The organism is Streptomyces sp. TBY4 (assembly GCF_024213195.1).
Lineage (GTDB): Bacteria > Actinomycetota > Actinomycetes > Streptomycetales > Streptomycetaceae > Streptomyces.
This window is the reverse complement of sequence record NZ_JANAVF010000021.1, coordinates 1-57,300: the sequence shown is the minus strand read 5'-3', so window position 1 is coordinate 57,300 and position 57,300 is coordinate 1. Positions and strand designations below refer to the sequence as shown.

48 protein-coding genes (1 of these 48 only partly in view) are annotated in these 57,300 nt (G+C 74.0%); 24 read left to right on the top strand and 24 right to left on the bottom strand.

All coding sequences use genetic code 11. The annotated features are described in order from the left end of the window. Together NLX94_RS34095 and NLX94_RS34090 are read right to left on the bottom strand one after the other, a co-directional pair. A protein-coding gene (locus tag NLX94_RS34095; protein WP_254387101.1) for an AAA family ATPase crosses the window boundary here: on the bottom strand, positions 1-1,708 show its 5' portion. 245 nt of this gene lie to the left of the window's left edge; only the first 1,708 of its 1,953 coding nucleotides appear in the window; its start codon is at positions 1,706-1,708; its stop codon lies off the left edge, out of view. 400 nt (positions 1,709-2,108) lie between these two features. Then, positions 2,109-2,744: a hypothetical protein gene (locus tag NLX94_RS34090; RefSeq protein WP_254387100.1), complete on the bottom strand. Its 636-nt coding sequence runs from the start codon at positions 2,742-2,744 to the stop codon at positions 2,109-2,111. Positions 2,745-3,202: 458 nt separating this feature from the next. On the opposite strand from NLX94_RS34090, the gene NLX94_RS34085 reads away from it, so the two are divergent. The 3 genes from NLX94_RS34085 (at position 3,203) to NLX94_RS34075 (ending at position 5,394) form a co-directional block, all read left to right on the top strand. Continuing rightward, the gene (locus NLX94_RS34085) at positions 3,203-4,597 is read left to right on the top strand and encodes a peptidase C39 family protein (protein ID WP_254387098.1); all 1,395 of its coding nucleotides are present in this window, start codon (positions 3,203-3,205) and stop codon (positions 4,595-4,597) included. Positions 4,598-4,692: 95 nt separating this feature from the next. Continuing rightward, on the top strand, positions 4,693-5,118 hold the full coding sequence (locus NLX94_RS34080) for an SPW repeat protein (protein WP_254387097.1): 426 nt from the start codon (positions 4,693-4,695) through the stop codon (positions 5,116-5,118). Between the two features lie 117 nt (positions 5,119-5,235). Beyond that, positions 5,236-5,394, top strand: coding sequence for an SCO1431 family membrane protein (locus tag NLX94_RS34075; protein ID WP_254387096.1), 159 nt, complete (start codon positions 5,236-5,238; stop codon positions 5,392-5,394). Here the strand turns inward: NLX94_RS34075 and NLX94_RS34070 are convergent. From NLX94_RS34070 to NLX94_RS34060, 3 genes are read right to left on the bottom strand one after another with little or no spacing between them, the layout of a single operon-like run. Beyond that, positions 5,369-6,313, bottom strand: a complete 945-nt coding sequence (locus NLX94_RS34070; RefSeq protein ID WP_254387094.1) for a hypothetical protein — start codon at positions 6,311-6,313, stop codon at positions 5,369-5,371. The two genes, NLX94_RS34075 and NLX94_RS34070, sit on opposite strands and share 26 nt — an antisense overlap. After that, positions 6,310-7,308, bottom strand: coding sequence for a DUF6114 domain-containing protein (locus NLX94_RS34065; protein ID WP_308402611.1), 999 nt, complete (start codon positions 7,306-7,308; stop codon positions 6,310-6,312). Before NLX94_RS34065 ends, NLX94_RS34070 begins: the two co-directional genes overlap by 4 nt. Next, complete coding sequence (locus NLX94_RS34060; RefSeq protein WP_254387212.1) at positions 7,299-7,847, bottom strand: DUF6230 family protein; 549 nt, start codon at positions 7,845-7,847, stop codon at positions 7,299-7,301. Before NLX94_RS34060 ends, NLX94_RS34065 begins: the two co-directional genes overlap by 10 nt. A gap of 266 nt (positions 7,848-8,113) precedes the next feature. On the opposite strand from NLX94_RS34060, the gene NLX94_RS34055 reads away from it, so the two are divergent. The 4 genes from NLX94_RS34055 (at position 8,114) to NLX94_RS34040 (ending at position 13,323) form a co-directional block, all read left to right on the top strand. Further along, positions 8,114-8,806 (top strand): TetR/AcrR family transcriptional regulator, encoded by a 693-nt coding sequence (locus NLX94_RS34055; RefSeq protein WP_374684058.1) that lies wholly within the window; start codon positions 8,114-8,116, stop codon positions 8,804-8,806. Positions 8,807-8,964: 158 nt separating this feature from the next. After that, on the top strand, positions 8,965-10,134 hold the full coding sequence (locus NLX94_RS34050; RefSeq protein WP_254387091.1) for an acyl-CoA dehydrogenase family protein: 1,170 nt from the start codon (positions 8,965-8,967) through the stop codon (positions 10,132-10,134). 900 nt (positions 10,135-11,034) lie between these two features. Further along, positions 11,035-12,168, top strand: coding sequence for a hypothetical protein (locus NLX94_RS34045; RefSeq protein WP_254387090.1), 1,134 nt, complete (start codon positions 11,035-11,037; stop codon positions 12,166-12,168). A gap of 51 nt (positions 12,169-12,219) precedes the next feature. Beyond that, on the top strand, positions 12,220-13,323 hold the full coding sequence (locus tag NLX94_RS34040; protein ID WP_254387088.1) for a phosphotransferase family protein: 1,104 nt from the start codon (positions 12,220-12,222) through the stop codon (positions 13,321-13,323). 17 nt (positions 13,324-13,340) lie between these two features. Here the strand turns inward: NLX94_RS34040 and NLX94_RS34035 are convergent, their stop codons facing one another. Next, a complete protein-coding gene (locus NLX94_RS34035) occupies positions 13,341-13,784 on the bottom strand; it encodes a hypothetical protein (protein WP_254387086.1) in 444 nt (147 codons plus the stop codon). A 219-nt stretch (positions 13,785-14,003) separates the two neighbouring features. Here NLX94_RS34035 and NLX94_RS34030 point away from each other — a divergent pair, with 219 nt between their 5' ends. The 4 genes from NLX94_RS34030 to fxsA all read left to right on the top strand — a co-directional run bounded on the left by NLX94_RS34030 (position 14,004) and on the right by fxsA (position 17,949). Continuing rightward, positions 14,004-14,444 (top strand): Lrp/AsnC family transcriptional regulator, encoded by a 441-nt coding sequence (locus tag NLX94_RS34030; RefSeq protein WP_030240692.1) that lies wholly within the window; start codon positions 14,004-14,006, stop codon positions 14,442-14,444. Between the two features lie 50 nt (positions 14,445-14,494). Then, the gene (locus NLX94_RS34025) at positions 14,495-16,144 is read left to right on the top strand and encodes an amidohydrolase (RefSeq protein WP_254387084.1); all 1,650 of its coding nucleotides are present in this window, start codon (positions 14,495-14,497) and stop codon (positions 16,142-16,144) included. Positions 16,145-16,481: 337 nt separating this feature from the next. Next, a complete protein-coding gene (locus NLX94_RS34020; RefSeq protein WP_254387082.1) occupies positions 16,482-17,264 on the top strand; it encodes a polyprenol monophosphomannose synthase in 783 nt (260 codons plus the stop codon). Positions 17,265-17,355: 91 nt separating this feature from the next. After that, positions 17,356-17,949 (top strand): FxsA family membrane protein, encoded by a 594-nt coding sequence (fxsA, locus tag NLX94_RS34015; RefSeq protein WP_254387081.1) that lies wholly within the window; start codon positions 17,356-17,358, stop codon positions 17,947-17,949. A 129-nt stretch (positions 17,950-18,078) separates the two neighbouring features. On the opposite strand, the gene NLX94_RS34010 is transcribed toward fxsA, so the two are convergent. From NLX94_RS34010 to NLX94_RS34000, 3 genes are all read right to left on the bottom strand, one after another. Continuing rightward, complete coding sequence (locus tag NLX94_RS34010) at positions 18,079-18,453, bottom strand: RNA polymerase-binding protein RbpA (RefSeq protein ID WP_007262928.1); 375 nt, start codon at positions 18,451-18,453, stop codon at positions 18,079-18,081. 320 nt (positions 18,454-18,773) lie between these two features. After that, positions 18,774-20,156 (bottom strand): MFS transporter, encoded by a 1,383-nt coding sequence (locus tag NLX94_RS34005; RefSeq protein ID WP_254387080.1) that lies wholly within the window; start codon positions 20,154-20,156, stop codon positions 18,774-18,776. A 65-nt stretch (positions 20,157-20,221) separates the two neighbouring features. Beyond that, the gene (locus tag NLX94_RS34000) at positions 20,222-20,992 is read right to left on the bottom strand and encodes a glycerophosphodiester phosphodiesterase (RefSeq protein ID WP_254387078.1); all 771 of its coding nucleotides are present in this window, start codon (positions 20,990-20,992) and stop codon (positions 20,222-20,224) included. A 190-nt stretch (positions 20,993-21,182) separates the two neighbouring features. Between NLX94_RS34000 and NLX94_RS33995 the strand changes: the two genes are divergently transcribed. Next, positions 21,183-22,685: a PLP-dependent aminotransferase family protein gene (locus tag NLX94_RS33995; RefSeq protein WP_254387076.1), complete on the top strand. Its 1,503-nt coding sequence runs from the start codon at positions 21,183-21,185 to the stop codon at positions 22,683-22,685. A gap of 24 nt (positions 22,686-22,709) precedes the next feature. Here the strand turns inward: NLX94_RS33995 and NLX94_RS33990 are convergent, their stop codons facing one another. Together NLX94_RS33990 and NLX94_RS33985 are read right to left on the bottom strand one after the other, a co-directional pair. Next, entirely contained in the window at positions 22,710-24,347 is a 1,638-nt protein-coding gene (locus NLX94_RS33990) for a hypothetical protein (protein WP_254387074.1), read from the bottom strand. Between the two features lie 53 nt (positions 24,348-24,400). Beyond that, complete coding sequence (locus NLX94_RS33985) at positions 24,401-24,595, bottom strand: hypothetical protein (RefSeq protein WP_007262923.1); 195 nt, start codon at positions 24,593-24,595, stop codon at positions 24,401-24,403. Positions 24,596-24,885: 290 nt separating this feature from the next. On the opposite strand from NLX94_RS33985, the gene NLX94_RS33980 reads away from it, so the two are divergent. Both NLX94_RS33980 and NLX94_RS33975 read left to right on the top strand, forming a co-directional pair. After that, the gene (locus tag NLX94_RS33980; protein ID WP_254387072.1) at positions 24,886-25,338 is read left to right on the top strand and encodes an ankyrin repeat domain-containing protein; all 453 of its coding nucleotides are present in this window, start codon (positions 24,886-24,888) and stop codon (positions 25,336-25,338) included. Between the two features lie 380 nt (positions 25,339-25,718). After that, positions 25,719-27,125, top strand: coding sequence for a HEAT repeat domain-containing protein (locus tag NLX94_RS33975; protein ID WP_254387070.1), 1,407 nt, complete (start codon positions 25,719-25,721; stop codon positions 27,123-27,125). 92 nt (positions 27,126-27,217) lie between these two features. On the opposite strand, the gene NLX94_RS33970 is transcribed toward NLX94_RS33975, so the two are convergent. The 5 genes from NLX94_RS33970 to NLX94_RS33950 form a co-directional block, all read right to left on the bottom strand. Beyond that, positions 27,218-27,904 carry a hypothetical protein gene (locus NLX94_RS33970; protein WP_254387068.1) on the bottom strand — a complete coding sequence of 229 codons (687 nt, stop codon included), beginning with the start codon at positions 27,902-27,904 and terminating at the stop codon, positions 27,218-27,220. Next, positions 27,901-28,473: an RNA polymerase sigma factor gene (locus tag NLX94_RS33965; protein ID WP_254387066.1), complete on the bottom strand. Its 573-nt coding sequence runs from the start codon at positions 28,471-28,473 to the stop codon at positions 27,901-27,903. The genes NLX94_RS33970 and NLX94_RS33965 overlap by 4 nt, the downstream gene beginning before the upstream one ends. Positions 28,474-28,545: 72 nt before the next feature. Next, positions 28,546-29,415, bottom strand: a complete 870-nt coding sequence (locus tag NLX94_RS33960; protein WP_254387065.1) for a biotin-dependent carboxyltransferase family protein — start codon at positions 29,413-29,415, stop codon at positions 28,546-28,548. Continuing rightward, positions 29,412-30,038, bottom strand: a complete 627-nt coding sequence (locus NLX94_RS33955; protein WP_254387063.1) for an allophanate hydrolase subunit 1 — start codon at positions 30,036-30,038, stop codon at positions 29,412-29,414. The genes NLX94_RS33960 and NLX94_RS33955 overlap by 4 nt, the downstream gene beginning before the upstream one ends. Then, a complete protein-coding gene (locus NLX94_RS33950; protein ID WP_254387061.1) occupies positions 30,035-30,835 on the bottom strand; it encodes a LamB/YcsF family protein in 801 nt (266 codons plus the stop codon). Before NLX94_RS33950 ends, NLX94_RS33955 begins: the two co-directional genes overlap by 4 nt. A gap of 107 nt (positions 30,836-30,942) precedes the next feature. On the opposite strand from NLX94_RS33950, the gene NLX94_RS33945 reads away from it, so the two are divergent. From NLX94_RS33945 to NLX94_RS33935, 3 genes are all read left to right on the top strand, one after another. Next, positions 30,943-32,448, top strand: coding sequence for a hypothetical protein (locus NLX94_RS33945; RefSeq protein ID WP_254387060.1), 1,506 nt, complete (start codon positions 30,943-30,945; stop codon positions 32,446-32,448). A 304-nt stretch (positions 32,449-32,752) separates the two neighbouring features. Further along, complete coding sequence (locus tag NLX94_RS33940; protein ID WP_254387058.1) at positions 32,753-33,673, top strand: hypothetical protein; 921 nt, start codon at positions 32,753-32,755, stop codon at positions 33,671-33,673. A 70-nt stretch (positions 33,674-33,743) separates the two neighbouring features. Beyond that, entirely contained in the window at positions 33,744-38,459 is a 4,716-nt protein-coding gene (locus NLX94_RS33935; protein WP_254387057.1) for a hypothetical protein, read from the top strand. Positions 38,460-38,484: 25 nt separating this feature from the next. Here the strand turns inward: NLX94_RS33935 and NLX94_RS33930 are convergent, their stop codons facing one another. Continuing rightward, entirely contained in the window at positions 38,485-38,964 is a 480-nt protein-coding gene (locus NLX94_RS33930; RefSeq protein ID WP_254387055.1) for a hypothetical protein, read from the bottom strand. 359 nt (positions 38,965-39,323) lie between these two features. Here NLX94_RS33930 and NLX94_RS33925 point away from each other — a divergent pair, with 359 nt between their 5' ends. The 4 genes from NLX94_RS33925 to NLX94_RS33910 are packed head-to-tail and all read left to right on the top strand — an operon-like array spanning position 39,324 to position 43,911. Further along, positions 39,324-42,413 (top strand): nitrate- and nitrite sensing domain-containing protein, encoded by a 3,090-nt coding sequence (locus NLX94_RS33925; RefSeq protein ID WP_254387053.1) that lies wholly within the window; start codon positions 39,324-39,326, stop codon positions 42,411-42,413. Further along, positions 42,410-42,847, top strand: coding sequence for a roadblock/LC7 domain-containing protein (locus tag NLX94_RS33920; RefSeq protein WP_254387052.1), 438 nt, complete (start codon positions 42,410-42,412; stop codon positions 42,845-42,847). The genes NLX94_RS33925 and NLX94_RS33920 overlap by 4 nt, the downstream gene beginning before the upstream one ends. A 10-nt stretch (positions 42,848-42,857) precedes the next feature. Further along, the gene (locus tag NLX94_RS33915) at positions 42,858-43,307 is read left to right on the top strand and encodes a DUF742 domain-containing protein (protein WP_254387050.1); all 450 of its coding nucleotides are present in this window, start codon (positions 42,858-42,860) and stop codon (positions 43,305-43,307) included. Further along, the gene (locus tag NLX94_RS33910) at positions 43,288-43,911 is read left to right on the top strand and encodes an ATP/GTP-binding protein (RefSeq protein WP_254387048.1); all 624 of its coding nucleotides are present in this window, start codon (positions 43,288-43,290) and stop codon (positions 43,909-43,911) included. The genes NLX94_RS33915 and NLX94_RS33910 overlap by 20 nt, the downstream gene beginning before the upstream one ends. Positions 43,912-44,094: 183 nt before the next feature. Here NLX94_RS33910 and NLX94_RS33905 read toward each other — a convergent pair whose 3' ends face one another. The 4 genes from NLX94_RS33905 to NLX94_RS33890 all read right to left on the bottom strand — a co-directional run bounded on the left by NLX94_RS33905 (position 44,095) and on the right by NLX94_RS33890 (position 47,005). After that, positions 44,095-45,315, bottom strand: a complete 1,221-nt coding sequence (locus NLX94_RS33905) for a lipid-transfer protein (protein WP_254387046.1) — start codon at positions 45,313-45,315, stop codon at positions 44,095-44,097. Then, positions 45,312-45,749 carry a Zn-ribbon domain-containing OB-fold protein gene (locus tag NLX94_RS33900; RefSeq protein ID WP_254387210.1) on the bottom strand — a complete coding sequence of 146 codons (438 nt, stop codon included), beginning with the start codon at positions 45,747-45,749 and terminating at the stop codon, positions 45,312-45,314. The genes NLX94_RS33905 and NLX94_RS33900 overlap by 4 nt, the downstream gene beginning before the upstream one ends. A 64-nt stretch (positions 45,750-45,813) precedes the next feature. Then, entirely contained in the window at positions 45,814-46,194 is a 381-nt protein-coding gene (locus NLX94_RS33895) for a DUF962 domain-containing protein (protein ID WP_254387044.1), read from the bottom strand. Positions 46,195-46,207: 13 nt separating this feature from the next. Beyond that, entirely contained in the window at positions 46,208-47,005 is a 798-nt protein-coding gene (locus NLX94_RS33890; RefSeq protein WP_374684057.1) for a M15 family metallopeptidase, read from the bottom strand. Between the two features lie 662 nt (positions 47,006-47,667). On the opposite strand from NLX94_RS33890, the gene NLX94_RS33885 reads away from it, so the two are divergent. After that, the gene (locus NLX94_RS33885; protein WP_254387042.1) at positions 47,668-48,186 is read left to right on the top strand and encodes an NUDIX domain-containing protein; all 519 of its coding nucleotides are present in this window, start codon (positions 47,668-47,670) and stop codon (positions 48,184-48,186) included. Positions 48,187-48,769: 583 nt separating this feature from the next. Here NLX94_RS33885 and NLX94_RS33880 read toward each other — a convergent pair. Continuing rightward, positions 48,770-51,265, bottom strand: coding sequence for a glycoside hydrolase family 31 protein (locus NLX94_RS33880; RefSeq protein WP_254387041.1), 2,496 nt, complete (start codon positions 51,263-51,265; stop codon positions 48,770-48,772). Between the two features lie 261 nt (positions 51,266-51,526). Between NLX94_RS33880 and NLX94_RS33875 the strand changes: the two genes are divergently transcribed. Together NLX94_RS33875 and NLX94_RS33870 are read left to right on the top strand one after the other, a co-directional pair. Further along, positions 51,527-53,506: an acetoacetate--CoA ligase gene (locus NLX94_RS33875; protein WP_254387039.1), complete on the top strand. Its 1,980-nt coding sequence runs from the start codon at positions 51,527-51,529 to the stop codon at positions 53,504-53,506. Positions 53,507-53,576: 70 nt separating this feature from the next. Next, positions 53,577-54,503, top strand: coding sequence for a hypothetical protein (locus NLX94_RS33870; RefSeq protein WP_254387037.1), 927 nt, complete (start codon positions 53,577-53,579; stop codon positions 54,501-54,503). An 87-nt stretch (positions 54,504-54,590) separates the two neighbouring features. On the opposite strand, the gene ptsP is transcribed toward NLX94_RS33870, so the two are convergent. Both ptsP and NLX94_RS33860 read right to left on the bottom strand, forming a co-directional pair. Continuing rightward, positions 54,591-56,261, bottom strand: a complete 1,671-nt coding sequence (ptsP, locus tag NLX94_RS33865) for a phosphoenolpyruvate--protein phosphotransferase (RefSeq protein WP_254387035.1) — start codon at positions 56,259-56,261, stop codon at positions 54,591-54,593. 74 nt (positions 56,262-56,335) lie between these two features. Next, the gene (locus NLX94_RS33860; protein WP_254387033.1) at positions 56,336-56,785 is read right to left on the bottom strand and encodes a PTS glucose transporter subunit IIA; all 450 of its coding nucleotides are present in this window, start codon (positions 56,783-56,785) and stop codon (positions 56,336-56,338) included. Between the last annotated feature and the right edge of the window lie 515 nt (positions 56,786-57,300).

The window sequence follows — 57,300 nt, the reverse complement described above, 5'->3', positions numbered from 1 at the left end:
CCTCCAGCGCCTCCTCGTCCCACCGGTCCCCGTTCGCATCAGCCAGTACCCCGCCGATCGAGGTGAGTTCCAGCGGCCGGTAGCTGGGGAAGTCCACCCGCGTGGTGAACCGCGAGGACAGCCCCGGGTTCGTGGCGAGCAGCCGGTCCATCCCCGCCGGATAGCCCGCGAGGATCACGACCAGGTGGTCCCGGTTGTCCTCCGCCCGCTTCAGCAGCACCTGCAGGGCCTCGTCGCCGTACGCGTCGCCCTTGCTGTAGCCCGAGTTGGACAGCGAGTACGCCTCGTCCACGAACAGCACCCCGCCGATCGCGGAGTCGATCAGCTCGTTCGCCTTCACCGCGGTCTGCCCGAGGAACTCGCCGACCAGGTCCGCGCGGCCCGCCTCCACGAGATGGTCGCCGCCGAGCAGGCCCAGCGCGTAGAACACCCGGCCCAGGATCCGCGCCACCGTGGTCTTGCCCGTACCCGACGGTCCGGAGAAGACGAAGTGCCGCTTCGGCGGCTGCACCGGCAGCCCCTGCCCGGTCCGCAGCCTGGCCATGTGCAGCTGTGCGGAGAGCGCCTTCACCTGCCGTTTGACCGGCTCCAGGCCCACCATCCGCTCCAGCTCCGCGAGCGCCTCGGCCAGCGCCCCCGGATCCGCCGGCCCGGCCGGCAGTCCCACCGGTCCCGGCTGGGCGGGCAGCGAGGCCTTGCGCCGTACGCCGGCCGGCAGACCCGCGCCGGGCCCCGGCGCCCCCGGCCCATGCCGCGGCTCCGGAGGGTCGGCCGCCGCCAGCGGATCCGCATCCGGCTGCCCGTCGGCGGCGACGCCCTGGACCGGACCGCCGCCGCCCAGCGCCACCGCCGCGAAGTCCCCGCCCGACGGGGCCGGTCCGTGCCCGCCGAAGGCCTCGTAGCCGGCGCCGCTCGCGTACCCGGCCAGGCCGTCGGCGTCCTCGCTGTCCTCGATCGCCGTCAGCCGTGCCGCCGTGTCCATGAACGCCGGGTCCACCCGGTGCACCGCCCGGTACAGCGGCAGGGCCGCCGCGCTGCGCCCCGTCCCCTCGTGGGCCCGCGCCAGCCAGTACCGCAGCTCCTTGCGCTGGGGCTGCTCGCTGCGGCAGCGCATCAGGGAGGCCGCCAGCAGCGGCTCGGCCTGCCCGTACATCTCCAGCCGGACCCGGGCCATCCCGCCGAACAGGCCCGCCTCGATGCCCAGGAGCGGATCGTCGACCAGCGATTCCGTGGAGCGGACCAACTGCTCCCAGTCCTTGACCAGGTAGGCCCGGCAGGCGTGCAGGAAACGCACCTGGGGGTCGGTGTCCACCGGAGGCAGGGCCGCCAGCGCCTGGTCCAGCTCGGGGACGTGCCGCCCGTCCAGCCAGTGCGAGGCGTGCGCCAGCAGCAGGTCCCGCCTGGTCTCCAGGACGGGCTGCACCCACCAGCCCAGCCAGTACCAGGAGTTCAGGGTCCGCCGGTGGCGGGCCCGCTGCTCCCCGAAGCGGTCCCGGTGGGCGTACATGCGCAGTAACGCGTTCGTGGTGTCGACGCGGAGCGCGTGCAGGCCCAGCCAGGCATCCGCCATCGCCGGATCGAGTCGTACGGCCGCCCGGAACTCCTCCTCGGCCTGCGGGTAGGCGCCCATCGTGCAGGCGTCCACTCCTCGCAGCCAGGCGAGTTCGGCCGGGGCGTGCGCGCTGCTGCCGTGCGCGGCGAAATCCATCACATCCCCCACAAGCGTGCCCCCGTGGTGCCCAGCAACCCCCGCGATGCGTACGCGAGTTGTCCCTGCGCCGATGAAATCAGGGGTGCATCGTACCTGCGGTTACGCACCTTACGTAGGGTGCGTCGAAGACCTGCGGGGTGCGCGTCCGGAGGATCCACGGTGACGCAGGGTGAGAAAACGGCCGGGATGTGCCCGGTGCGGCGCCGCGAGGAAGGAGTGCCGGGCGGGGTTTCGCGGGTGTCCGGGGGCAGAACGAAGCCCCCGATCACGGGGGAACAATCGGGGGCTTCGCGTCCGCGGCAGCCGGTGAGGGCCGCTTCTTCAGAACGTACGGCCGTCCCGCCCCCCGGGTCAAGCGGCCGGGAGACGCCCGCGGCGAGGGTCTTCCCGCCGCCCTTCACCCCTGGGGGGCGACGTCACGCTCCGTCACGTCGGCGCCGGTTCCCGCCGCCCCAGCGGCCCCGGAAGTCCACTCGTATCCCGTACCGCTCTGCCGCACCAGCATGTCCGCGAAGGGGCGCGAAGGATCATCCGAGAAGTGCGCGAGCTCCGCGCGCTCCCATCCGTCCCAGAAGTCGGACAGTTCGCGCCCGTCCCGGTCGCGCCCGCGCCCCCAGGACTTCGCACGCGGGGTCTCCATCCACAGCAGCCGCGCCAGGTACGGGCGCAGGGCCCGGCGCCCGGCGCCGACCCCCTCGACGAGCAGCACCGGACCGGGCTCCAGCACCCGCTCCGGACCGAACCGCCGCTCGACCCAGTCGTACGGGGCCCAGTGCGCGGCCCGCCCGGCGGCGAGCGGCTCCAGCACCTGCGCGCGCAGCCGCCCGACCCACTCGAACAGCTCCTCGTGGCTGGCCACATCATCCAGATGCAGCACGGGCGCCCCGCCCAGGGCCTCGGCGAGCACCCCCGCGAAGGTGCTCTTCCCGGACCCGGCGTGCCCGTCGATCCCGACGAGGCGGACGGGGCCGAGGGAAGGGGGCAGCGCGATGATCTCGCGCGCGAGGGGCTGAAGCGGCGGCTGATGTTCCACGCCCCCACCGTATGACCTCCGCCCCCGCCCGCCGGCCCGGCCCTGCGGGGCGGAGTTCCCCTACCCGCCCTTCGCCCGTTCCCCGGGCTCCGCCCGGACCCCCTGGGGCTCCGCCCCAGACCCCGCGCCTCAAACGCCGGCGGGGCTGAAATTGCCCTGCGGGTAATCCAGCCCCGGCCGGGCACCATGCAGCCCCTCCGGCGTTTGAGGAGCGGGGGTCCGGGGGCTGGCCCCCCGGGAACGGCGCCGCACGCGGCTACGGGTCCGGGCGGAGCCCGGGGAACGGTGGAAGGGTGGGTAGGGGACCTCGCCCCGCAGGGCCCGCCCCCCGGGGACGGGGGAGAGGGGGCCGGGCCCCGTCACCCCGACACGACCCCCCGGCTTCACGGCCCCGCACGCGGGAACTGGAAGGGTGGGCGGGAGCCGACCCGCCGCACCGACCCCTGGGGGCCACGCCGATGACCGCACCCACACCCCGCCGCGCCCTACTGGCGGTAGCCCTGGCGGCAGCCACCGCCGCCACCGTCCCCGGCGGCCGCGCCTCCGCGGCCGAGTCGAAGCCGCCCACCGGGGCCCCGGGGCAGGCCACCCCGGCCGCCGCCGCAGCCACCCGCAAGACGGTGGACAACCGCTTCTGGTACTCGTACGCCCACTGGACCGCCGGCCTCCACCAGGGCACGACCGCCATCGCCGGCGCCCGCCCCGGCCTGGAGATCAAGACCCCGACGGGCCGCACGGAGTACGCCGACCCGCACACCGGGAAGAAGAGCACCTGGGAGTACGCCACCTGGACCTCCCCGGTCCACACCTCCACCGTGCCCGCCACCGAGGCCATCGCCTCCTGGAACGCCCGCACCCCGGCCGGCACCTGGATCCAGGCGGAACTCCGCGGCACCTACACCGACGGCACCGCCTCCCCCTGGTACGTGATGGGCCGCTGGGCCGCCGGGGACGGCGACATCCGCCGCACCTCGGTGGACGGCCAGACCGACGGCAGGTCCACCGTCTGGACCGACACCCTGGCCGTGGACGCCCCCGCGAAGGCCGGCGGGCTGCGGATCAAGGACTGGCGGCTGCGCCTGACCCTGTACCGCAAGCCCGGTGCGAGCCGCGGCCCCACGGTGTGGCTGGCCGGAGCGATGGCCTCGGACGTCCCGGACCGGTTCACGGTCCCGGCCTCCACCCCGGCCGGCGGGGCGCACGAGCTGAAGGTGCCGAGGTACTCGCAGGAGACGCACGCCGGCCAGTACCCCGAGTACGACAACGGCGGCGAGGCCTGGTGCAGTCCCACCTCCTCGCAGATGATCATCGAGTTCTGGGGCCGCCGGGCGAGCGCCACTTCGGTGGCCTGGGTCAACAAGGGCTACGCGGACCCGCAGGTCTGCCACGCCGCCCGGTCCACCTACGACTCCGCGTACAAGGGCTGCGGCAACTGGCCCTTCAACGCCGCCTACGCCGCCACCTACCGGCAGATGGCGGGAGTCGTCACCCGCCTCGGCTCCCTCGCCGACCTGGAGACCCTGGTCCGGGCCGGAGTCCCCGTCATCACCTCCCAGTCCTTCACGGCCGAGGAGCTGACGGGCGCGGGCTACGGAACGGCGGGCCACCTGATGACCGTCATCGGCTTCACCGCGTCCGGCGACGTGATCGCCAACGACCCGAACTCGGCGGACAACGCCGCCGTGCGGCGCGTCTACCAGCGCCGGCAGTTCGAGAACAACTGGCTCAGGACCAAGCGCCTGGGCGCGGCCGGCAAGGTCGTCTCCGGCACCGGAGGCGTCTGCTACCTCTACGGTCCGATCCGGCCGAACCCGGCCCAGGTCCTGGCGCTGCGGGCGGTCGGGGTGTTGTGAGATCCCTCAGGATTCCCGTTGACCAGAAAGGGGTGTAAGTGGAATATAAAGGGCAAAAGGGCTAGTAGGAGCTTCTCAAGAGGAGGCAGCCCGCCATGACCACCCAACCGAGAATCGAACACCACCCCGACCTCGCTGAGATGCGCTCGCGGTTCGAGCGGGTCACCAGCACCCCCCGTGCCCAGGCCGTCGAGGCACTGGCCCTGATCACCGGCCTGTACATCGCCGCCTCCCCGTGGATCGCCGGTTTCAGCGGGCTCAGCTCGCTGGCGGTCAACAACCTGATCGCGGGCCTGGCGTACTGCCTGTGCATGAGCGGACTCGGCTCGGCCTACGAACGCACCCACGCCATGGCCTGGACGGCGGTCGGTCTCGCCGCCTGGACGATCGTCGCGCCCTTCGTCATCTCCGGCGACGTCAGCACCACCCGCACGATGTGGAGCAACATCCTCGCCGGCGGCATCGCCCTGTGCCTCGCCCTGGCGATGGCGGGCATGGCGGGCCGGGACCGCACCACCTGATCCCGGCATCCGCCCCTCGCGCCCCCGGTCCGCAGCACGCGGCCGGGGGCGTGAGACATGCCACCAGTGACCATCGTCTCTACCGCGAGGGCCGCCCCCGCTGTCACATTGGAGGGCATGACCGCACACAGCGCCGCCCCCGCCTCCCGTGTCCGCAGCCTGGTCCGCACCGGCGGCCCCGAGGACGGGTCGCCCGCGTGGCTGGAGCACGTCCTCGGCTGGACCCTGGTCGTGGTCGTGGCCATGTTCGTCACCCAGGTCGGCTGGTTCTTCTGACCTCCGGCTCCGGTTCGGCTTCCGGACCGGGAGCCGCCCTCGGACCCGCCTCCGCCTCCGGTTCCACCCGCCAGTGCCCGTCCGGAATGCCCACCAGCCCGTACAGCGCCCGCACGGGCGACCGCGCCGGCAGCAGCACCACCCCGGCCAGCAGGGCGAACGCCCCGAGCCCCGCCCACCAGCCCAGCAGCCGCACGAGCACGCTCGCGCTCACCGCCCCCGCGAACGGCAGGGCGTAGACCCCCGCTCCGGCGATCGCCACCGCGATCACCCGCGGCACCTTGAGGTCCGCCGCCGCGCCCGGCAGCCGCCAGCCCTCCACCAGCCAGCCGATCTCCGCCAGCAGCATGGTGCCGATGACGGCCGTCCCGAAGATCAGCACGGCCAGGAAGGTGCCCGAGGTCGCGAAGCCGAGGGCGCCGTTGACCACGCCCTGCGCCGGCCAGTCGTCGAGTGCCTGCCGATCGGTGCTCAGCAGCCGCTCGTACCCCGTGCCGTCCCACCCGTGGATCAGGGTGAAGAACAGCAGGAAGTACCCGGCCACCGCCTGCAGGTACCCCCAGTACCCGGCCCCGACCAGCACGAACAGCCGCGCCGCCAGGAACCCGAGCAGCGCGCCGGCCACCACCGAGGCCCCGTAGAAGAGGGCGAAGCCCGCCCACACCCCGTCGTGGTCGCGGGCCGCGTGCATCGTCGACCAGGCCGGGTTCTGCCACAGCAGGTACGCCCCGGCCGGTGCGGGCAGCAGCGCCGCGTAGAGCAGGGTGAGCGCCAGGTACGGGTTGGCCGCGCGGCTCCTCGTACGGACCCCCTCGCCCCGTACCGACCGCTCCCACCACTGGAGCTGGCGCCCGGCGGCCACCGCGAAGGTCGCGCCGATGCCGTACGCCCACAGCGGCGCGGCCTGGACGGGGATCACGAGGCCACCAGCCGCAGCTCGTCGGTCTTGATCACGTCGGAGGTGACGAGCGCCTGCTCCGCGCTCACCCGGGTCATGAAGACGAACGGCGGGATGACCGGCGGGGCGGGCAGGCCGTCCGGGCTGAAGGTGACGCACAGCAGTCCCTCGATGCACCCGCTGAACTTCGTCAGGTAGAGGGTCACGTCGCCGCTCAGGTCGAGCCTGCGCGCGGCGAGCCCGTACTCCTCGTCGCCGTCGCGGGTGCGCAGCCGGTAGTCGGTGAGGGTGGCGGCCCGCATCCGCAGCACCAGCACCTTCAGCGGGCCGTCCACCGTGGGCACGTGGGTGACCCCCGCGAAGGCGAACCCCTGCGGGGCGAAGAGCGAGGTGGTCACGGTCGGGGGAGTGCGCGCGGCCAGGGGCGGACCGGCCGGGGCGGCCCTCGCCTCCCCGGTGCCCGCCACCAGCGAGGCGAGCAGCACCACCGGCAGCGCGGCGGCCAGCGTGCGCGGCCCGCTGCCGTCCAGGCTCGGGACGTACGGGCCCTCCTCGCCCGCCTCCGGATCGGGCAGCGGGGTCCAGCCGAAGGCCAGCGCGCTGCCCGCGATGCCGAGCAGCATGCCGACCAGGAAGCCCCCGAGGTTGGTCGCCACGAAGGACACCACCGAGAGCAGGAGGGCGTGGATCGAGACGTAGGCCCGGGCCTGCGGCAGCAGCCACAGGAACAGGCCGGCGGCGATCAGGGCCAGTCCGATCCCGATGGCCGCGATCCCGCCGAGGCCCAGGCTGACCAGCACGGTGAGCGGGGAGAGCGGGACCAGCAGCAGTTCGGTCCCGCCCAGGATCACCAGCAGCCCGCCCCAGAACGGGCGGGTGCGGCGCCAGGCGCGGAACCTTCGCCGGGGGCCGGGCAGCGGGAGCCGGCGCTCCAGCCACCCGCTGCCCGGGAGCCGTTCGCTGCCCGGAACCCGCCCGCCGCCCGGGCCGGCGGGCCCGCGCAGGCCTAGAAGCACTTCTTGCCGTCCAGGCTGACGTTCAGCTTCAGGCCCTTGAGGCGGAAGTTGCCGCCGGTCGCCGACCAGGCGTTCGACTTCACGTCCACGACCTCGATGTCCCCGGCCTGGAGGCCGAACTTGCCGGCCTCGCCCTTGATCCCGCCGACCTGGTCGAGGGTGGAGGCGTCGCGGCCGATCTGGGCCGTCCCGAAGACGGCGTCGCCGGCCAGGTCCTCGCCGTCGATGATCAGATTGCTGGCGGTGACCTGGCCGGCCGGGCCGCCGGCGGTCAGCTTGAAGACCACCTTGCCCACCGGGGTGTCCACCTCGGCGGCCTGGCAGATGTCGGTGAGCGTGGCCTCGCCGATGCCGAGCAGGGCGACGGGATGCCCCTTGCCGTCGACGGAGCGGTCCGTGTGCACGTAGGAGGACAGGCCCTTGCTGCTCAGTTTGGACGAGGAGACCTGGAAGCTGGTCCCCGAGACGGCGAAGGAGGCGGCGAGCGCGCCCTGCGCCATGACCATCGCCATCGCTCCGACCGCGACGACCGCGGGCATCGCGACGGCGGCCGTCTTCTTCCAATTGGCCCGGCCCTCGGGCGCGTTGACCGTCCTGCTCGTTCTGCTGTTGCCCATGATGTGTTCCTCCCGTACGTCGTCAGGTGCGCAGGGGAAGTGCGAAGGGGGGCGCCCAGGGGTCTGCCATACTTCGGGCATCCTGTGGCAGTTCGAGGCTAGGGCTGAATTTGAATAATAGTCAACAGCGGGGAACGACCGGACGTTCGCAGGTTCGGCGGGCCGAACTGATAGCCATCGGGCGGAAGTTGTTCGCCGACACCTCGTACGACGCGCTCTCCATGGACGACATCGCCAAGCACGCGGGCGTGGCCAAGGGGCTCATCTACTACTACTTCAAGAGCAAACGCGGCTACTACCTGGCCATCGTCGAGGACTCGGTGGCCGAGCTCGTGGCCCGCGCCGCGGGCGAGAGCGAGCTGCCCAACGCGCAGCGGGTGCGCACCACCATCGACGGCTACCTGCACTACGCCGAGCACCACCAGGCCGCCTACCGCACCATCGTCACCGGCGGCGTCGGCTCGGACTCCGAGGTGCTCGCCATCCGCGACGCCGTCCGCGAGGAAATGATCGCGACCATCGCGGAAGGCGCGTACGGCCGCCGTGAGATCCCGCCGATCGCCCGGCTGGCACTGATCGGCTGGCTGGCGGGGGTCGAGGGCAGCACCCTCGACTGGATCGGCCCGGCGGAGGCGCCGGCGCAGGTTCCGGCGCAGGTCCCGGCGCAGGTTCCGGAGGGCCGTGAGCCCGGGGCTCATGGGGCTCCCGGGACTCCTGGTGCTCCTGGGAAACGCGATCGCCCCGGCCGGGCCGAGGTCGGCGCCCTGCTGGTGCGCACGCTGCGCGCGACCCTGACGGTGATCGAGGAGTTCGTCCCCGAGTGTCCGGCCCCGCCGCTCCCGGAGGACGATCTTCCCCCGGGGGCGATCTCGCACCCGTGACGGGAAGCCCCTGATCGGGCATACTCAACCGCCGCAGCCCCTTGAACAGGACCTTCCCGCGATCCGGGAGGGCACCATCGGTTGTGAGCCCCGAGACCCGGCGACGCGTACCACCCTCACGCGCCGCCCCGTGCTTGACGAGTGAGGAGAGCGCCGCCATGACCGACCGCGCGCCGCAGGTGGACCGATCGCTGCCCACCGAGGAGTCCCGAGACCTGCTCGCGCTCGTGCGCGAGATCGCGCAGCGGGAGATCCGCCCCCGGGCCGCCGAGGAGGAGGACGCCGGCCGCTTCCCCCGCGAGGTCTTCACGCTGCTCTCCGAGGCCGGACTGCTCGGGCTCCCGTACGCCGGCGAGTACGGCGGCGGCGAGCAGCCGTACGAGGTGTACCTCCAGGTGCTGGAGGAGCTGGCCGCGGCCCGTCTCACCGTCGGGCTCGGTGTCAGCGTGCACTCGCTGGCCTGCCACGGCCTGGCCGGCTACGGAACCAAGGAGCAGCAGGGCGCCCACCTGCCCGCCATGCTCGGCGGCGGACTGCTCGGCGCGTACTGCCTCTCCGAGCCGGCCTCGGGCTCGGACGCGGCCTCCCTGACCACCAAGGCGGTCCGGGACGGCGAGGACTGGCTGATCAGCGGCACCAAGGCCTGGATCACCCACGGCGGCGTCGCCGACTTCTACACGGTGCTGGCCCGTACCGGCGTGAACGGCCCGAAGGGCATCACGGCCTTCCTGGTCCCCGGCGACGCGGAAGGCCTCACGGCGGCGGTCCCCGAGAAGAAGATGGGCATGAAGGGCTCGCCCACCGCCCAGCTGCACTTCGACGGCGTACGGGTTCCCGACACGCGCCGCATCGGTGAGGAGGGCCAGGGCTTCACCATCGCCCTGGCCGCCCTGGACGCGGGCCGCCTCGGCATCGCCGCCTGCGCGATCGGCGTGGCCCAGGCCGCCCTGGACGAGGCCCTGGCCTACGCCCTGGACCGCAAGCAGTTCGGACACCCGATCGCGGACTTCCAGGGCCTGCGGTTCATGCTGGCCGACATGGCCACGAAGATCGAGGCCGGCCGGTCCCTCTACCTCGCGGCGGCGCGGCTGCGGGACGCGGGCAAGCCCTTCTCCCGCCAGGCGGCGATGGCCAAGCTCTTCTGCACCGACGCGGCGATGGCCGTCACGACGGACGCGGTCCAGGTCCTGGGCGGCTACGGCTACACGGCGGACTTCCCGGTCGAGCGGCTGATGCGCGAGGCGAAGGTCCTCCAGATCGTGGAGGGCACGAACCAGATCCAGCGCATGGTGATCGCCCGCCACCTGGCGGGCCCGGAGTCCCGCTGACGCTCGCGGTCACCCGCCGAAGAGGGGGCCGGTCGGCCAGATCGGGGACGACGCGATCCGGTACCACTCCGGATCCCGCTGCCCCGGCACGGTCCGTCCGTCCTCCTCCCACCGCGTGAGCAGCGCACGATAAATAGGCGGGTCGGCCACCCGCTGAACCGATTCTTCGAACCCTTCGGCAGCCACCCGCCGCCGGCGCCCCACCCTCGGCGCGGAAGTCTCCATCGCGGTCATACCGGGCCAACGCGCCACCCGACCCACGGGTAACCCCGCCCATCCGTTCGACCTCTCCCCACCCCACCCCCGAGCCACGGCCCCGCACCCCCCGAAACCGACCCCCGAACCCGACCACGCCGCCACCCGTGCCCCCGGACGCCCACCGAGCGCGGGGCCCGGGGAACAGCCCCGGCGGCGGCCCAGGCCGAGGTGTCGGGTGTGGACCCCGGTGAGGGATCCCGGCGGCGGGCCCGCACAGGCGAGGGATCAGGTGCGGGGCCCGGGGAACGACCCCGGCGGCGGCCCACCCGGCCGAGGTGCCGGGCGTGGAGCCCGGGGAACGGCCCCGGCGGCGGCCCACCTGGCCGAGGTGTCGGGTGTGGACCCCGGTGAGGGGTCCCGGCGGTGGGCCCGCACGGGCGAGGGGTCCGGGGCGGAGCCCCGGGGAACGGGGGAAGGGCGGGTAGGGGAAGCCCCGCAGGGCACTCCCCGGGCCGGAAGCGCGCGCCCGCCTCCCGCAGCACCGGGTGCCCAGCCCCCCGCCAACGGCCCGCCCCAACCGGGCCCCCGCACGACGTGTCTCCCCGCCAGTTCGTGCCACAACCCTGGCCCCCGCCCCGTCATCTGACGTACCGTCATCTCCGCCCAGGTGTCACCCCCCGCACCCGTCCACGGAGGTTCGCCATGCCCGCCGACCGGCCCGTACCGCTCGACGAATACCCCGTCCACCAGGCCCCGTTGTCGATGAAGCACCTCGTCACCGGCGACCGCAACGCCTACGACCGCTGCATCTTCCACGTCTTCGACCACGCGGGCCGCGCCGTCCTGATCCTCGGCCTCGGGGTCTACCCCAACGCCGGCGTCATCGACGCCTACGCCACCCTCCGCGTCGGCGACGAACTCCTCGCGGTCCGGGCCTCCGACGCCCTCACCGACGACCGCATGAACCTCTCCGTCGGCCCGCTCCGGATCACCGTCGACGAACCCCTCCAGCAGCTCACCCTCTCCTGCGCCGCCGATCCCGAGGACCCCGACGGGCTCTCGTACGAGATCACCTGGACCGCGGAGTTCCCCGCCGTGTGGGAGCCGCACCACACCCAGCGCCGCGGCGACCGCCTCATGCTCGAGGGGCGCCGCTTCGTCCAGGCGGGCGGTGTCACCGGCACCATCCGCGCCAAGGGCGAGGAGTTCACCCTCGGCGCCGACTGGACCGGCACCCGCGACCGGAGCTGGGGCGTGCGCCCGATCCCGGGCGAGGAGGGCGGCCGGGCCGCCGAGGAGCACCGCCCCGAGGGGTTCCACTGGCTCTGGATCCCGGTCCGGTTCGAGGACCGCTTCCTGATGGTCATCGCCCAGGAGGACGCCGACGGCCACCGGGCCCTCAGCGAGGCCGTGCAGGTCTTCCCCGAGGCCAGTGGCCGCCACGACGTGCAGCTCGGCTGGCCGCACACGGACATCCGCTACCGCCCGGGCACCCGGCACCCCGAGAGCGCCGTCGTCCACCTCACCGATCCGGCCGGCCGCAAACCGCTGGAACTCGGCGTGGAGATCCTGAACTCCTCCCCGCTCGCCGTCGGGGCCGGCTACCCGCCCGCCTCCGACTGGCAGCACGGCACCTGGCAGGGCCGCGGCTGGACCGACCGCCGCACCTACGACCTCTCCGACCCCGCGGCCCATCCGATGGCCGCCTTCGGGGTCACCGACCACTCGGCCCGCTTCACCCTCGAGGGCCGCACCGGCTACGGCATCTTCGAGCACGGCAGCTTCGGCCGCCACGACCCCAGCGGCTTCGCCGACTACAGCTCGGTGGCCCCGTAACCCCCGGCCGCAACCTCGACCTCAACAACCAAGCCAGAGAAGGGGTTTCCCATGGCAGGACCGGCACCGCGCCCCCGTACCTCCACCCGCGAACCCGAGGAGCTGGGCCGCCGCCTCGCCGCCTGGCTCGACACCGAGCTTCCCGGCGCGAAGGTCACCAACATCTCCGTCCCCGGTTCCAACGGGATGTCCAGCGAGACCCTGCTCTTCGACATAGAGCACCCCGACGCCCCCCTCCGCGCCTGCGCCCTGCGCCTCGCCGCCGACCCGGCCGCCTACACCGTCTTCCCGACGTACGACATGCCCCGCCAGCACCGGGTCATGAGCCTGGTCGCCGCCCACACCGACCTGCCGGTCCCGCGCGTGCAGTGGCTGGAAGAGGACCCCGGCCCGCTCGGGGCCCCGTTCTTCGTGATGGCCCGCGCCGAAGGTCGCGTACCGCCCGATGTGATGCCCTACACCTACGAGGGGAACTGGCTGCACGCCGCGACCGACGCGCAGCGCTCCGCGCTCCAGGAGTCGAGCGTCGCGCTGCTGGCCCGGCTGCACGACCAGTTCCCGCCGGAGGAGGCGCTGTTCCTCCTCCCGGAGGGCGAGGGGAGCCCGCTGCGCCGCCACGTAGAGGCCCAACGGACCTACTACGACTGGGTGGTTGCGGGGAAGTCCCGATCGCCCCTGCTGGAGCGGTCGTTCGCCCGGCTCGAAGAGCTGTGGCCCGCCGACGAGGGCGGTCCGGCCGTGCTGAACTGGGGCGACGCGCGCATCGGCAACGTCGTCTACGAGCCCGACGGCTTCGCACCGGTGGCCGTCCTCGACTGGGAGATGGCGGCCTGCGCCCCGCGCGAGGTCGATCTCGGCTGGACCGTCTACCTGCACCGGTTCTTCCAGGACCTGACCATCAGTTTCGGCCAGCCGGGCCTGCCGGACTTCCTGCGCCGCGAGGACATCGAACGCCGGTACGCCGAACTCACCGGGCACACGCCGCGGGACATGGAGTTCTACACGCTCTACGCCGCCCTGCGGCACGGGATCCTGATGCTGCGCATCGCCTACCGCCAGGCGCACTTCGGCGAGGTCGAGATCCCGGCGGATCCCGACAGCCTGATCCTGCACCATGCCAGTCTCACCGCCATGGTGCAGGGAACGTACTGGTAGGCGTCCCGGGTCCGGGCTCAGGCGGCCTGCGCGTGCTGGCGCTTCTGCGGCAGCATCGCGGGCGCCGGCATCCGCACGGGACGCGAGCCGGGGCCGCCGACGTGCGAGAACGGCTGCGTCCGCCAGTCCAGCCCCTGCGGCAGCGCCAGGTGGACGACGGCCTCCAGCTCCGCGGCCTCGTCGCCGAAGCCGAGGGTCGGCAGCGCGTCGGAGGCGGGCCGCCCGGTGCCCGCGCACACCGTGAGCCCGAAGGGGTTCCACGGGGTCAGGCAGAGGGCGTGCTCCGGCAGGAACTCCTCGTCCGCCACGAGGGCGATCGACTGGCCGCAGTCGGGGCAGGTCGCGTGGTGGATCTCGAAGCCCTCGGCGTATTCGAGGTAGTCGTCGTCGTCGGCGTAACCGCTCTCGACGATTTCCAGGGGCTCCGGTTCGGTACGACCGGCGCGCTTGGTGTTCAGCATGGATGTACTCCCCCTTGGGTGGGCCGGGCGGGCAGGTTCTTCGGCCACGGCCACCCCAAGCACTTCCCGTCGCGCGGCACGAGTAACCACATCCGGCCGCCGTACGCCCGCATACGCCTGTGGCCTTGGTCACATGCCCGCCGCAGGTGCCACCTCAATCCGTGGACACCGCTGTGCCTGAAGCCGTTCATGGACGTAGGTTGTGCGCCTATGAGCGCAATGGAGGAGCTGGACCGCCAGATCGTGGATCTGCTGGTACGCGACGGGCGGATGAGCTACACGGACCTGGGCAAGGCCACCGGACTGTCCACGTCGGCGGTCCATCAGCGAGTACGCCGCCTGGAACAGCGCGGGGTCATCCGCGGCTACGCGGCGGTCGTCGACCCCGAGGCCGTGGGCCTGCCCCTGACGGCCTTCATCTCGGTGAAGCCCTTCGACCCCAGCGCACCGGACGACATCGCGGAGCGCCTCGCCGGGGTGCCCGAGATCGAGGCCTGCCACAGCGTCGCGGGCGACGAGAACTACATCCTCAAGGTCCGCGTGGCCACCCCGCTGGAGCTGGAGGACCTCCTCGGCCGGCTGCGCGCCCTGGCCCACGTCTCCACCCGCACGACGGTGGTCCTCTCCACCCCGTACGAGGCCCGCCCGCCCCGGGTGTGATTCCAGGGGCCGCGGTCGGCGGCACGCAACGCACAAGCCAGACTGTCGGCATGACAGACCGCACCGCCGCCGACTCCGCCACCGCCGCCGGAGCCCACACCCCCACCGCCGGAGGCCCCCGCACGGTCCTCCTCCGCGGCGGGGAGGTCCACAGCCCCGCCGATCCCTTCGCCACCGCGATGGTCGTGGAGCGCGGCCACATCGCCTGGGTCGGCTCCGAGGGCGCTGCCGACGCCTTCGCGCAGGGCGTGGACGAGGTCGTCGACCTCGGCGGGGCGCTCGTCACCCCCGCCTTCACCGACGCCCACGTGCACACCACCTCCGCGGGCCTCGCCCTGACCGGCCTGGACCTGTCCACGGCCGCCTCCCTCGCCGAAGCCCTCCAGCGCGTACGCGCGTACGCGGAGGCCCGTTCCGCCGACCGGGTGCTCCTCGGCCACGGCTGGGACGCCGCCCGCTGGCCCGAACGCCGCGCCCCGCGCAGGCAGGAGCTGGACGAGGCCACCGGCGGCCGCCCGCTCTACCTCAGCCGCATCGACGCCCACTCCGCCGTGGTGACCACGGCCCTCCTGCGGCTGGTCCCCGAGGCGGCCGGGGCGGCCGACGAGCCGCTGACCCGCGACGCCCACCACGCCGTACGCCGCGCCGCGCTCGGCGCCCTCACCCCGGCCCAGCGCGCCGAGGCCCAGCGAGCCGCCCTCGACCGGGCCGCCTCCCTCGGGATCGGCTCCGTCCACGAGTGCGGCGGCCCGGAGATCTCCTCCCCGGAGGACTTCACCGCCCTCCTGGAGCTGGCACGGACCCACCCCGGCCCGCGGGTCTTCGGCTACTGGGCCGACCGGGACCTCGACCGGGTCCGGGAACTCGGCGCCGTCGGCGCGGCCGGCGACCTCTTCATCGACGGAGCCCTCGGCTCGCACACCGCCTGCCTGCACGCCCCGTACGCCGACGCGGACCACACCGGCACCGACTACCTCGACGCGAAGGCCGTGGCCGAACACGTCGCCGCCTGCACCGAGGCGGGCCTCCAGGCGGGCTTCCACGCCATCGGGGACGCCGCGATCACCGCCGTGGTCGCCGGGGTCCGGGCCGCCGCCGAGAAGGTCGGCCTGGACCGCGTCCGCGCCGCCCGGCACCGCGTCGAGCACGCCGAGATGATGACCCCGGTCACCATCGCCGCCTTCGCGGAGCTCGGCCTCACGGCCTCCGTGCAGCCGGCCTTCGACGCGCTGTGGGGAGGGGAGGAGGGCATGTACGCCGACCGGCTCGGCATCGAGCGAGCCCGCACCCTCAACCCCTACGCGGCCCTGCTCAAGGCCGGGGTCCCGCTGGCCTTCGGCTCCGACGCCCCGGTCACCCCGCTCGACCCCTGGGGCACCGTCCGCGCGGCCGCCTTCCACCACACCCCCGCCCACCGCATCTCCGTGCGGGCGGCCTTCGCGGCCCACACCCGCGGCGGCTGGCGGGCCCTGGGCCGCGACGACGCGGGCATCCTCGTCCCGGGCGCCCCGGCCGACTACGCGGTCTGGGACACGGCCGAACTGGTGGTCCAGGCCCCCGACGACCGGGTCGCCCGCTGGTCCACGGACCCCCGCTCCGGCACCCCGGGGCTGCCCGATCTGACCCCCGGCGGGGAGCTGCCGGTCTGCCTGGCCACCGTGGTCGGCGGCCGGGAGGTATTCGTACGGCCACAGGGGTGATCCGGGTGGCCGTGGTTCGGTGAGGGCGGCCGGACCCGGATAGGTTCGGCCGGGTCCACCACCGGACGTCCGTAGCGGACGGAGCCGTTCGCTCAGCCGCGCCCGCGCCTCGGGGGCGAGGGAAGGTTTCGCCGCGAGGGTGTCCCCCCTGCTCCGCAAGAGACTTGGGGGCCGGTGGCCTCAGATCGGGGCCCTGCGGTCCAGTAGACAACGGTCAGGCGGCCCGCAGCCAGCGGGAGCCGGTCCGGCCCGAAGGACCGCGGGCCCCGATCGCTGTTCTAAAATCATCCTCTGCGACACGACGTACAGGATGTACGAGAACGCAAAAGGGGAATCAGTGAGCGACGGCGGACAGCGAAGCTACGGACCGCTCGGCACGGCCTTGGTGATCATTCCGACCTACAACGAGGCGGAGAACATCGGGCTGATCGTCGGCCGCGTCCGCGCGGCTGTACCCGGGGCCCACGTCCTGGTTGCCGACGACAACAGCCCGGACGGCACCGGAAAGCTCGCCGACGAGCTGGCGGCCGCGGACGACCAGGTCCACGTGCTGCACCGCAAGGGCAAGGAAGGCCTCGGGGCCGCCTACCTGGCCGGCTTCGGGTGGGGCCTGGAGAACGGCTACGGCGTCATCATCGAGATGGACGCGGACGGCTCCCACCAGCCCGAAGAGCTGCCCAGGCTGCTCACCGCCCTGGAGGGCGCCGACCTGGTGCTGGGCTCCCGCTGGGTGCCGGGCGGCCGGGTCGTCAACTGGCCCAAGAGCCGCGAGTTCCTGTCCCGGGGCGGGTCCACCTACTCCCGGCTGATGCTGGGCGTCCCGATCCGCGACGTGACCGGCGGCTACCGGGCCTTCCGCCGCGAGACCCTCGAAGGGCTCGGCCTGGCCGACGTGGCCTCCGCCGGCTACTGCTTCCAGGTCGACCTGGCCCGCCGCGCGGTGCAGAAGGGCTTCCGCGTGGTCGAGGTGCCCATCACCTTCGTCGAGCGCGAGTTCGGCGACAGCAAGATGAGCAAGGACATCGTGGTGGAGGCCCTCTGGAGGGTCACCCAGTGGGGTCTCAAGGAGCACGCCGGCAAGCTCTCGGACAAGCTGACGGGCAAGCCCCGGAACAAGTAGCGCGCGCCGGGCCGGGGGGACGCAGCCCCTAGGGGATGTCCAGTACCTCCGGCTGAGGACGTCTTTACCCCGGCCCAGGCACACTGGGGGTATGACGACCGGAGTTCCGACCTCTACGGCCCCCCGGCGGCGTTCGCCCGCCCGTACGTACCTCCCCCTGGCCATCGCGGCCTGGCTGATCCTGGAGATCTGGCTGCTCGGCCAGGTCGCCGGACTGGTCGGCGGCGGGGGCGTCGCCCTGCTGCTCGCGGGCGGCCTGGTGCTGGGTGCGGTGGTCATCAAGCGGGCCGGACGGCGCGCCTTCAAGAACCTGACGGACACCTTCCAGCAGGCCCAGGAGGGTCGTCAGCCGACTGCGCCGCAGCCCGGCAAGCCGGGCACGGGCAACGGGCTGACCATGCTGGCCGGCCTGCTCCTGATGATGCCGGGCCTGATCTCCGACGCGGCCGGTCTGCTGCTCCTGGTCCCGCCGGTCCGCGCCTGGGCCGGCCGCCGGGCGGCCCGCTCCCTCGAGCGGAAGATGGCCTCCGCACCGGCCGGTTCCTTCGGGGACGCCTTCCAGCAGGCCCGGATCCACTACCCCGACGGCAAGGTCGTCCCGGGCGAGGTCATCACCGGCGAGGTCATCCGCGAGGACGCCCCGCAGCGCCCCGACAACGGCTACCGCCCGCCGCTGGCCCCCTGAGCCACCGGCTCCTGACTGACTCCCCGAGCACAGCGCAAAGCCGAGGGGCGCCACCCCCCCCGGGGGGGGGGGGGCCCCCCGCTTCGTGCTGTTTTACGGTGCTGCTCGCCGCTGTGTGGCGTCCGGCTGTCAGGCGGACTTGCGGCTGTCCCGCGGATGCACGGCAATGTTCATGGCGCCGGAACGAAGGACCGCGAGCCTCTCGGCCAGCACTTCCTCCAGCTCCTCGCGGGTGCGCCGCTCCATGAGCATGTCCCAGTGCGTTCGCGCAGGCTTGCCCTTCTTCTCTTCGGGCCCATCCCCGTCCACCAGGAGTGCCATGGCGCCACACGCCTTGCACTCCCACTCCGGCGGAATTTCTGCCTCAACCGAGAACGGCATCTCAAATCGATGTCCGTTCTGGCATGCGTACTCCACCGCCTGGCGCGGGGCCAGATCGATGCCGCGGTCCGTCTCGTAGCTGGTAACCACGAGCCGCGTACCGCGGAGAGCTCGCTCACTCATGAATCGTGCCTCCCGGGCTTGTCGCCCACAGGACAGGTGTCGCTGTCGTCGTCATCCGGTCAACGTCCGGTCGGCGGTATAGATTCCCGCTCCGGGTCATGCGTCGCCCGTCGTACCGCCCCTTGTTGTACCCACCAGTGCCCGTTTTGTCACATCTGGCAGCAGATGTCACCCAACGTCTTCACTTCATCAGCACGCAGTAACGGTCCGCCTGGCAGGCCAAAGGCGTACACTACCGGCCCTTAGCTTGAACGTCGAAATTCGTTCCGAATTCGCGCGGCCGCGAGCCGTCGGAACCCTCGGGTCCACCGGATCCCCGGTCAGATCCGCTCGGGTACAGGATTGCCCGCCGCCTCCACCGCGCGCCGCACCGGCACTCGGGCGAGCAGCACGAAACCCAGTGCGAAGAAGACCACCAACGAGATGATCGCGTCCCGGTAGCTGCCCGTGACCTGGTACGTGAGCCCGAAAACCAGCGGTCCCACCCAGCTCAGCCCCCGGTCGCTCATCTCGTACGCCGAGAAGTACTCGGCCTCCTTGCCCGCCGGAACCAGGTGCGAGAACAGCGAGCGCGACAGCGCCTGGCTGCCGCCCAGCACCAGTCCGATCATCGCGGCGAGTGCGAAGAACCACACCGGGGTCCGGGCCGGCAGGAAGTATCCGGCGCCCAGCGTCACCCCCCAGGCGGCCAGAGATCCGAGAATCGTCCTCTTGGCTCCGTACCGCACGGCCAGCCGGCCCATCCCCAGCGCACCCGCCACCGCCAGGACCTGGACGAGCAGGATCGCCCCGATGAGGGTGGACTGCTCCAGCTTCAGCTCCTCCGACCCGTAGATCGAGGCCTGGGAGATCACCGTCTGCACGCCGTCGTTGTAGATCAGGTACGCCAGCAGGAAGGACAGCGTCAGCGGATAGCGGCGCATGTCCTTCAGGGTGGCGATGAGCTGCTTCCACCCGCTGACGGCCGGGGCCGCACCCGGCTCCCGGACCACCTTGCGGTCGCGCAGCCGGCGCAGCGGGATCAGCGCGAAGGCCCCCCACCACAGGCCCGCGGAGGCCAGGCAGATCCGGATCGCCATGCCCTCGGTCAGGCCGAAGGAGTCGTGGCCCAGGTACAGCGCCAGGTTCATCACGAGCATCAGCGAGCCCGAGGTGTACCCGAAGGCCCAGCCGCGCGAGGAGACCGTGTCCCGCTCGTCCGGCGTGGAGATCTGGGGCAGATAGGCGTTGTACAGCACCATCGAGACCGACAGCGAGGCGTTCGCGACGATCAGGAGCAGCCCGCCCAGCAGGTAGCGCTCGCCGGCCAGGAAGAACATGCCCGCCGTCGCCGCGGCGCCGGTGTACGCGGCCACGGCCAGCAGCGGCTTCTTGCGGCCGGTCCGGTCGGCGACCGCCCCCGCCAGCGGCATGAGCAGCACGGCCAGGATCACCGAGGCGGACACGGTGTAGGCGAAGAAGGAACCGGCCCGCACCGGGATGCCCAGCGGATGCACGAAGCCCTCGGCGTCCGCCGCCGCCTTGGCGATGGAGGTGAGGTACGGCCCGAGGAACACGGTGAGCACGCTCGCCGAGTACACGGACACCGCGAAGTCGTAGAAGTACCAGCCGCGCTGCTCGCGCTTGCGCGCGGCCGTCGCCGCGGCGGCGGCTCTGCCGTCCTCGGCCCCCGGTTCCGCGTCTTCCGTCGTCTGCGCACTCATTGGTGCCCCCTCGCTGGTCCCCGTACCGCCGCCACCACCACCTGGCGCGAAGCCGAACGGACCGGTCAGGCCCAGGCCCCGCGCCGGTCCAGCACCGTGCGCAAGATGTCGATCCGGTCGGTCATGATGCCATCGACTCCCAGGTCCAGGAGAGCCTCCATGCGTTCCGGTTCGTTCACGGTCCACACGTGCACCTGGAGCCCCCGCTCGTGGGCCGTCCGCACGAACCTGCGGTCCACCACGCGGATGCCCCCCTGGGTCTCCGGAACCTGCGCCGCCACCGCGCCCGCGCGCAGCGCGGCCGGGATCGCGTACGACCGCAGCCGCAGCCCGACCACCCCCGCCACCCCGTACGAGGTCGCCAGCCGGGGGCCGGCGATCTTCTGGGCCCGGGCGACCCGCCGCTCGGAGAAGGAGCCCACGCACACCCGGTCCCAGACCCGGGCCCGCGCGATCAGGCCGACCAGCGGATGCACGGCGGACTCGTCCTTGATGTCCACGTTCCATCGGGCGTCGGGGAACTCCTCCAGAAGGTCCTCGAAGAGCGCGAGGGGCTCGCTCCCGCCCGCCCGGAACTCCCGGATCCGGCTCCACGGCAGCTCCCGGATGCGGCCCTGCCCGTCGGTGACCCGGTCCAGGGTGGCGTCGTGGAAGGCGACCAGCTTCCCGTCGGCGCTGGCGTGCACATCGGTCTCGAAGTACCGGTAGCCCGCGGCGGCGGCCCGCCGGAAGGCGGCCGCGGTGTTCTCCAGCCCGTCCGCGGCCCCGCCGCGGTGCGCGAAGGGGATCGGACCGGGGTGGTCGAGATAGGGGTGGGGGAGGAGTGCGTGCGTCACCGCGGCAGTATGCCCCCTGTTCCCCCCGGGGCGGGAGCCGGCCGGTGGCCGCCCGGTGAACGGCCCGCGGGACCGGGGCTCCCTTCTGCGCGTGGAACGCTCCGTGGCACTCTGGACCCGTAGAACCCAATCCAATACCGGCCCCTCGCGGTCGGGTGGAAGCCAATTCGACGAAGGTGGACCGGAGAACATGGCGCAGTGGACCTCGGCCGTCGGTGCCGCACAGCTCGGCCGGCTCATCTCCTCCCAGCGGGGCCCGGCTGCCGAGCCCGGCGGCCGCAAGCTGCCCGCGTACCGCACGCTCGCCGACGGCATCCGCCTGCTCGTCCTGGAGGGGCGCATCCCCGTCGCCGCCCGGCTCCCCGCCGAGCGGGAGCTGGCCCTGTCCCTCTCGGTCAGCCGCACCACGGTCGCCGCCGCCTACGAGGCCCTGCGCGGCGAAGGGTTCCTGGAATCCCGCCGGGGCGCGGGCAGCTGGACCTCGGTCCCGGCCGGCAATCCCATGCCGGCCCGCGGCCTGGAACCGCTGCCCCCCGAGTCCCTCGGCTCGATGATCGACCTCGGCTGCGCCGCCCTTCCGGCCCCCGAGCCCTGGCTCACCAAGGCCGTCCAGGGCGCTCTGGAAGAACTCCCGCCGTACGCCCACACCCACGGGGACTATCCGGCCGGCCTGCCCGCGCTGCGCCGGATGCTCGCCGACCGCTACACCGAGCGCGGCATCCCGACCATGCCCGAGCAGATCATGGTCACCACGGGCGCGATGGGAGCCATCGACGCCATCTGTAGCCTCTTCGCGGGCCGCGGCGAGCGGATCGCCGTCGAATCCCCGTCCTACGCCAACATCCTCCAGCTCATGCGCGCCGCCGGAGTCCGCCTCGTGCCCGTGGCCATGGGGGAGGGGCTGACCGGCTGGGACATGGACGTCTGGCGTCAGGTGCTGCGCGACTCCGCCCCCCGCCTCGCCTACGTGGTCGCCGACTTCCACAATCCGACCGGGGCCCTGGCCTCCGACGAGCAGCGCCGGGCGATGGTGGAGGCGGCCCGCTCGGCCGGCACCGTGCTCGTCGCCGACGAGACCATGGTCGAGCTCCAGCTCGACCCGGCGATGGAGATGCCCCGCCCCGTCTGCTCCTTCGACCCGGCCGGGTCCACCGTCATCACCGTCGGCTCCGCCAGCAAGGCCTTCTGGGCCGGCATGCGCATCGGCTGGGTCCGCGCGGCCCCCGACGTCATCCGCAGCCTGGTGGCCGCCCGTGCCTACGCCGACCTCGGCACCCCCGTGCTGGAGCAGCTCGCGGTGGACTGGCTGATGCGCACCGGAGGCTGGGCGCAGGCCGTGGAGATCCGCCGCGGGCAGGCCCGGGAGAACCGGGACGCGCTGGTGGCGGCGGTCCGCCGGGAGCTGCCCGACTGGGAGTTCCGGGTCCCGCTCGGCGGCCTGACCCTCTGGGCCCGCGCGGGCGGGCTGTCCGGCTCCCGGCTCGCCGAAGTGGGGGAGCGGGTGGGTGTACGCGTACCCTCCGGGCCCCGGTTCGGTGTGGACGGGGCCTTCGAGGGATACGTCCGGCTCCCCTTCACCGTCGGCGGACCGGTGGCCGAGGAAGCGGCGGCCCGGCTGGCGGCCGCGGCCAGGCTGGTGGCCACCGGAGCGGGCGGCGGCGGGGCGGAGCCGCCGCGCACCTTCGTCGCGTAGGACGGGATGGGTCCGGTACGGGCCCTACGGGGCGTCCGCCGGGACCTCGGGGATCTCCGAGGCGTCGATCGCCGGGCCCTGCGCCTGGGCGGGCGGCTGCACGATGTGCAGCGGCTTGCCCAGCGTGACGTGGTCGGGGACGGGCTTGGGCGGCGCCTGCCGCTCGGGCAGCAGGTCCAGTACGGCCTGCCGGTGTCCCGGGTGGGTGGCCTCGTCGTACGGGTCCGGCGTGGCCGGCACCTGGAGCCGGTGCACGGGACCGGCGCCGAGCCGGGCGTACCCGCGTCCCGGGGGCAGTGCGGCCGTCGGCGTGGTGTGCGGGGGCAGCCCCAGCACATCGGCGATCTGCTGGATCGTGGCGGCTCCGAGCACCGCGCGGGCCCTCGTGTGCTGCCAGACGGAGTCGTTCAGCAGCTCCAGGTGGTCGAACTGCTCGGCCACCACCACGGTGACGTGCGCGGCGCGCCCGTGCCGCAGCGGCACCTGGAGCTGCGCGATCGGGTCGGGGGCGCCCTCGGCGGCGGCCAGGTGGGCCAGCACGCTGGGCCGGTCGAGCAGGATCCACAGCGGACGCCGGGTGTCCTCCGGCGCGGGCCGGCCGGCTTCGCGGGCCCGGTGGGTGGCGATCAGGCGCCGCTCGGTCTCGCGGGCGGCCCATTCGAGGGTGGCCAGCGCCCCGGTCGGCCCGCACTCCACGGCGAGGACGCCGGTGCGGCCGGAGAGGCAGGAGTACTCGCCGGTGCCGCCGCCCTCCACGATCAGGACGTCGCCCCCGTGCCGCAGGGCCTGCAGGGCGATGGAGCGCAGCAGCGTGGACGTACCGCTGCCGGGCTGGCCGACGGCCAGCAGATGGGGTTCGGCGGAGCGGGAGCCGGTGCGCCAGATGACCGGCGGCATGTCCCGGGGCTGGTCGCCGTCCAGGACGGGCAGGGTGCGCTGCACGCTGCCGGGGTCGGTGAAGCCGAGCACGGTCTCACCGGGGGAGGTGACGAAGGGCTGGGCGGCGATGCCTGTGGGCAGCGCCGCCAGCACGCTCAGGTCGAGCTGGTTGCCCTCCTCGTCCCAGTCGAAGAGATACTCCCGTCCGCGCCCGGACTTGGCGTGCAGCAGCGCCTCGATCCGGGCCCGTGACGCGGCCTCGCCATCGGTGAAGTAGGCCGGGTAGCGGATGTGGAGCCGGGTGACGCGGCCCGCCTCGTCGAACTCGTAGCCGCTGAAGGCCTTGTCCCACTCCCCGCCGTGGGCGAAGAGGGGGCTCGGGTCCTCCGCGATGGAGAAGTACGGCACGAGGGCTTCGTAGAGGGAGCGGAGCCGTTCGGTCTCGGCATCGCTGGGCCCGGTCTTCACCGGGGTGCGGTCGCGTCCCTGCCAGGCCGCCGCCGCCATGAGGGTGATCAGGGCGGTGAGGGGGCCGTAGGGGACGAGCGCGACCACGAGGACGCATGCGGCACCGAGGAACAGCGCGGGACCACGCTTGTCCTTGGGGGTGTCGCACCATTTGCGGCGTCCGGCCGAGGCCAGGACGCGCAGGCCGCGTCCGATGGTGAGGAGCGGATGGAGGACGTCCGTGGCGCTGTCGGCGGCCGTGCGAGCGAAGTCGCGGCCCCGGGTCAGCGACGTGCTGCCGCGCTTGAGGATGCGGGGAAGTGGGCGCCGGGCCACGGGCGTCTCCTGGAGTTGTGGATGCTGCTTCGGGTGGGTTCCGGGGCCGGGCGCTAGAGCTTGATCCCGCCGAGAAGGCTCGCGAGGCTCGCCGTGCTCGCCGTGATGCTGGGGGCGATGGCGGAGCCGGCGAGGAAGAAGCCGAAGAGTGCGCACACGAACGCGTGCGTCAGCTTCATGCCGTCCTTCTTGAAGAACAGGAAGCAGATGATGCCGAGCAGGACGACACCTGAGATGGACAGGACCATGAGTCAGTTCTCCTGGTGGGTGGGGACAGTCACCATCAGTTCTTCCAGGCTCACAGGAAGTATCAATGCGATAAAAGGTGCATACGGGTGAATCCAGCGATTTTTCACTTGACCGGCCCATCCCGGCTGGCGTGCCTGGCGGGTTGGGGGCACGGGGGCCGCGAGGTGCCGCAAGGTGATCATTGCCTCGGCTCGCACCCCTCATGTGCAGGTCCGGGCGCTACGCTGACGCTTCACCCGTACGGACGCAGTGCCGTGCGCAGCCCTGCCCGTGAAAGGCGGTACGACCGATGAGTGAGCACGTCGAGAACGGCTCCCAGGACTCTCAGGAATCCCAGGGCGCCCCGGACTCCCCGGACGTTCCCGACGAGGACGTCGTGGAGCTGGCCACCAAGATCTTCGACCTCGCCCGCCGCGGTGAGACCGAGACCCTCGCCGCGTACGTCGACGCGGGCGTCCCGGCGAACCTCACCAACGACCGCGGCGACACCCTCGTCATGCTCGCCGCCTACCACGGCCACGCCGGGGCCGTCGCGGCCCTGCTGGCCCGCGGGGCCGAGGCCGACCGCGCCAACGACCGCGGCCAGACCCCGCTCGCCGGGGCGGTCTTCAAGGGCGAGGAAGCCGTCATCCGCGCGCTGCTCGCCGGCGGCGCCGATCCGAACGCCGGAACGCCCTCCGCCGTGGACACGGCCCGCATGTTCGCCAAGGCCGACCTGCTGGAACTTTTCGGAGCCCAGTAATCGGAGCCGGGGAGTCCGCTTTTTGCCGCTCCCGGGCCGCTCCCCGCCCGGTTCCCGGCCGGTTTCCGGCTGGTCCAGACCTCACGGGTTGGTCACGGCGGCCTTAAATGTGGTCGCGGCGCACAAACCGCCTGGGTCATCATGGCGTCGGATTCGATTCGCGGACAGGACGGACGGGCAGGAGCGGGCAGGACACAACGGGTGTCCGACCCCCACTCCTGCCGGGGGACCGCCGCCCTGGCCGAGAAGCACCGACGAGAGTGAGAAGGCAATGGTCTACATCGAGCGGAACTTGACGGCGGACGTCCTCACAAGCTGTTACGCGGCCCTGTGAATTCCGATTCCCGGTTGCGTCCCCAGCTTGATATGAGGCCATTCCCATGTTCGAACCAGTCATAGCGCCGAGCGGCACCCTGCTCGGTCTCCTCCAGCGCGGCCGCGGCGACGGCACGCTGCACGCACTCGCGGCGCCCAGGTCAGAGGCCCTCGCGGCGCTCAACCACTGCGTGGCCGGCGATCCGCGCCAGGACTGGCAGGTCGAGAACCGCTCCCTGTACTACGCACGCCTGTACCTGGATCTCGACGGCCCCCTGGGCGAGATCGAGGCCCACCTCTTCAGCGTCGACGACCTCGTCGACGAGGACGACCACCGCACGGGCCTCGCCCTGTCCGTCCTGGGCCACCTGGCCTCGTACGGCCGCGACGATGCGCTCATGCTGCTGCGCCGGTACGCCGCCACCGGTGCCAACTGGGCCTGGGCCCTCGACGAGCTCGCCCTGCGCGACGACGACGAGGGACTGCGCTCACTGGCCGGCCCCGTCCTCGCCCGCTTCCCCGCCACCCCCGAGGGTGAGGCGCGGCTCGCCGCCGCCGTCCGGGACGCCTACGAGCCCAGGCCCTGGTGCCTGTGGGAAGAGGCTCCCGCGCCCAACGCCCACGCCGAGCGGCTGCGCGCCGCCCGCCAGCAGGGCTCCTTCGACCGCTGGCAGCGCCAGCTCACCCCGCGCGGCCCCCAGCCCGGCTGGGGCGTCCAGGCCGTCTTCGACTGGGCCGCCGACGGACTGCGCCGGGGCACCCCCCTGCACGTCCCGGCCGCCCGCTGCCTCGCCGCCGTGGCCGGCCCCGAGGACCGCTCCGCGATCCTGGCGGCCGCCGCCGGCGCCTCCGGAGAGGCCGCCCGCGCCACCGCGCTCCACCACCTGGTCCTCGCCGAGCCGGAGAACCCGGCCGTACTGGACCTCATCGAAGCCGCCGGCGACGAACCGGCCGTGGCCGCCTACGAGCGCATGTGCGGCCCCGCCGCCGTCGAACGGGCCCGGCGCTGGGTCCAGCGCCCCGACGCCCTCGGAACCGCCGCTGCGACCCTCCTGGCCGCCAAGGGCGGACCCGAGGACGCCCCCCTCGTCCTCGGCGCCCTGCGCTCCACCGTCCGCGGCTCCGGCCCGGACTCGACGCCCCTGTTCACCCTGGTCGACGGAGCCGGCCGGCTGCGCATCGCCTGCGCGGCGCCGGTGCTGCGCCACATCTACCGGGAGACGGCCTCCTCCCACCTGCGCGGCCGCACGGCACGGGCCCTGGCGGCGACGGATCCCTCCTTCGCGGCGGGCTTCGCGGTCGAGTGCCTCTGGGACTGCGAGGAGACCACCCGCGAGGTGGCCGCCCGCCACGCCGAAACCGCCGACGCCCGCGTCGCCCCCCGCCTGCGCCGCCTGGCGGCCGACCCGGCGGAGGAAGAGGACGTCCAGTCGGCGGTCCGCAGCCGCATCGCCCCGGAGTCGACGGTGTAGCCCCGTCGGCCCCCTTCCGACACGCCTTCGGCCCGGCCCCCTGACACGAGGGGGCCGGGCCGAGTGCCGTGCCGGCGCGGGGCCGGACGGATCTACGGTGCCGGGGTGGGAGGGGTGGACGGGGTGGGCGGGGCGGAGGACCCCGCTCGCGACTTCAGGGCCTCCTCCAGCCCCTCGGAGTAGTCGATCGAGCAGGACGGGGCCTTGGAGGTCTCGATCACGCCGAATCCGGCGCCCCTCTCACCCAGCGGGTAGTACTCCGACCACGTGAACGTGAGCGAGTAACCGGGCGGGACCGTCTTCGCATTGACCTTGAGTTCGAACTCGCCCGCACCGGTCTGCAGGATGTCGGCGTCGTGGTCGGCCTGCGGACCGCGGTACCCGCCTCCGGGCTCGGTGCACTGGGACCGGGGCCGCTTCGGGACCAGCAGGGCCGGAACCCCCAGTGCCTTCAGCCGTGCCACCAGACCCGGGACCTGGTGGTTCTCGGGCAGGTCGAACCGGAGCGACCCGTCCGGATCCTTCTTGATCTCGGGCGCGTCCGCGGCCGGAGGGCTCGGCGAGGCGGCGCCGCCGCCGGCGGCGGGCGGCGAGCCGTCGCGCGCGCTGCCGGGCAGGACCATGACGGCGACCACGGAGGCCGTGGCGACGCCCACCGCGAACGGGATGCCGTACTGCCGGGCGATGGACCGGGCCGGGGTCGGGGTCGGGGCCTCGGGGAGGCGGGCGAGGAGGGCGGACTTCAGCCGGTCCTCGAAGCCGCTGGGCCGGTTGGTCATCGGGCTGCCTCCAACTGGCGTCCGGCGCCGGGGGCCACGCCGCTCAGGGCGCGCCGGGCGCGGTGCAGGCGGACGCGGACCGTCGCCTGGGTGATGCCGAGGGCCTGTGCCGCCTCGGCCGGGGTGAGCTGGTCGAGCACGACCAGGTCGAGCGCGGCCCGCAGCGGCTCGGAGAGTGCGGCGTGGCGTTCCGCCAGGTCGCGGAAGGCGCGCTCGGCGTCGATGCGTTCCTCCAGCGCGGCGACGTCCTCGTCGTCGAGCAGCCGGCGCCCGCTCAGCCGCGCCAGTGCGCCGCTCTCGCGGGCCAGTCCCCGCGCGTGGCCCGACAGGACGTTGCGGGCTATGCCGAACAGCCAGGCGACCGGAACTCCCCTGTGGCTCCGGTAGGCGCCGGCCGATCCCATCGCCGCGAGGAAGATGTCCGCCGTCAGATCGGCCGCCAGGTGCGGGTCGGCGACCCGGCGGGTGACGAAGCCGAGCACGGCGTCGATGTGGTCCTCGTAGAACGCCCCGAACCCCTCGGGCGTGGTGAGATCCGGTGGTCCGGTCTCGTGTCGTGGGCTGTGCACCCGGCTCCTCCCCTGCACAGGGGCCCGATCGGCCCCCTCACTCAGTACTTGGCCGCAGCCCCCGAAAGCGTTTCATCGGGACGGGACGAACCGCACCGGCACCCCCGGCCGGGCCTGCGCCGCCGCGTCGAGTGCGGGGCCCGCCGGGACGACGCCGACGACCGGGTAGCCGCCGGTCACCGGGTGGTCCGCCAGGAAGACCACCGGATGCCCGTCGGGGGGCACCTGGACCGCCCCGAGCACCATCCCCTCGCTCGGCAGCTCCCCACCCCGCGCCCGGACCAGCGGCGGCCCCTCCGTGCGCAGCCCGATGCGGTTCGAGGCCGCCGAGACGCGGTACGCGGCCCGCAGCAGCCGCCCCGTCACCGACTCCGCCGTGAACCAGTCGGCGCGCGGCCCCAGCCGCAGCGGGAGCACCAGTACCGAGGGCGGGCCCGGCGCCGCCGGGGCGTCCACCCCGGACACCGGGTCCGGACCGGGCGGGCCCACCGGAAGCAGCGCCCCCGCCGTCAGGGCCGGCGGGCCGAGGCCCGACAGCAGATCGGTCGAGCGACTGCCCAGGACCGGCTCGACCGCGAACCCTCCGCGCACCGCCACGTAGCCGCGCAGCCCCGACTCCGCCCGGCCCACGTCCAGCTCCTCCCCGGCGCGCAGCAGGACCGGGGCTCCCCAGGCCACCGGGCGCCCGCAGACCCGTACGGCACTGGGAGCCCCTGTCACGGCCACCGTCACCGGGCCGCCGACCGCCCGCAGTCCCACGCCGTCCAGGGTCGTCTCCAGCGTGGCGGCCCCCGGCGGGTTGCCCAGCAGCCGGTTCGCCAGCGCGTGCGCCCCCGTGTCGAGGGCCCCCGAGCGAGGGACGCCGAGGTGGGCGTACCCGGGCCTGCCCAGGTCCTGGACGGTGGTCAGCGCGCCCGCCCGTACGACCTCCAGGCCCCTCACGCCGCCCCCTCCGCGAATCGCACCCGTACCCCCGGCGCGAACAGCGCGGCCGGCTCGCGCGCCGGGTCCCACAGCACCGCGTCGGTGGACCCGATCAGCTGCCAGCCGCCGGGGGAGGAGCGCGGGTAGACCCCCGCGTACTCGCCCGCGAGGGCCAGCGAGCCCGCCGGTACCGCCGTACGGGGCGTCGCGCGCCGCGGCAGCTGGAGGCGGGCGGGCAGGCCCGTCAGATAGCCGAAGCCCGGGGCGAACCCGCAGAAGGCCACCCGGAAGGTGATCGCGCCGACGATGCCGGGCACCTCGCCGGGGGACACCCCCCAGAGCGCGGCCACCTCCGCGAGGTCGGGGCCGTCGTAGCGCACCGCGACCGTCACCGGGGGCGGCCCGTCGGCCGGCGCGAGCGGGGCGATCCGCCAGCGGGCGATCCGCGCCGCCAGGGCGCGCGGCTCCCGTACCCCGTCCAGCAGGACGGTCCGCGCCGCCGGCACGATCTCCCGTACGCCGCCCAGCTCGACGTCGCCGGCGTCCCGCCGCCGCAGCAGCTCCGCGTGGAGCGCGGCCACCTCCTCGGCGGAGTCCAGCTCCAGCAGCAGCGCCCCGGCCCCGGCTTCCAGCGCCCTCACGCGAAGGCCTCCACCCGGACCCCGGCCCCGGTGAGCGCCCCGCGGACGCGCAGGGCCAGCTCCGCCGCCCCGGGGGTGTCCCCGTGCAGGCACAGGGAGCGGGCGGCCACCGGGATCCGGGAGCCGTCGGCGGCCGTCACCGCGTGCCCGGCAGCCATGTCCACCGCGCGGGCCACCACCGCGTCCGGGTCGTGGAGCACGGCCCCCGGCTCACCGCGCGGTACGAGGGTGCCCGCGGGGGTGTAGGCGCGGTCGGCGAAGGCCTCCGGTACGGCCGCCAGCCCGGCCCGCCCGGCGGCGGCCAGCAGCTGCGAACCGGGCAGCCCGAGCACCGGGAGCCCGGCGGGACCGGCCGCGAGCAGCACGCCCGCCACGACGGCACCGGCCTGGCCGGAGTCGTGCACGGTGCGGTTGTAGAGCGCGCCGTGCGGTTTCACGTACGACACCCGGGAGCCGGCCGCCCGCGCGAAGACCTCCAGCGCCCCGATCTGGTAGGCCACCTCCTCGGCCAGCTCACCGGCCGGCACGTCCATGGCGCGGCGGCCGAAGCCCGCCAGATCCCGGTACGAGACCTGCGCGCCGATCCGGACCCCGCGCGCGGCGGCCAGTTCGCAGACGCGGCGCATGATGGACGGATCCCCGGCGTGGAACCCGCAGGCGACGTTGGCGCTCGTGACGACGGAGAGCAGGGCCTCGTCGTCGGTCAGCGTCCACCGGCCGAAGCCTTCGCCGAGGTCGGCGTTGAGATCGATCACGGGGGCGGCCGCCGGGGTGTCCGGCGTGATCATGGAAGCCATGCCGTGAGCGTAGAACAGGGCGCGGGCCCTCGCGGGCGGCCTGTCGGGAGGATCGGGCGAACCATCCCGTTTGGGATGTTGTCAGGGTCAGCGCCTAGTCTTTGCCCGTGACTCTCCCTGCCCCGGCGAAGACCCTTCCCTCCCCGGCGCCGGGCCCGGCCGCCGACGAGGGCCTGGCCCGGCGGCTGCGCGCGCTCGCCTGCACCGCCCCGCTCCACGACCTCGACGTGCGCAAGGCCAATCTGGCCGGCGAGTACGGGGTCTACGCGATGGCGGAGGTCGCGCTCGCGGCGATCGACCTGGTCACGCTCAACATGGACTTCGACACGGGCGCGGACCACGAGCAGATAGTGGCCCGCCTGCTGCCGCGCGTCGCCGCCCAGGCACCGGCGCGCCCCGCGGCCGAGCACGAGCGGGTGGCCCGCTGGGTGCTGGAGAACCTGATCAACGTCGGCAGCGTCGACCGCGGATTCCGCGCGATCTACGGCACGTTCGGCCCGGACGGGGTGTACGTCCGCCGCGACTACGACTTCAAGCTCATCGAGGAAGTCCCGGGCTACGGCGGCGCGGTGTACCTGCGCACCACGGACGAGGCCGTCAACGTCCTGGTCGGCGCCCTCGACACGGACGTCACCAGCGCGCAGATCGCCGCCGAGGTCAAACTGGAGGTCCTGATCAGCCGGGGCCGGCTCGCCGACGCCCAACTCGCCGCCGAACAGGCCCGCTACCGCACCGTCCAGTACGCCGAGACCCTGCGCCGCACCCTGGACGCGACCCGGCGCAACGTGCGGGCGGTGGACTGGCTGGTGACCGTCCCCGACATGATCGCGGAGGCCCTGGACCACGTCGCCGACCGCTACCGCCACGAGAACGCGATCCTGACCAACATCCGCAAGGCCCGCGACGAGGCGGAGGAGCCCGACAACAAGCGGCGGGCCGCCGAGCTCGTCGACATCGTCAAGGACTGCATCCGCCGCCACACCCAGCTCCAGTCCCGGCTGCTGGACGCGGGCCCGCTCTTCCGCGCCGAACAGGACCGCCAGGCCTTCGCGGCCCCCGCTCCCCGCTCCGGCATCGACCTGTACGGGCAGCTGGTGGCCCCAGCCCTCCCGCTCCCCGTCGCCCAGGCCACCCGGGTCACGGACGCCTTCTTCGCGGCGGGCGCCGGCCTGCGCACCCCCGTCTCGGTCCGTGTCACGGACCTGGTGGAGATCCTCCTCACCCCGCCGGTGGAGCGCGAGCACCTGGGCCTGGAGATGCCCGAACCGGACCTGATCGCCACCCCCGACGACAGCCGCTTCAGCGAGGAGCAGCTCGCGGCCGCGACGGCGCTCCTGGAACTCCCGCACGACGCCCCGCGCCGCCTCTCCGGCCTCCTGGCGGAGGCCCGCCGCTCCGACCCCGACCTGCCCTACCTGGTCGCCCTGCTGGCCGTCCACGCGGCGAGCCCCGCGGTGGGCACGGCGTACCGCCAGGGCGAGGAACGCCTCCTCTTCGCGGTGGACGACGGCACGGAACTCGACGACCCGGAATTCGGCGGCGCCGACCTCATCGTCGGCACCGCCCTCCTGGACGCAGCAGCCATGACGGCGGACCGCACGGAGGCAGCATGACCCGGCCCACGGCTGCGCCGCACCCCCTATGTCCGGCTGCGCCGCACTGCCCGCGTGCGGTTGCGCCGGGCCGCCTGCTCGCGGCCGCGGGCCGGGCCGTCGGGGCGGGGTCCCTGGGGGTCCGGTCCCGGCCGGGGGTGTGGGGGCTCGCCCCTGCTTTCGGGAAGGGGCGGGGTGGGGGAAGACCCTGCTCCGCCGAAGCCACCGCGCCGCCGTACGCCACCGGCCCGAACCCCGTCGGCAGCCCCGCCGGCCTCAGCCCCACCCGCGTGAGCCCCACCCGCACCGCCGAGGAGACCCACCCGTGAGCGACCACCACGCCGAGCAGCACCCCGCGTGGAGCGAGCCCGACGCCCACGAGGCCCCGGTTCAGGCACAGGCGCCGACCCCGGCCCCGCAGGGAGCCGTCACCCCGGCGGACGCCGCCGACGCGGCCCGCCTCGTCGCCTTCGGGCTCCAGCCCAAGCTGCTGCCGGCCCGTGACGCCGAGTACGCCGAACTGCTGCGCCGCTACCGCGAGGACCCCGCCTTCGCCCGGCTCGCCGACGCCGTCGCCACCGGCCTCGGCCTCGTCGTCCTCGAGGTGTCTCCCCGCGCCGGCATGGCCGTGGCCGCCGGCGAGGACTCCGTCTTCGCCGTCCGCATGGGCGACTACGCCCGCCGCACCACCGCCGACTCCGCGGACCGCTTCCTGCACGGCCTCGCCCACCTCGCGGTGGCGGCCCTGGCCTTCCCGCGCCCCGAGGACCTCGCCGACGACGGCTACATCGGCCGGATCACCGTCAACGGCGTCGACGCCTTCGTCCGGCAGACCTGCCGCCGCCTGGAGGAGCGGGCCGAGGAGCTCGGCGAGAACACCGACCCGGCCTCGGACGCCCCCGGCCTGGAGGCCGCCTGGCGGGTGTACGCCCGCCGCAGCGCGACCGGCGCCACCAAGGACGCCCGCCGGCTCGCCGGTTCCACCACCGGCATCGTCGGCAAGGCCGCCGCCTTCCTCACCGACTCCGGCTTCCTCCAGCGCACCGGGGACGACGCCGGAGGCACGTACCGCACCACCCCCCGCTACCAGCTCCAGGTCCGCGACATGGCGGGCAGCGCGGCCATGGCCGAGCTCCTCGAACTGGGCGTGGTCCCGGTCAGCGACGGCTCCGCGAGCCTGCTGCCGCCGCCCGAGGGCGACGACCTGGAACTCGCCGCCGACGCGGGCCTGCCCTTCCACGCCTGAGCCGGCCGCCCCCGGCCCCCCCGCCACCCGTCCCCGTACGACCTACGAAAAACGACGAGAGTCCGCCGCCATGTACGAGCTGTCCCGGATCCGCCTCTACTCCATCGGGCCCGCCGGCGCACGCTACGCCGACACCGTGCTCGACCTGCGCGGAGTCGGCGAGCCGGTGCCCCACCCGGCGCCCACCCAGGCGGAGTTCTTCGAGGACGAGCCCACCGGCCCGCCGCGCCGCCCCGCGCCCGCCGGCGTGCTCTTCCTGGAGAACGGCGGCGGCAAGTCCGTCCTGCTCAAGCTGATCTTCTCGGTGATGCTGCCCGGCCACCGCAACACCCTGGGCGGCGCCAGCTCCGGCGTCCTGCGCAAGTTCCTGCTGGCCGACGACTGCGGCCACGTGGCACTGGAGTGGCAGCACACCCAGACCGGCGAGTGCGTGGTCGTCGGCAAGGTCAGCGAATGGCGCGGCCGCCAAGTCTCCAACGACCCGCGCAAGTTCGCCGAGGCCTGGTACTCCTTCCGCCCCGGCCCCGGCCTCAGCCTGGACAACCTCCCGGTGGCCGAGGCCACTTCGGTGCGCCCGCCCGTGGAAGGCGCCTCCGGCGCCCAGGGCCGGCGCCGCACCATGAAGGGCTTCCGCGACGCCCTGACCGAGGCGGGCAAGGCGTACCCGCACCTGGAGGTGTACTTCGAGGAGATCCACGACCGCTGGAACGAGCACCTCACCGAGCTCGGCCTCGACCCCGAACTCTTCCGCTACCAGCGCGAGATGAACGCCGACGAGGGCGAGGCCGCCGGCCTCTTCGCGGTCAAGAAGGACTCCGACTTCACCGACCTGCTGCTGCGCGCCGTCACCGACACCCGGGACACGGACGGCCTCGCCGACCTCGTCCACGGCTTCGGCAACAAGCTGGGCCGCCGCGCCGAGCTGATGGCCGAACGGGACTTCACCGCGGGCTCGGTGGAACTCCTCAACAAGATCGTCGAGGCCGCCGCGGCCCGCACCCGGCTGCGCGACGTCCACGCCGGCGCCGAACGCCGTACGCGCACCCTGGCCCGGCGGCTGTCCGCCCGCGCCGGTGAGGAACGCGGCCGCGCCGCCGATCTCGCACAGCGCGTCACCGGCGCCGCCCATCAGGTCACCGCCGCCGAATCCGCGCGCGCCCGCAGCGCCGCCGTCTCGGCCGAACTCGCCTACCGGCACGCCTCGCTGGCCCTGACCGTCGCCGACAAGGCCGCCGCCGCGCAGCGCCGCGAACTCCTCGAAGCCCGCACCCTGCACTCCGCCTGGCAGGCCGCCGAGACCGTGCTGCGCCACCGCGCCGCCGCCGACCGCTCCTCCCGGGTCGCCGCCGCGATCCTGGAGGCCGAGCGGGACGCCGCCCCGGCGCTCGCCGCCCGGGCCACCGCCGCCACCGAGCTCGTACGGGCCCTGCACGCCGCCGCCGAGCAGGGCGAGCGGGCCGCCAACGAGGAGGAGGAGCGCTCCGCCGTCCTCCAGGAGACCGGCGAGGCCTCCCACCGCGCCGCCACCGCCGCCGCCACGGCCGCCCAGCGGGCCCGCAGCGAGGCCGAGCACCTGCGCGCCCGCCTCGCAGAGGTCCAGCAGGAGACCGCCGAGGCCGTCCGGGCCGGCTGGCTCGACGACTCCGCCCCCGACGCCGACCCGGCCCGCGCCGCCCTGGCCGCCGCCGACGCCGAGAAGACGGCCGTGGCCGCCTGGGACGAGTCCCGCGAGGCCTCCCGCGCAGCCGCCGAGGCCGCCCGCGAGGCCGCCGCCGCGGAATCCCGCGCGGAACTCACCGCCGCCCGCGCGGCGGACGCCGCCGACGCGGCCGAGGCCGCCCACGACGCGGAGTACCGGGCGGCCGAAGCCCTCGCCGCGGCCCCGCGGTTGGCAGCCCTGCTGGGCGCCCCGTCGGCCCCCGGCACGGCGGACCCGTCCCCGCGCGCCGACGGCGGTACGCCGGCCGGCGGGTCCGGGGCCGAGGCCACCGGCCGGGGCTCCGCCGGGCGCCACGACGCGTCCGAGGCCAGTGACGCCGCCGCCTCGGGCGCCACCGGCTGGCTCACCGTCGCGGACCTGGACCGGAACGCCGACGACCTGCGCACCCTGCTCACCGACGGAGTCGCCGCCGCCGAACGCCAGCTCTTCGACCTGCGCACGGCCGCCGCCGACGACTCCCGCATCCTCGGCGCCCTCGGCGACGGCGGCCTGCTGCCGCCGGGCCCCGACGTCCTCGCCACCGTCGAGTTCCTCGGCGAGCACGGCATCCCGGCCCTCCCCGGCTGGCGCTACCTCGCGCAGTCCGTGGACCCGGCCGACCACGCCGCCGTCCTCGCCGCCCGCCCCGAGCTCGTCGACGGTGTGGTCATCACCGACCCCGACACCCACTCCCGGGCCCGCGAGGTCCTCGCCGGGGCCGCCCTGCTGCCCCGCTCCACCGTCGCCGTCGGCACCGCCGCGGCCCTGCTCGCTCCGGTCCCCCCGGCCGGCGACTCCGACGGCTCCGGCATCTTCATCGTCCCGCCGAACCCGGCCATGCACGACGAGCACGCCGCCGACGAGGAGCGCCAGGCGCTGCGCGCCCGCGCCACCGCCCGCGACACCGAGATCCGCGAGCTCGCCGCCCGCCTCTCCGGCGACCGCGAGCTCGCCGCCCGGGTGCGCTCCTGGCGCACCGGCTGCCCGCCCGGCCGGCTCACCGAGCTCGCGGAGCAGGCCGCCGCCGCCCGCGGCTTCGCCGAGGAGACGGACGCCGAGCTCGCGGAGGCCCGTACCGTACGCGCCGAGGCCGACGAGGCCGCCGCCGACGCCGCCCGCGTCCGCGACGAGCGCCAGGACACCGCCCAGCGCGCCCGCCGGGTCGCCGACGCCCTCGCCGGCCTCGCGTACCGGCTCCGCGAGCGCGCCGGCTGGCAGACCAAGCTGCGCGAACTCGCCGACGAAGCCGCCGAGTCGGAGGCGCGCGCCGAGGTCTGCCTCGACCGGGCCCGCTCCGCCGACGAGGACCGCCGCGCCGCCCAGCGCGCCGCCGACGACGCCCGCCGCACCGCACGCGCCCTGCGCGCCGAGCGCGCCGAGATCGCCGGGGCGCCCGATCCGCTGCCCGAGGCGCCCGCAGGGGACGGCGCCACGGCCAAGGCACCGCTCCCCGCGCTGCGCGAGGCCTACCGCGCCGCCTCGCAGCTCTACGAGAAGGTGGGCGTCGGCGCCGACCTGCGCTCGGAGCAGGCCCGCGCCGAGAGCGACGAGAGCGTGGCCCTCACCGAACTGGACCGCCTCACCAACAAGGTGCGTACCCGCGCCGCCCAGCTCCTCGAGGGCACCGACGGGGCCGACGGCCCCTCCCGGCAGGCCGCGGCCGCCCGCGCCGAAGCCCTCGTACAGATGCTGGAGACCCGCGCCTCCACCGCGAGCGAGCAGCTCGGCCGGCTGCGCGGCGAGGCCGAGCGGCACGCCCCCGCCGAGGGCGAGGCGCACACCGAGCTGCCCGAGGAGCTGATCCCCGAGGACGTCGACGCCGCGCAGGCCCTGCTCCGCACCGCCACCGCGCAGCTCGCCGCCCACACCGCCGCCGTGGAGTCCGCCCGCGCGGCCCACGCCGACCTGCTGCGCGCCCACCGCACCGCCGAGGAGGGCGCGGGCGGCTTCGACGAGACCGCGGCCATGCTCCGCGACCTCCTGCGGGACCACACCCACCAGGAGGACGAGCAGGAGCCGGTGGCCCACCCCGGCAGCCTGGAGGAGGCCCGCCAGTCGGCCACCGAGGCCCGCCGTTCGCTACGGGGCTGCGCCGCCGACCTGTCGGCCGCCGAGGCCGCCGTCCGCGAGGCGAGCGACATCCTGGTCCGGCACGCCAACGCCAACCGCTACGAGCAGGTGCGCACCCCCGCACGCCAGCAGATCCGCGAACTGCCCGCCTCCGCCCTGCCCGAGCACGCCGCGGCCTGGGCCGTGGCCTTCGCCCCCCGGCTACGCGTCCTCACCGACGAGCTGGCGCAGCTGGAGCGCAACCGGGACAGCATCGTGGACCGGCTGCGCGGACTCGTGGAATCGGCCCTGGCCACCCTGCGCTCCGCCCAGCGGCTCTCCCAGCTCCCTGAGGGGCTGGGGGAGTGGTCGGGCCAGGAGTTCCTGCGCATCCGCTTCGAGGAGCCCGACCAGGCCACCCTCACCGAGCGGCTCGGCGAGGTCATCGACGAGGCGACCCGCGCCGCCGTGAAGAAGAACAGCACCGCCTCCTTCGGCGAGGGCCGCCGCGACGGCATGTCACTGCTCCTGCACGGGGTTTCGGCGGCCCTGGAGCCCAAGGGCATCGCGGTGGAGATCCTCAAGCCCGACGCGGTGCTGCGCGCCGAGCGGGTTCCGGTCGGCCAGATGGGCGACGTGTTCTCCGGCGGCCAGCTGCTCACCGCCGCGATCGCCCTCTACTGCACGATGGCGGCGCTGCGCAGCAACGACCGGGGCCGCGACAAGCACCGGCACGCGGGCACGCTCTTCCTCGACAACCCGATCGGGCGCGCGAACGCCACGTACCTGCTGGAACTCCAGCGGGCCGTCTCGGACGCGCTCGGCGTCCAGCTGCTGTACACCACGGGCCTGTTCGACACCACGGCCCTCGCCGAGTTCCCGCTCGTCATCCGGCTGCGCAACGACGCAGACCTGCGCGCGGGGCTCAAGTACATCAGCGTCGAGGAACACCTGCGCCCGGGCCTGCCCCAGCAGTTCACGGAGGGCGAGACCATCCACGGCGAAATCACCGCGACCCGCATGTACCGCCGAAGCTAGGGCCACGGGGCCACGGGGCCGCGCCTCAGCCCCGCCCCGTGCCCGTAGGCGGCGGCCAGATGCCGGTCGCCTCGCCGCGCACGGGTATGCGGGGCGGCAGCGGAGGCGCCGAGCGGGCCTCCGCGCGCGCCCTGCGGCGCTCGCGCCGGCGGCCCCGGGCCGTGCTGCTGGGCTCCGAGAGCACTCCGTGGCGCTGGTTCCACGCCTGCCGGGTGATCAGTACGTCGAGCACCCCCCAGGTGGCCACGACCGTCCCCGCTATCGCGCCCAGCGACAGCGGAAGGGCCAGCCAGGAGCCGGTGACCGTCAGGAAGAAGGCGATCGTCGCGTCCGTCAGCGTCACGGCGACGATCAGGACCGCCCGCACGGCGGACACCCGGACCGGGTCCGGCATGCGCCGTCGGCCCGTCGGCTGGTCCACCCACAGGTTCCGCGCCCGCGGCGACGCCCCGGGTCCCGTGCCGCCGGCGCCGCCCGCGCCCCTGTCCTCGTACGTCTTCGCCATGGTCGGCTCCCTCCCCTCCATGCGGCCGCTCATGCCCGCCCCGAACAGGTAGACGCGCGAAGAGGCCGAGAGATTCCCGGATCCCGGACGCGGCCGGCGCCCCGAAGTGTCGCGGAACGAAGAATTCCAGCCATCCATTCCGCCACGGGAACCGAGACCCCACCGAGTGTCATCTGCCACATATCGGGCCGCACTTCACCGGAATATCGGACAACTCGTGATCTTAGTCCCGGGGTCAGGCCGAAAACGTCCGGACAGGCCTTCGAAGGTGCGCTGTGGCAGTAGTAGGCTCACGCCGTTTAAATGACGGAACACCAACCCCCGGTAACGGGGTTGAGCTGGGGGAGGCTGGGGAGGCCATGCGCTTTCGCGGGAAGTCCATCCGCCGGAAGATCGTGGCGTTGCTCCTTGTGCCGCTCGTCTCCCTGACCGCCCTCTGGGGCTTCGCAACGCTGATCACCGGCCGCCAGGCCGTCCAGCTGCTCGGCGTCGCCTACGTCATCGACAAGGTCGGCTACCCCGTCGAGGACGTCGTCCGCGTCATCCAGAAGGAGCGCCGCCAGACCCTCGTGGTCATCGGCGACCCGCGCGCCTCCAACGCCACCACCGAGCTGGCCAAGAGCCGCACCGCCACCGACGAGGCGGTCGAGCGGATCTCCGCCGACGCTCAGGACCCCGAGGTCGTCGACGAGCTCTCCCCGGCCAGCGCCCGGCACCTGACCTCCATCCTCGAAGCCTTCCGCAGCATCGGAGCGCTGCGCGGCGCGGTGGACGGCGGCTCCGTCGACACCAACCAGGCGCTGGAGCTCTACAACCGGCTCGTGGACCCCTGCTACGACTTCCTCATGAACCTCCACGCGCTCGAGGACGTGGAGATGGACAAGCAGGGCCGCGCCCTCGTCGGCATCACCCGGGCCCGCGAGACGCTCTCGCGCGAGGACGCCCTCGTCGCCGGGGCCCTCGCCGCCCGCAACGTCAGCCAGGCGGACATCCGGCACGTCTCCGACTTCGTGGCCAACCGCAAGCTGCTCTACGAGTTCAACCTCGCGATCCTCCCGGCCGCCGACCGGGAGCAGTTCGAGCAGTACTGGAACAACCCGGAGAGCCGCGCCCTGCGCGAGGCGGAGGAACGATTCCTCGTCCAGGGCCCGACCCACAGCCCGCGCAACGTGACCGCCGCCCAGTGGGACCAGGCCGCCGGCAAGGTGCTCGGCGACCTCGCCGTCATGGGCACCGCCGCGGGCGACCGCTACCAGAAGCGCGTCGAGCCCGTCGCCATGGACGTCCTGGTGCAGGCGGCCCTCGCCGGGGTCCTCGGCTTCATCGCCCTCATCGTCTCCCTCGTCCTGTCCGTGCGCATCGGCCGCGACCTGATCCGCGACCTGTCGAGGCTCCGCAAGGAGGCCCACGAGGTCTCCGGCATCCGCCTCCCCGGCGTGATGCGCCGCCTCGCCGCGGGCGAGCACGTGGACGTGGAGACCGAGGCCCCCCGCCTGGAGTACGAGAAGGACGAGGTCGGCCAGGTCGGGCAGGCCCTCAACACCCTCCAGCGCGCTGCCATCGAGGCCGCCGTCAAGCAGGCGGAGCTCCGCCGCGGCGTCTCCGAGGTGTTCGTCAACCTCGCCCGCCGCAACCAGGTGCTGCTGCACCGCCAGCTCACCCTGCTCGACACCATGGAGCGGCGCACCGAGGACACCGAGGAGCTCGCCGACCTCTTCCGCCTCGACCACATGACCACCCGCATGCGCCGCCACGCCGAGGGCCTGGTGATCCTCTCCGGCGTCGCGCCCTCCCGCCAGTGGCGCAAGCCCGTCCAGCTGATGGACGTCGTACGGGCCGCCGTCGCCGAGGTGGAGGACTACGAGCGCATCGAGGTGCGCCGGCTGCCGCGCCTGGGCATCACCGGCCCGGCCGTCGCCGACGTCACCCACCTCATCGCCGAACTCCTGGAGAACGCGACCGTGTTCTCCCCGCCGCACACCGCGGTCCAGGTCCTCGGCGAGCGCGTGGCCAACGGCTTCACCCTGGAGATCCACGACCGCGGCCTCGGCATGACCCCGGAGGCGCTCTTCGACGCGAACCTCCGGCTCACCGAGACCTCCGAGTTCGAACTCTCCGACACCGACCGGCTCGGGCTCTTCGTCGTCAGCCGGCTCGCGCACCGGCACGAGGTCAAGGTCCGCCTCCAGATCAGCCCCTACGGAGGCACCACCGCGGTGGTCTTCCTCCCGTCGGCCCTGCTGACGGAGGCTCCCGACACCAACGGCACCGGCATCCGGCTGGCCGGCGGCCGGGCGGTCGGCGGCCCGGCCGGATCCACGGGTCCGAAGGCCGTCACCGAGGCCGGCGGCCCCGAACGCCTGCTCCCGGCCGGCGCCGAACTGCGCGGCCCCGTCGAGCTGGAGGCCCCGATCGGCATGCTGGGGCTGGACGAGCCCGTCCCGGCCCCCGAGGACGTCCCCACGGGCATCGCGGGCCCCGCCGGAGCCCTGGGACTCACCGGCTTCTCCGGAGCCAAGGGACGGCCCGCCATGGCCACCCTCGACGACGAGACCCCGCCGAACGGCATCTCGCGCAACTCCCTGCTCGGCCTGCGCCCGGCCGCCCGCACGCACACCGACCGCGGCGTTCCCCGCAAGGGCGATCGCGGCACGGACCGCATGGGCGAGCGGACCGCGGACGGCTCCGGCGACCGTGCGGGCCTCTGGAAGGGCGACCGCTCCACCGAAGCCCCCGCCGAGCGCGGCGGTGCCCGCTTCGGCGACCGCGACTCCGGCCGCAGCCACGACCGGGACCGCGGCCGTGACCGCCGCGACCACCGCGACCGCGAGCGGGAGCCCCTGCCGCCCACCGGCCCGGTCCGCCTGGAGCCCGCCCGCGCGGAATCCGCCCGCCCCGACGGCGCCCGCTCGCCCGGTGCCGTCCCGCTCCCGCGCCGCCGCCCCGCCCCGACCCTGGTGGCCGAGCACGGCCGCCGCGTCGAGCCCCGCCCGGTCTCGGCGGTCCCGGACGCGACGCAGGCGGGCCCGGTCCCGAACGGCACGGCGCACCCCACGGCGGCGCCTCCCGCGACGACGCCCTCCGGGGCACCGCACCCCGCGGCACCCCATGCCGGGGCGGCCCTGCCCCGGCGGATCCGCCAGGCCAGCCTCGCGCCCCAGCTCAAGGACGCCCCGGCCCCGGCACCCGCCGAAGCCGCCGCCGACCCGCTGACCGACCGCGACGCCGAGGACGTGCGCAGGCGCATGTCCTCGCTCCAGCGTGGCTGGACCGCGGGCCGCGACCACCACGCCCGGCAGCGGGCGGAGCAGGTGGCGCAGGCCGACCGGACCGGCTGGGCCGACCAGACCGCACAGTCAGAGCAGACCGCACCACACCAGTCCGTGACCGGGGCCGGCACCCCTGCCGCCACCGGTCCCGGATTCGAGAACGAAGGGGACGGTCGATGACCGCACCGCAGTCCGGCAACGACACCAGGGGCCGTGGCGCCGGCCCGCTCAACTGGCTCCTCGACGAGCTCGTCGACCGGGTCGCCAGCATCCGCAAGGCCGTGGTCCTCTCCGGCGACGGCCTGCCCACCGGGAACTCCAAGGACCTCACCCGGGAGGACAGCGAGCACCTGGCCGCCGTGGCCTCCGGCTTCCACAGCCTCGCCAAGGGCGTCGGCCGCCACTTCGACTCCGGCAGGGTCCGCCAGACCGTGGTCGAGCTGGACGAGGCCTTCCTCTTCGTCATGGCGGCCGGCGACGGGAGCTGCCTGGCCGTGCTGGCCGACGCCGACTCCGACGTCGGCCAGGTCGCGTACGAGATGACCCTCATGGTCAAGCGGGTCGGTGACCACCTGGCGACCGCCCCGCGCACCGGGCTGCCAGCCGGAGGGTGAGTCGTACGGCATGAGCGATCCAGGCCACGACTACCCCGGCCACCCCGACCACCCCGGCCACTTCGACCAGCAGGGCCCCGCCGTCACCGACCAGTGGTTCGACGACGAAGCGGGCCCGGTGGTGCGTCCGTACGCGATGACCCGCGGCCGGACCAGCCACGCCGGACAGCACCGCCTCGACCTGATCGCGCTGGTGGTCGCCGAAGCCGCGGCGGACGACCCGGTCTGGGACACGACCCTGTCCCCGGAACACGCCGACATCCTCGGGCTCTGCCTGCTCCGCCCGCAGTCCGTCGCGGAGCTCGCGGCCGAGCTCGACCTCGCGGTCGGTGTCGTACGCGTCCTGATCGGCGATCTCGTCGACGACGAACTGGTGCACGTGACCCGGCCGGTCCCCCCGGCCGAACTGCCCGACGAATCCATTCTGCGTGAGGTGATCGATGGCCTTCGGGCGCTCTAGCCGCACCGGCGCCATGCATGCCGTGACGCCGGTCGAGCCGCTGACCCTGAAAATCCTGGTCGCGGGCGGTTTCGGGGTGGGCAAGACCACCCTGGTCAGTGCGGTGAGCGAGATCAGACCGCTCCGGACGGAGGAACGCCTCTCCGAGCCGGGCCGCGCCATCGACGACATCCACGGAGTGGAGGGCAAGAGCACCACCACGGTGGCCATGGACTTCGGGCGCATCACCCTGCGCGAGGACCTGGTGCTGTACCTGTTCGGCACCCCCGGACAGGACCGCTTCTGGTTCCTGTGGGACGAGCTGGCCCAGGGCTCGCTCGGCGCCGTCGTCCTCGCGGACACCCGTCGGCTCTCCGACTGCTTCGCCGCCATCGACTACTTCGAACGGCGCGAGATCCCCTTCGTGGTCGCCGTGAACTGCTTCGAGGGAGCCGAGCGGTACCCGGTGGTCGCCGTACGGGCGGCCCTGGACCTCACTCCCGAGGTGCCGGTGCTGCTGTGCGACGCCCGGGACCGGGAGTCGGTGAAGGACGTCCTGGTGGGGGTCGTGGAACACGCGATGACCCTGGCCAGGGCCCGCCGCCAGAGCCTGACGACGCCGTAGGGAACCCCGCGCGGACGGGCCGCGACATGGAGGCGGCCCGTACCCCCGCCGACTGGGGTACGGGCCGCAGCTCTCATGGGGGGATCCGGGGGTCCCGGTCGCGGCGCGGGACCGTGGAGAGAGTGTGAACCCGCCACTGGGGGCCGTCAAGCATCCGGACAGCAGCCGCTGTTCAGCCGCAGCTCAGGGGCCCGCACGTCCCCGCGCCTCCGCTAAGCGCACCGCCACGATCGCCGACCCGTGCCCGAACAGGCCCTGGTTCGCGGTGATTCCGGCCCGCGCCCCGGCCACCTGCCGCTCCCCGGCCGTGCCCCGCAGCTGCCAGGTCAGCTCGCACACCTGGGCGATGGCCTGCGCCGGCACCGCCTCCCCGAACGAGGCCAGTCCACCACTGGTGTTGACCGGGATCCGCCCGCCGAGCGCGGTCGCGCCCTCCCGTACGAGCTTGGCCCCCTCGCCCTCCCCGCACAGGCCGATGTCCTCGTACCACTCCAACTCCAGTGCGGTGGACAGGTCGTAGACCTCGGCGAGCGAGAGGTCGTCCGGCCCGAGCCCCGCCTCCTCGTACGCGGCCTGCGCGATCGAGGACCGGAAGGAGCCGGGGGCCGCCGCGACGGCCGTCACCGAGTCGGTGGCGATGTCCGGCAGGTCCAGGACGGTACGGGGATAGGTGGGCGTCACCGTGGACACGGCCCGGATCCGCACCGGGTCCGGGACCCCGCGCGAGCGCGCGAATTCCATGCTGCTCAGGACCAGCGCCGCGCCCCCGTCGGAGGTGGCACAGATGTCGAGCAGCCGCAGCGGATCGGCGACGATCGCCGAGGCGGCCACCTCTTCGGCCGTGACGGCCTTGCGGTAGCGGGCGTTCGGGTTCAGCAGCCCGGCCGCCGCGTTCTTCACCTTGACCTGCGCGAAGTCCTCACCGGTGTCCCCGTAGAGGGCCATCCGGCGCCGGGCGTACAGCGCGAAGTACGCCGGGTTCGTGGCCCCCAGGACCCGGAAGCGCAGCCAGTCCGGGTCGTCCGGCCGGTCCCCGCCCGCGGGCGCGAAGAACCCCTTCGGGGCGGCGTCCGCCCCGACCACCAGCACCACGTCGGCGAGCCCGGCCAGGATCTGCGCCCGGGCCGCGCCGATGGCCTGGGCGCCGGACGCGCAGGCCGCGTACACGCTGGTCACACGTGCGCCCTGCCACCCCAGCGCCTGGGCGAAGGTCGCCCCGGCCACGTACCCCGGATACCCGGACCGCACGGTGTCGGCCCCCACGATGGACTGCACGTCGGTCCAGTCCAGCCCGGCGTCGGCGAGCGCGGCCCGCGCGGCGGCCCGCCCGTACTCGACGAAGCTGCGGCCCCATTTGCCCCAGGGGTGCATGCCGGCCCCGAGGACGGCGACGTCGGCGCTCACTGTTCCACCCCCGCGGGCCGGAAGTGCCACGTGGTCCAGACAGTTCCGTCGGCATCCTCGTTCAGCACGCCGCCGACCACCTCGACCTCCATCCCGACCGCCAGATCGCCGACGCCCACCCCGGGCACGGTCTGCCCGAGCACGACCATCCCCTCGGCCTCCAGCTCCACCGCGACCAGGGTGTACGGGGTCCAGGGCGCGTCCGGGTCGGACACGTACGGCGCGGGCGGCCGGTACCGCCCGTCGGTGTAGGACCAGACCCGGCCGCGCGGGGAGAGCGGGGTCTCGGCGAGCTCGCCGCCGCCCGGGCAGTGCGGATTGCGGCAGTACGCATCCTCGCGCGGGAAGAACACGGCGGCGCAGGCGGAGCACCGGGTGCCGAGCAGGCGGAACCCGCCCTCCGCACCGACCCCGGTGAACCACCCGCTGACCACGGGTGTGCGTGTACGTTCCAAGACCCCTCCCGAACCCGATATCTGACGAACCGTCAGAAGTCTGTCAGGGAACGAGCGGGAACGCACCCCCGGGAGCGCACTCGTCGCACGGGTTCTCGGCGAGCCACTTCCGTGCGATCTCGCCGAGCTCCGCGTCCCGCCCGGCCAGCATCATCCGGATCATCTGCGCGTCCCCGCGCAGCGACCAGCCCGGATTGCCGAAGGTGGCCGGGTTGTTCCGCTCGATCAGGAAGTGCGCCGGCCAGGCCGTCCCGTAGCCGATCAGGGGGAGCGCGGCGAGGTACCGCTTCCTGCCGCGGGCCAGCCCGTAGACGGTGATCGCGAGGCCGGAGAGGGTCCCGGTGAGGTGGATCCAGCGGGTGGCGGCGCGGGAGTGCATGGCGACGTAGTAGGGCCAGAACTCCTCGTACGAACTGAATGTCATGCGGGCACGGTACTCAGCGGTGCACCGAGGCGACAGAGACCGGGAAATCGAAGTACGTGTCCGGGAACGCCTCCGGCCGGTAGGTGAAATGCCACCACTCCTGGGGCAGGTTCACGAACCCCTCCCGGCCGAGCACCCTTCGGAGCAGATCCCGGTTCTCCCGGGCCGCACCCGTCACCCGAGGACTGTCGGTATGCGCGAGCGGATCGAAGAAGTCGAACGGTGTCCCCATGTCGAGCGGCCCCCGCCCGAGCTCCGTCAAGGTGACATCAACCGTGCTGCCCCGGCTGTGGCCGGACCTCTCGGCGATGTACCCCTCCGGAATCAGCCGCCCCTTCTCCACCTCCGGATAGAACTCCGCCTTGGTCCGCTGGTCCGCCCCGTCCCGCGCCCACCGCACGAACCGGTCGACGGCCCGCTGCGGCCGGTAGCAGTCGTACACCAGCAGCGAATACCCACGGCGCAACACCTCCCGCTGCGCCCGCCGCAACGCCTCGGCGGCGTCCCGGGCAAGCAGACACACAGGCTCCTCATACCCCTCCACGACCGCCCCGGTGAAATTCCGCTCCGTGGCATACCGCATGTCCTGCCCCAAACTCCCATCCACCTCAGCAACAACAACAAACCCACCACCAACCGACCTCCCCCCAACCTCCACCCCACGACGCCCCACCGCCCCACCGACGCCCTCACCTCCGTCCCGCCCCGCCGCCCCATCGGCGGCCACCGCTCCGACACCGCCCGCCGCACCTGGCGCAGCCTCCGCCCCGGCGCTCCCCACCGCCGCGGCCTCGGTCCGGGCGCGGCCCACCGCCGTGGCCTCCGCCCAGGCACGGCCCACCTCTACGTGCGCGACCTCGGCTCCGGCGCTGTCCGCCGACCCCGTGGCCTCAGCCCAGGTGTGGCTTTCCGATCCAGGCGCGGCCTCGACTCCGGCCCGGCCTGTCGATCCAGGCAGGAGCCCCCTCCCGGCGCTGCCGGCCTCTCCGGGGGAGGCCTCCGCTCGGTCCCGACCGGCCGGCCTCGGCGCGGCCTCCGCTTCGGCCCGGCCCGCCGCAGCCGATGCGGCCTCCGCCCCGGCACGGCCTGCCGATCCAGCCAGGGCCTCCGTCCCGGCGCTGCCCGCCTCTCCCTGCGCGGCCTCCGCTCGGTCCCGACCGGCCGGCCTCGCCGCGGCCTCGGCTCCGGCCCGGCCTGTCGATCCAGGCAGGGGCTCCCTCCCGGCGCTGTCGGCCTCTCCGGGGGAGGCCTCCGCTCGGTCCCGACCGGCCGGCCTCGCCGCGGCCTCCGCTCCGGCCCGGCCCGCAGCTCCCGGCGCGGCCTGCCACCCGGCACGGCCCGCCGACCCGGCCACAGCCACCGCCCCGGCATCGCCCGCCGCCCCCGGTGCGGCCACTGCCGCCACCACCGCCAGCGTGCCCACCCATCCCGCAACGACCGCCATCCGCATGTCCCTTGGCATACCATCGCCGCATGCCGGCGCACCTGAAGGACTCGCACTGCTCCACCTGTGGAGCCCTGTTCGATTCGGCCGACTGGCCCCGCACCTGCCCGTCGTGCGGAGCGGTCGCCTACCGCAACCCCCTCCCGGTCGCCGTCGCGCTGCTCCCCGTCGAGGACGAGCTCGGCACCGGTCTGGTGGTCATCACCCGCACCATCGAGCCCGCCCTCGGCGGCATCGCCCTGCCCGGCGGTTTCATGGACTTCGGCGAGGACTGGCGCGAGTCGGTCGTCCGCGAACTCCGCGAGGAGACCGGTATCCACGCCCCGGCCTCGGAGGTTGCCCTCGCCGACACCCTCAGCTCCCCGGGCGGCCACCTGCTCGTCTTCGGCCTGCTGCCCGTCCGCCCGGCCGCCTCCCTCCCGGTGTCGGCCCCGACGGACGAGACCACCGGCTGGCACGTCCTGCGCGCCCCGGAACAACTGGCGTTCCCGCTCCACACGGAAGCCGCCAGAGCATGGTTCGAGGGCCGATACACGCCTACGACCTGAGGAGCGGCCCCCCGACCCCGGACCCAGGCCGAGCCCTGGCCCCGGCCCCCGGCCTGGGCTCAAGCCCCCAGCAGGCCACCGGCCTTGGCCCCGCCCCCGGCCTTGGCTCAAGCCCCCGGCCTTGGCTCAAGCCCCCGGCCTTGGCTCAAGCTCCTTGCCCCGACCCCCGGCAGGCCCCCGACCCAGGCCCCGGCCCCCGGCAGGCCCCGGCCTCGACTCAAGCCCCCAGCAGGCAGGCCCCCGGCCTCGGCTCAGGCCCCCAGACCTGGCTCCGGCCTCCGGCAGGCCCTCCGGCGCCCGGCCTCGGCTCAAGCCCCCAGACCTGGCTCCGGCCTCCGGCAGGCCCTCCGGCGCCCGGCCTCGGCTCAAGCCCCCGACCCAGGCCCCAGCCCCCCGGTAGGCCCCGGCCTCGACTCAAGCCTCCGGCAGGCAGGCCCCCGGCCTTGGCTCAAGTCCCCGGCCCTGGTCCTGGCCTAAGCCTCTGGCCCTGGCCCAGGCCCCAGCTCAGGCCCAGGCCCAGGCCCAGGCCAGGCCCAGGCCAGGCCCAGGCCCCGGCCCCAGGCCTCCCCCCCCCGAGCCCCCCTCAAAGCCCCCGCACCACCACCCCCTCCACCCGCCCCCCACCCTCGTCCTCCACCACCACCGCGTCCCCCTCCCACCGCACCGCGTACCGCTCCACCACACCCGGCTCGAAGCCCGGCCCCGGGTCCCGGACCACCACCCCGCCGCCCGTGCGGCCCCGCGCCGGGGCCCACGCCTCCAGCGCCACCGCCCCGTCGGCCCCCCGCACCGGCAGCAGCGCGCCCGCCCGCGCCAGCACCGGGATCCGGTCCGCCGGGGCGTCCAGCAGGATCTGCCCCGGCCCCTCGTACGCCCGCCCCGTGGCGGTGTCGTACCACCGCCCCCGAGGCAACCGCACGGCCCGCCGGTCCGACCCGCACTCCAGCACCGGAGCCACCAGCAGGGCGTCACCCAGCAGGAACGCGTCCTCGCAGTCGCGCAAGGCCCGGTCCTCCGGCGCCCCCCACCACAACGGCCGCACGTACGGCGCCCCGGTCCGCCGCGCCAGATGGGCCAGCGTCATGAAGTACGGCCGAAGCCGCTCCCGTTCCGCGAGGACCTCCCGCGCGGCCCGGGTGGTCTCCTCCCCGAACTCCCAAGGCTCCCGCCGCCCGGCCCAGATCGCCGAGTGGGTCCGGAACAGCGGCAGGTAGGAGCCCAGTTGCAGCCACCGCAGGTACAACTCCGGTGAGGGCGAACCCCAGAAGCCACCCACATCCGGCCCCGAGTACGGCACCCCGCACAGCCCGAGGCCCAGGACCAGCGCCAGCGAGGCCCGCAGCCCGTCCCAGCTGCTCTCCACATCGCCCGACCACGTGCCCCCGTACCGCTGCATCCCCGCCCACCCCGACCGGGAGAAGAGGAACGGCCGTTCGGCCGGCCGCAGCCGCACGAGCCCCTCCCAGCCCGCGCGCGCCATCCCCAGCGCATACACGTTGTGTGCCTCGCGGTGGTCCCCGCCGGCCCCGTCCAGGGCGTGCCGCGCCGAGCGGGGGAGCGTCCGCTCCCCGAACGGGGCGAAGGAGACGGGCTCGTTCATGTCGTGCCAGACCCCGGCGAAGCCCTGCGCGAGCCGTTCCCCGTACAGCCCGCCCCACCACCGCCGCACCGCCGGATCGGTGAAGTCCGGGTACGCACACTCACCCGGCCACACCTCGCCCCGGACCTCCCGCCCCGCCGCGTCCCGTACGAAGGCCCCGTGCGCGCCCACCGCGAGCCCCGCGGCGTGCACCGGGTCCCCGGCCTTCACCGCCGGGTCCACGATGGAGACCAGCCGGACACCGCCCTCCGCCAACTCCCGTGCGAGCCCCGGCAGATCGGGGAACCGCTCGCGGTCCACGGTGAAGACCCGGTGGCCGTCGTAGTGGTCGATGTCCAGATGGACCGCCGACAGCGGCAGCCCGTGCCCGGCGTACCCCGCCACGATCCGGCGGACCTCCGCCGCACTCCCGAACCCCCACCGCGCGTGCTGGTACCCGAGCGCCCACTCCGGCGGCACGGCGGCCCCGCCCGTCAGCCCGGACCAGCCCTGGAGCACCCGCCCGGGCGGCCCCACCAGCACCCAGCACCGCAAGGGGCCGCCCTCCATGCGCAGTTCGCAGGAGCCGGGCCGGTCCGCCCCCGAGCCCGCGCCCTCCTCGCCCTCCCGCAACACCACCCGCCCGTCCCAGGAGTTGTCGTGGAACACCAGGTGCGTGCCCGCGTCGGCGACCACCAGCTGCACCGGCATCGTGATGTACAGGGGGTCCTCACCGGAGCCGGACCCGAACCCGCCCTCCGGATCGGTGTTCCACAGCCGGTAACTCCCGTCCCGGAGCCGCGGCCCCACCGCCCGCCCACCCAGCCCGAACACCCGCGCGTCCGCGGCGACCTCACTCCGCACCATCCACCGCGCCCCACCGGCCGGGTCCGCCGCGTTCGTAGCACCTGCTCTGCGCGCACCGCCGGCCGCATCCGCCGACCACGCCGCGTCCGTGCCACCCGCTGTGCCCGCGCCCCCCGCAGACACCCCCGACCCAGCCGGAGCACCCGGACCCCCCGCGACCCCGGCGGAGCCGACCGGCTCCCACCACCTCGGCGGCAGGTCCCGCCGCAGCACCGTCCCGCCAGGGGTGCGCACCTCCACCGTCCCGTGCCGGGACACCGCCACCGTCACGCGTTCGGACACCACCCGCCAGCCGCCGTCGGTGTCCGGCTCCAGCACGGCGCGCGGATCGGGCCCCGGCCCGCTGCCGACCACCGCGTACGAGGGCGTCGGCGCGGCACCGTCCCAGCCCCAGAACACCGCCCCGCCCACGGTGACCCGGACCAGCAGCTCCGAACGGGTGAACCGGAGCACCCCACCGCCCGGCCTGGCCTCCGTACCGGTCAGCAGACCCGGCACCCGCGCCCGCTCCGCACCCCGGGGCGGAAGGCCCGCCGCGTCCACGCGCCGGTTGCGCCAGGCGGAGCGCCAGGCGCGCCGCCCCCGCTCGCCGCCGAGGTCCTTCACCGCACGCACCAGCCCACGACCGTCCATGGCGCCCACCCTGCCACCGCGACCAGGCCCAGAAGGCGCCGTTCAACTGCCGTTCACCCGCAAAAGGATCACAGTCGACCGCCGATGACGGCTCTGGTGCGGATGTCGATCACATGGCATCGTCCCTGTGAGCCCCCGTGCGCACACCCCGCGCGCGGTGGCACCGTACGAACACCACACGCGACACCACACGCCACAGCCCACGCCAGACCACGACACGCCCACGAAGCGCGAACCGCAGACGTGACCGGGAGCCGACGCATGACCGCAGCAGCCACCTCCTCCGAGCCCCTCTGGTCCCCGGGCCCCGACCGGATCGCCGCGGCCCGGATCACCGCCTTCCAGGCCTGGGCCGCCGAGCACCACGGCGCCCCCGCGGACGGCGGCTACCCGGCCCTGCACAGCTGGTCGGTGGACGCCCTCGACACCTTCTGGCAGGCCGTCGCCGAGTGGTTCGACGTACGCTTCACCACCCCGTACGAGAGCGTCCTCGCGGACCGGTCCATGCCGGGCGCCGTCTGGTTCCGGGGCGCCACCCTCAACTACGCCGAGCACGCCCTGCGCGCAGCCGAGGACCCGGCCCGCGCCGCCGACGCGGCCCTGCTCCACGTGGACGAGACCCACGAGCCCACCCCCGTCACCTGGGCCGAGCTCCGCCGCCAGGTCGGCGCGCTCTCCGCCGAACTGCGCGCCCTGGGCGTGCGCCCCGGCGACCGGGTCAGCGGCTACCTCCCCAACATCCCCGAGGCCGTCACCGCACTCCTCGCCACCGCCGCCGTCGGCGCCGTCTGGACCTCCTGCGCCCCCGATTTCGGCGCCCGCAGCGTCCTGGACCGCTTCCAGCAAGTGGAGCCGGTGGTCCTCTTCACCGTCGACGGCTACCGCTACGGCGGCAAGGAGCACGACCGCCGGGACACCGTCGCCGAGCTGCGCGCCGAGCTCCCCTCGCTGCGCGCCGTCGTGCACATCCCGCTCCTCGGTACGCCGGCCCCCGAAGGCGCCCTCGAATGGGCGGCCCTCACCTCGGGCGAGGCCGAGCCGGTCTTCGAGCCGGTCCCCTTCGACCACCCGCTCTGGGTGCTGTACTCCTCCGGCACCACCGGCCTGCCCAAGGCCATCGTCCAGTCGCAGGGCGGCATCCTCCTCGAACACCTCAAGCAGCTGGGCCTGCACTGCGACCTGGGCCCCGAGGACCGCTTCTTCTGGTACACCTCCACCGGCTGGATGATGTGGAACTTCCTCGTCTCCGGCCTGCTCACCGGAACCACCGTCGTCCTCTACGACGGCAGCCCCGGCTTCCCCGACACCGGAGCCCAGTGGCGCATCGCGGAGCGGACCGGGGCCACCCTCTACGGGACCTCCGCCGCCTACGTGATGGCCTGCCGCAAGGCGGAGGTCCATCCCTCCCGCGACTTCGACCTCTCCGCGGTGAAGTGTGTGGCCACCACCGGCTCCCCGCTGCCCCCCGACGGCTTCCGCTGGCTCCACGACGAGGTGGCCGAGGACCTCTGGATCGCCTCCGTCAGCGGCGGCACCGACGTCTGCAGCTGCTTCGCCGGCGCCGTCCCCACGCTCCCGGTGCACATCGGCGAGCTCCAGGCCGCCTGCCTGGGCACGGACCTCCAGGCCTGGGACCCCTCCGGCAAGCCGGTCACCGGCGAGGTCGGCGAGCTCGTCGTCACCAACCCCATGCCCTCCATGCCGATCCGCTTCTGGAACGACCCCGACGGCAGCCGCTACCGCGACAGCTACTTCGAGATGTTCCCCGGCGTCTGGCGCCACGGGGACTGGATCACGATCACCGACCACGGCTCCGTCGTCATCCACGGCCGTTCCGACTCCACGCTGAACCGCCAGGGCGTCCGGATGGGCTCCGCGGACATCTACGAGGCCGTCGAGCGACTCCCGGAGATCAAGGAATCGCTGGTCATCGGCCTGGAAGAGCCGAACGGCGGCTACTGGATGCCGCTCTTCGTCCATCTCGTGCCCGGCGCCGCCCTCGACGACGCCCTCCGCTCCCGGATCAAGGCCACGATCCGCGAGGAACTCTCCCCGCGCCACGTCCCGGACGAGATCATCGAGGTGCCCGGCATCCCCCACACCCTCACCGGCAAGCGCATCGAGGTCCCGGTCAAGCGCCTCCTCCAGGGCGCCCCCCTGGCCAAGGCGGTCAACCCCGGCTCGGTCGACAACCTCGACCTCCTGCACTTCTACGAGGAGCTCGCCCGCACCCGCGGCTGACCCGGGCGGCCACTGTCAGTGGCGATGATTACTCTGAGTGAGCAAGCGATCGCGCCACTCAGGGGGAACCATGCCACGCTCGCACGACACCACCGGGACCGGCACCACCACGGGCCGTCCGGTCCGCACCGGCAGGCGCCGCACCCTGCGCCGCGAAGTCCCCAGCACCGTCGGCCTCCTGGCCGACGCCGGAGACTTCGCGGCGATGCGGCGGTACCGCAGCTTCGCCTTCGACGACCACCGCGACTACCTGGACCACGTGGACCGGCTCCTGCGCTCCCTCGCGGCCCGGGGCATCCACACCACGATCGCCCTCTTCGACGCCGACGAGTACGCCGACTACTGCGCGGACCGCGGACTGGACCCGGACACCCCCGGATCCCGCACCCGCTTCACCGCAGACCTGGGCGGGACCACGGGCGGCCTCCCGTATGCCGGCCAGCCCATCGACGACCTGGTCCCGCTGCTCGTGGACGCGGCCGTCCGGCAGGCCACCTGGGAGTACGCGAGCACGCTGCTGGCCGAAGTGGGCCGCTGCGCCGACTGCGGGGAGGACATCGGGACCGCCTCGCTCGAGCGCGCCGCCGAGGCGCTCCGGCGCCTGGTGGACCGGGCCGGTCCCGGCCACCACCACCTGGTGTGCAGCGTCCCGGCGCCGGCCGAGCAGCTCGTGGCGGTCCTGCACGCCGACACCGGCGACGGCCCCGGCGGCCGCCCCCGGGTGGACGGCCGCGACGGCCTGGACTTCGTGACCGTCCTCGCCGCCGGCCTGGCCCTCGGCGGACCCGGGGGACTGGTCCTGCGCACCACCACCGAGGGGGACCGGGACCGCGTCCACGGCTGGCGCCTGGACCGCGGCCGCCTGGTCCCCCTCTCGGCGGCGGCGGTCTTCAACGCCTACTGCACCGACGCCGACACCGGAGAGCCCGTGGGCCCGGAGCCGGGCGTCGACTACTGCCCCGGCTACGAGGTGGACGAACCGGGCCCGCACCACTGAGGAGGCAACGGCCGAGGGGCCCCCGCCACCGGCGAAGGCCCCTCGATCGTCACGACACACCACCAGAGGCGGTGCTTTCCCTGCTGCCTACTCCCCGGAAAGGACGGCCTGGGCGGCCACCCGGGCCTCCTCGGCGCTGTCGGCGGCACGCGCGGCGGCAGCCGCACGCTCGCACTGCGCGAGGGTGTACTTGGCCAGCGTCGCCCGCACGTACGGAATCGAAGCGGCACCCATCGACAGAGAGGTGACACCCAGACCCGTCAGCACACAGGCGAGCAGCGGGTCGGAGGCGGCCTCGCCACAGACGCCACAGCTCTTACCCTCGGCCTTGGCGGCCTCGGCCGACATGGCGATCAGGTCGAGCAGCGCGGGCTGCCACGGGTCCTGCAGCCGCGATACGGCACCGACCTGACGGTCGGCGGCGAAGGCGTACTGGGCCAGGTCATTGGTGCCCAGCGAGAGGAACTCGACCTCCTGGAGGATCGAGCGCGCCCGCAGGGCGGCGGAGGGGATCTCCACCATGGCACCGAACTTCGCCTTCAGACCGGCCTCGCGGCAGGCGTCCGCGAACGCCTTGGCGTCGGTACGGTCGGCCACCATCGGGGCCATGACCTCGAGGTAGACCGGCAGCCCCTCGGCGGCCTTGGCCAGCGCGGTGAGCTGCGTGCGCAGCACGTCCGGGTGATCGAGCAGCGAGCGCAGACCACGGACACCCAGAGCCGGGTTCGGCTCGTCGGCCGGGGTCAGGAAGTCCAGCGGCTTGTCGGCGCCGGCATCCAGGACGCGTACGACGACACGACCCTCGGGGAAGGCTTCGAGGACCTTGCGGTACGACTCGATCTGCTTCTCCTCGGACGGCGCGTGCTTGCTGTCGTCCAGGAAGAGGAACTCGGTGCGGAACAGGCCCACACCCTCGGCCCCGGCATCCACGGCCGCAGCCACGTCCGCCGGACCACCGATGTTGGCCAGCAGCGGCACCTTGTGACCGTCGGACGTCGCGCCCGGACCGGAGGAAGCGGAGAGAGCGGCCTTGCGCTCGGCGGCCGCGGCCTCCAGCTCGGCCCGCTTCGCCGCGCTCGGCTCCACGAACAGGTCGCCGGTGCTGCCGTCGACGGCGATGACCGTACCTTCGGCGATCTCACCGGCACCCGGCAGCGCCACGATGGCCGGCACGCCCAGCGCCCGCGCGAGGATCGCGCTGTGGCTGGTCGGGCCGCCTTCCTCGGTCACGAAACCGAGGACCAGCGCCGGGTCGAGCAGTGCGGTGTCGGCGGGAGCCAGGTCCCGCGCGATCAGCACGTACGGCTCGTCGCTGTCGGGCACACCCGGCATCGGCACGCCGAGGAGGCGCGCGACGATGCGGTTGCGCACGTCGTCCAGGTCGGCCACGCGGCCGGCCATGTACTCGCCGGCACCGGCCAGCAGGTCACGGTAGGCGGCGAACGCGTCGTACACACCGCGCTCGGCGGTGCTGCCGACGGCGATGCGCCGGTCGACGTCCGCCATGAGCTCGGGGTCCGTGGCGATCATCGCCTGGGCCTCGAGCACGTGCTGGGCCTCGCCACCGGCCAGCTGGCCCCGGGCGATCAGGTCGGCCGATACAGCTTCCACGGCCTGACGGGCGCGCCCCTGCTCGCGCTCCGCCTCGTCCGCGGTGATCTGCTTCGCCGGCGGTTCGAGAACCGCCGTGCCCATGTGCCGAACCTCGCCGATCGCCACACCGTGGCTCACGCCGACGCCTCGCAGCGTTGTCTCCATTTCACCTGTCTCCGATTGAGCGGCGGATCCACCCGCCGCGTTGGATGTCCAGTTCGCCCGAGCAGGCGGATACGTCACTGCCAGCCGAAGAGAACGTCTCCGGCCTTCATCTCTCCGGCCTCGATGACGTCAGTGAGGGAGTCGGCAGTCGCCTCCAGCGCCACGACGGGGCAGATGGGCGACTTGCCGGCCGCCTCGACCGCGGCCGGGTTCCAGCGGATGACCTCCTGGCCGCGGGTCACGGTGTCGCCCTTGTTGACGAGCAGCTCGAAGCCCTCGCCGTTGAGCTGAACGGTGTCGATGCCCAGGTGCGTCAGCACACCGTGGCCTTCGCCGTCGACGACGACGTACGCGTGCGGGTGCAGGGAGACGACTACACCGTCGACGGGCGACACCGCCGCCGAAGGCTCGCGCACGGGATCAATGGCGGTGCCCGGTCCCACCATCGCGCCGGAGAACACCGGATCGGGCACTGCCGCGAGTCCGATGGCGGTCCCGGCAAGTGGGGACGTCACGCTGGTCATGGGGGCCTCCCAGGGGTGGGGCTTCGTCGTGTCGCCGTCACTACCTGTCGCGAACGGCGTACTCTCCAGAAGGATAAGTCACAAGATGTTCGGGTTCGCCCGATGTTGGTCCCGATCCGGACTGGTCCTTCGGCACGGAGACTAGTGGACTAGACCGGTGGACTAGACCATACGCCTGAATCGATTTGCTTGGGCCCCGGCAGACCTGTACTGTCGTGACTCCCGCCAGGAAGCCCCGCGTGAACATTTCGCGAACGGCTGATGGACGGGGCACCTCCTCTCTCTTGTTCCGATCTTGATCTCGACTTCTTTCTGCGTGCCCATTCGCGGCACAACGGAGAGTGGTCAGGGAGAAAGAAAAGGACTGATAGAGTCGGACTCGCCGGAAAGGGAAAACGCGAAAGCGAATGACCTGGAAGGCGGAAAACAAGCGAGACAGACTCTGATAGAGTCTGAAACGCAAGAACAGAACGAAAGCCCGGAGGAAAGCCCGAGAGGGTGAGTACAAAGGAAGC

Excerpts from the sequence above, each read along its gene's own strand:
- NLX94_RS34085 (WP_254387098.1), top strand. The coding sequence starts at position 3,203 with ATGACCGCACCCACACCCCGCCGCGCCCTACTGGCGGTAGCCCTGGCG.
- NLX94_RS34080 (WP_254387097.1), top strand. The coding sequence starts at position 4,693 with ATGACCACCCAACCGAGAATCGAACACCACCCCGACCTCGCTGAGATG.
- NLX94_RS34075 (WP_254387096.1), top strand. The coding sequence starts at position 5,236 with ATGACCGCACACAGCGCCGCCCCCGCCTCCCGTGTCCGCAGCCTGGTC.
- NLX94_RS34060 (WP_254387212.1), bottom strand. The coding sequence starts at position 7,847 with ATGCCCGCGGTCGTCGCGGTCGGAGCGATGGCGATGGTCATGGCGCAG.
- NLX94_RS34050 (WP_254387091.1), top strand. The coding sequence starts at position 8,965 with ATGACCGACCGCGCGCCGCAGGTGGACCGATCGCTGCCCACCGAGGAG.
- NLX94_RS34045 (WP_254387090.1), top strand. The coding sequence starts at position 11,035 with ATGCCCGCCGACCGGCCCGTACCGCTCGACGAATACCCCGTCCACCAG.
- NLX94_RS34040 (WP_254387088.1), top strand. The coding sequence starts at position 12,220 with ATGGCAGGACCGGCACCGCGCCCCCGTACCTCCACCCGCGAACCCGAG.
- NLX94_RS34035 (WP_254387086.1), bottom strand. The coding sequence starts at position 13,784 with ATGCTGAACACCAAGCGCGCCGGTCGTACCGAACCGGAGCCCCTGGAA.
- NLX94_RS34030 (WP_030240692.1), top strand. The coding sequence starts at position 14,004 with ATGGAGGAGCTGGACCGCCAGATCGTGGATCTGCTGGTACGCGACGGG.
- NLX94_RS34025 (WP_254387084.1), top strand. The coding sequence starts at position 14,495 with ATGACAGACCGCACCGCCGCCGACTCCGCCACCGCCGCCGGAGCCCAC.
- fxsA (WP_254387081.1), top strand. The coding sequence starts at position 17,356 with ATGACGACCGGAGTTCCGACCTCTACGGCCCCCCGGCGGCGTTCGCCC.
- NLX94_RS34010 (WP_007262928.1), bottom strand. The coding sequence starts at position 18,453 with ATGAGTGAGCGAGCTCTCCGCGGTACGCGGCTCGTGGTTACCAGCTAC.
- NLX94_RS34005 (WP_254387080.1), bottom strand. The coding sequence starts at position 20,156 with ATGAGTGCGCAGACGACGGAAGACGCGGAACCGGGGGCCGAGGACGGC.
- NLX94_RS33995 (WP_254387076.1), top strand. The coding sequence starts at position 21,183 with ATGGCGCAGTGGACCTCGGCCGTCGGTGCCGCACAGCTCGGCCGGCTC.
- NLX94_RS33985 (WP_007262923.1), bottom strand. The coding sequence starts at position 24,595 with ATGGTCCTGTCCATCTCAGGTGTCGTCCTGCTCGGCATCATCTGCTTC.
- NLX94_RS33980 (WP_254387072.1), top strand. The coding sequence starts at position 24,886 with ATGAGTGAGCACGTCGAGAACGGCTCCCAGGACTCTCAGGAATCCCAG.
- NLX94_RS33975 (WP_254387070.1), top strand. The coding sequence starts at position 25,719 with ATGTTCGAACCAGTCATAGCGCCGAGCGGCACCCTGCTCGGTCTCCTC.
- NLX94_RS33970 (WP_254387068.1), bottom strand. The coding sequence starts at position 27,904 with ATGACCAACCGGCCCAGCGGCTTCGAGGACCGGCTGAAGTCCGCCCTC.
- NLX94_RS33950 (WP_254387061.1), bottom strand. The coding sequence starts at position 30,835 with ATGGCTTCCATGATCACGCCGGACACCCCGGCGGCCGCCCCCGTGATC.
- NLX94_RS33935 (WP_254387057.1), top strand. The coding sequence starts at position 33,744 with ATGTACGAGCTGTCCCGGATCCGCCTCTACTCCATCGGGCCCGCCGGC.
- NLX94_RS33930 (WP_254387055.1), bottom strand. The coding sequence starts at position 38,964 with ATGGCGAAGACGTACGAGGACAGGGGCGCGGGCGGCGCCGGCGGCACG.
- NLX94_RS33925 (WP_254387053.1), top strand. The coding sequence starts at position 39,324 with ATGCGCTTTCGCGGGAAGTCCATCCGCCGGAAGATCGTGGCGTTGCTC.
- NLX94_RS33920 (WP_254387052.1), top strand. The coding sequence starts at position 42,410 with ATGACCGCACCGCAGTCCGGCAACGACACCAGGGGCCGTGGCGCCGGC.
- NLX94_RS33915 (WP_254387050.1), top strand. The coding sequence starts at position 42,858 with ATGAGCGATCCAGGCCACGACTACCCCGGCCACCCCGACCACCCCGGC.
- NLX94_RS33910 (WP_254387048.1), top strand. The coding sequence starts at position 43,288 with ATGGCCTTCGGGCGCTCTAGCCGCACCGGCGCCATGCATGCCGTGACG.
- NLX94_RS33895 (WP_254387044.1), bottom strand. The coding sequence starts at position 46,194 with ATGACATTCAGTTCGTACGAGGAGTTCTGGCCCTACTACGTCGCCATG.
- NLX94_RS33885 (WP_254387042.1), top strand. The coding sequence starts at position 47,668 with ATGCCGGCGCACCTGAAGGACTCGCACTGCTCCACCTGTGGAGCCCTG.
- NLX94_RS33880 (WP_254387041.1), bottom strand. The coding sequence starts at position 51,265 with ATGGACGGTCGTGGGCTGGTGCGTGCGGTGAAGGACCTCGGCGGCGAG.
- NLX94_RS33875 (WP_254387039.1), top strand. The coding sequence starts at position 51,527 with ATGACCGCAGCAGCCACCTCCTCCGAGCCCCTCTGGTCCCCGGGCCCC.
- NLX94_RS33870 (WP_254387037.1), top strand. The coding sequence starts at position 53,577 with ATGCCACGCTCGCACGACACCACCGGGACCGGCACCACCACGGGCCGT.
- ptsP (WP_254387035.1), bottom strand. The coding sequence starts at position 56,261 with ATGGAGACAACGCTGCGAGGCGTCGGCGTGAGCCACGGTGTGGCGATC.
- NLX94_RS33860 (WP_254387033.1), bottom strand. The coding sequence starts at position 56,785 with ATGACCAGCGTGACGTCCCCACTTGCCGGGACCGCCATCGGACTCGCG.